Source organism: Metaplanococcus flavidus (genome assembly GCF_042675885.1).
Classification (GTDB): domain Bacteria; phylum Bacillota; class Bacilli; order Bacillales_A; family Planococcaceae; genus Planococcus; species Planococcus flavidus.
The window spans coordinates 1-57,671 of sequence record NZ_JBHTKI010000020.1; the positions used below are offsets into that span (position 1 = coordinate 1).

The following is a 57,671-nucleotide window of genomic DNA, read 5'->3' on the forward strand; positions in this document are numbered from 1 at the left end:
CGTTCGTCCTGAGCCAGGATCAAACTCTCCATTATAGAGTAGTTGATTGCTCAAATACTTGCTGGCGCATCGCCGTCCGAAGACAAGCGATTCGCTTTGATCTGCCGAAGCTGATCAGTAGTCTTTTGCTCCGATCGCCTTGCGGCGACCCTCGCAAATTTGTTTCTCGCGCCAAGCGCTCGAAACATATTCATTGACGTTTTGCTGTTCAGTTTTCAAGGTTCAAATTATAACGCCGCGCTCATTGGCGACTTTATTAATATATCAGCTGTGAAATAATAAGTCAACAATTATTTTCAAGTATTTTAAAAGTGCCAACAAGTTAATTATAACAGAATATTCTAATATTAAAATTACAAACAGTTTACAAGTTTGAAAGGAATAATTTCCTTTACATTGAAAGCTATGGTGGGAATTTAAATTCTTGTATTTTTTAGCAAGCCATTTCCCTAAATCAACACCGAATTAAAACATCCAATAAAATTTTACCTCTTCGATGCCGGCCGCTTTCTTTTCAATTGCATCATTAAAAACCTGCCGAAAAATTTCTTCCATTCTATTTTTTACGCTCAAGAATTTTCGACTTTCTTCTATATATTAAGTTCATGCACAGAAAAAAGCCCTGCCAAATTATTGGCAGGGCTTAAGCAATGATTTTTATGCAAGGAATATAAAGTAAAGAACAAAGATGACGAACAGTCCGTACATGATTGGATGAACCTGTTTCCCTTTGCCAGCCGCAATCATTGTGATCGGGTAAAAGATAAAGCCAATTGCAATACCCGTTGCGATGCTGTAACCGAGAGGCATAGCAATCATAGTCAGGAATGCCGGCACTGCGATTTCAAAACGGCCCCAGTCAATCAACCCTAATGACGATACCATCAACACCCCAACAATTATCAATGCCGGTGCAGTGACTGCACTCGTAATTACTTCCAATAGCGGATAAAACAGGATAGCGACAAGGAATAACACTCCTGTAACTACGGAAGCAAATCCTGACCGTGCTCCCGCTGCTACACCTGATGTAGATTCAATATAAGATGTTGTAGTCGATGTTCCGAAGATTGCACCGCCAACTGTTGCGATTGAATCAGCAAGAAGGGCTTTGCCCGCTCTTGGTAGTTTATTGTCTTTCATCAAGCCTGCCTGGTTGGCGACGGCTACCAAAGTTCCGGCAGTGTCAAAAAAGTCTACAAACAGGAACGTTAAAACCACAACCAGGAATTGGATTGTCATCAATGATCCAAAGTCATTGAAAATAGGTTCAAGAGCGACACCGAAAGTTGGGCCCATGTCCGGGACATCCAAATCGATAATGGCACTCGGTAAATTGATAACACCAAAAACCATACCTACTACTGCCGCAACAAGAATACCAAAGAAAATTCCGCCTTTGAATCCCCGGACCATGAAAATCACTGTTACAAACAGACCGAAAATTGCAAGCAAGGTGGATGGGTTAGCTAAATCACCAATCCCTACCATTGTATCCGGATTGCCGACGACTATGCCTGCATTCTGAAGACCGATAAATGTAATATAAAGTCCGATACCTGCACCGACTGCGTATTTCAGTTCTTTGGGTATTGCATTTATAATCGTTTCACGAACGCCGGTCAACGTAAGAAGTATAAAAATTACACCCGAGAAAAGCACGCCGGTCAATGCCGTTTGCCACGGAATGCCATAAGTAAGGATAACCGTATAAGCAAAAAATGCGTTAAGACCCATACCCGGAGCAAGTGCAATCGGATATTTGGCAAGCACACCCATTAATATCGAACCAAGTGCGGCAGCTAAAGCCGTCGCCATGAAAACAGCACCGTAATCCATGCGCATTGAATCCGGCAAATCTGGAACCGATGCCAAAGTCAACGTCAATGGATTAACAACAAGGATATAAGCCATTGCCAAAAATGTTGTTAACCCGCCAATAAATTCCTGGCGATAATTTGTTCCTAGCTCTTCAAACTGAAAATATTTCTTCATTATTTTATTGCCTCCGCTTGCTGTCGCAAAGATGCTATTAAAACAAAAAACGCATACAGCAAAAGCCGTATGCGTTTCCGATTTTAAATTTCTGGAATAGCAATTCCAGAAAAAGTTTATTCCCAAATTGATTATGGAATGAACTTAAATCGTAGTCGAGTCATTTACGGTAACTCGGTAGAAACTTTCGGGCCATATCCCCGACATTATACGACAGCGTTATTTAATTTCTATTGTAGAATAACACATCGCACGCAACCAAACAACCCTATTCACGAACATTTCTCATCATAACTCAGTTTTAGTTCGTGATTAGACAGTCTGATGACAAAAACCTCTACTCCCATTCTATAGTTGCAGGTGGTTTGCTCGTAATGTCATAAAGTACCCGGTTGATATGATCGACTTCGTTTACAAGCCGGACGCTGATTTTTTCGAGGACATCCCATGGAATTCGTGCCCAGTCGGAAGTCATGCCATCAATCGAAGTTACAGCACGGATGCCGATTGCGTAATCATATGTCCGTGCATCACCCATCACGCCGACGCTTCTGATGTCTGGCAGGACGGTGAAATATTGCCAGATATCCCGATCGAGACCTGCTTTGCTGATTTCATCCCGCAGGATCCAATCCGATTCGCGGACGATTTCAAGTTTCTCTTCAGTGACCGCTCCCATGATCCGGATTCCCAGACCCGGTCCAGGGAATGGCTGACGCCAGACGATTTCGTCAGGCATGCCCAGTTCGGTGCCGAGAACTCGTACTTCATCTTTGAATAAAGTATTCAACGGTTCGATGAGTTTAAATTGCATGTCATCCGGCAGGCCGCCGACATTGTGGTGGGATTTTATCGTCTGTGCAGTTGTAGTGCCACTTTCGATTATATCTGTGTATAAAGTTCCTTGCGCAAGGAAATCCATGCCTTCCAGCTTTGATGCTTCATCGTCGAAGACATAAATAAATTCGTTGCCGATAATTTTACGCTTTTGCTCCGGATCGCTGACCCCAGCCAGCTTGTTCATAAAGCGGTCACGTGCATCGACTTTTATAACATTCATATGGAAGCCGTCAGCGAACGTTTTCATGACGCTATCCGCTTCGCCTTTTCGAAGCAGTCCATGATCGACAAAGACACAAGTCAATTGATCTCCGATCGCTTTATGAATCAGCACGGCAACGACTGAAGAATCCACTCCTCCGCTCAAAGCACAAAGAACTTTCTTGTCTCCCACTTCTTCACGGATTTTTTCGATTTCCAGTTCGATGTAATTTTCCATCGACCATTCTGCTGTGTTCCCGCAAATTTCAAAGACGAATTGACGCAGTAATTCATTTCCATAAATGGAATGACGGACTTCCGGGTGAAATTGGACTCCGTAAAAACCTCTGGATTCATCAGCCATTGAAGCAATCGGACAGCCTGCACTGGTTCCGATAACATCAAAGCCGGGAGGTGTTTCAGTTACCAGGTCTCCGTGGCTCATCCAGACAATCTGCTCCTCTGGCATTCCAGAGAACAATTTGCTTTCTTTTATGAGTTTCACTTCTGCTTTGCCGTATTCACGGTTCAGTGATTTTTTTACGTCGCCTTTTAAATGCAGTGCCATCAATTGCATGCCGTAGCAGATTCCGAGAATCGGAAGTCCCATTTCAAATATCGCATCATCTATTGAAAATGCATTTTTATCGTAAACGGAATTCGGGCCACCTGAAAAAATGATGCCGGTTGCGTTCATTTCCTTTATTTCTTCAGCCGTTACTGTGTGGGGATGAAGTTCGCTGTAAACTCCGAGCTCACGAATGCGGCGGGTGATCAATTGGTTGTATTGGCTTCCGAAATCTAAAACGACGATCTTACTTTGTTCTTTCAACATTGGACTGACTGGCAAAACCTTCACCTCTTCTGATCGATTTCAGGGTCTCCAAATAATAAAAGAACGCGAAAAATCTCCTCGCGTTCTTTTGCTCTACATCAAAAAGGCGAAGCCCCATGCCAAAATAGGCATGTGGCATCCGCCTTCATAGTCAAGTCATTTCCGGGGACTTGGTAGAGACATCCGATCCATATCACCGGACATATATGAGGGCACCTGTACTTTATAATTTTCTCAATTGTACAAGTTAGCTCCCTCAAAATCAACTGGTTGTGCGATTGATTAACTTTTCCCAACTTTCTTTCAATTCGTTCCAATTAACCGTTTCGGGCTGTCCTCCGTACACCGACCGCTCGTAGGAGGAGGTCAGACGCGACATTTCCCTTGTGCCGAAAAAGGAATCGATGTATCTGGCATAAGACATCAGCGTCTGCCCCTCTTCCCTTTTAATGCCGTAAAGATCCAATTGTTTCAATAAGCGGAGATAGGCTTTTTCAAATGTCTGTTGCCCTTTTCTTCTGCGGTAGTAAGGCACAAGTACTTTCGGCAGCCATTTTTGGCGCTGTGTAAACAATACCAGGCTCGTGAGAATCAAAGCAGCTATTGCCATAAAAATGATCCCTCGATGCTGGGATATGAAATCACCTATCCGCTCACCGAATCCGGGACCACTTGATTCTGCAGCTGCAGCTGCTGCAGGATCCTCTTCTTCCTCAAGCTCAGGCTGTTCCGGCTGTTCAAGCGGGTCCTGCTCCTCGGTATCGGAAGTTTCGATATCCAGATCGAAATCTATTTGAGAAGATCCCGAGAATCCGATTGTCGGTTCAAAGAGCATCCATCCGACACCCGGCATATAGGCTTCAACCCATGAATGCGCATTATTATTGGTGATCTGATAGACGTCAGTTTCCACGCCGTTCTCATCCACCAATTGTTCTCCTTCATTGAAACCTTTTACCCAACGCGCGGGTATATCCAAGCTGCGCAGCATGACTACCATGGAAGTTGAAAAATTATCACAATAGCCGCGTTTTGTTTCAAAGAGGAATTGATCGACGTAGTCCTGGTCTTCTTCCGGCACAGGAATATCTGTCAGGCTGTATTCAAAATCGTTCCGTTCAAAATAATTCTCAATTGCTCTGGCTTTGTCGTAGACGGTTTCGGAATCCAATGTTATTTCTTCCGCCAAATCACGCACGCGTTGAGGCAATTCTTCCGGCAGTTGTTTGTAACGATCCAACTCCGGCGGGAGCTCCGCCAGTTTGTCAGTCGTTGATTCCCGAAGCCCGGTCAGGCTGAAGCTCGGTTCATTAAATTGAAGTTCGACTGTCTCCGGCTCAAAAGGCGCACCGCTCAATAACGGTTCAATCTTTTGATCAACTGCAGAATAACTGTAACGAATGTCTTCATCCATTTGAATGGATTCTACACCGTAAGGATAAAGCACAAAGGGAAAATCCAGTTCCATTTCAAGAACAGCATTGGCGGATTCCTCTTCTGAGCCCGGTTCAAATTCGGTAGCAATCTGATCTCCGTTATTATATAGAACCGGATCTCCAGCGGAATCACTCAATTCCCAGCCTTTCGTGGTGTAAATATCTTTTGTTTCAACTTTCCAGTATTGGCCATCTTCGACTTCTGCACGGAAAGCCGGTGTATCGTCTCCCTCGAAGGAGCCGCCAAGTTCTGAGTCATCCACTCCGTATCCAATACGGCCAACCGACCCCGGGCCAGCTCCGCCTTCTCCGGAAAATGAAGTAAGGTAAGGAACGGGATCCGGCCACTGCGGTTCAGCTTTTGGCAAATAAAGTGCAAGAGCCGTCGCCATTGCAACCATCAGGAATAACGGAATCATATACCCCGCCAGTCGCTCAATATTTTTATTGATGCGATGGCCTTCAAGCCATCTGGCCAGATGCAGCAATCCGGCAAGCAGAAGGCCGATGATCATGATGCGGATAATTGCAGAATCGCCGTTATAAGGACTGAAAGTGTCCAGTACCGCTATGAAAACGACGGTCAATATATAGAAGAGAAAAATACTCAAACGGAAACTGACCCAATAATGGATCAGGTAAACAGCCATCCAAATTAAGCTGAAAAATAGGATGGTCCGGAAAATATCGGTCGTCTCTGCCCAATCCTGAGCAAACAACGCTTCCAGATTAATGCGCAGATCAGAAAGTATATATCCTAAGGCTTCGAATGAGAAAATAGCGCTTTCCGTATAAACATGAATCAGGAACCACATTATATAGATGGTTTTAACCGCAGCAGAGATTCCCCAATGAATTTGCAAAAAAGCCATTATGATGCTGATTCCTATAAATATGAGAAACAGAGATTTATGCCCAGTGTCGGTCAAAGTGATGACCGGTGTTAGCCATTCAGCCAACAGGAGGAATACCAGCACATATAATATGGCCATGAAAGCTTTATTCTTTCGAATGGAACTCATTTGCGGCTCACCTCCGTAAATACTGATGCAAAATTCTCTGATGAAACATGTTTTACGATAAAGCCTTTTGAAGTGGCAAACAGATGAGCGGCTTCGTCCTCTTTATCAAGTTTTCCACCTTTTTTTGTAATGACGAGACACATGCAAGTATTAAGGTTTTTGATATTCCTTCTAATCGCTTCGATCATTTCAACCGTCAGCTTAGTCGTAACGTAAATCAGCGCTGTCGCACGGATTTGCTGGAGGTTTCGGCTCACCACCTCATGTGCCGGACGGTCAAGGTCAGGCAACACCTTCGTCAAATGGTACATAACGCGCTCCAAATGGCTCTCAGAATGGATGACCGGAAAAGAATCGATACTGTTTCCGACAGACATATAAGCCACACTCGATTTCCCTCTGACAATGGAGTGCAATAAAGAGGCGATCAGTTCAACTTGCGACTCGAAATTCTCAGAAGGTCTCCTGTCATCGAGAAGAAACAGATCTTCCGCCTGCCTGTCTTCAAATTCCTTGGTGCGCAAAGTTTGCGTGCGGGCAAAAGATTTCCAATGTATCCAGGAAACTCTGTCCCCAGGCTGATAGTCGCGGATACCTGTAGCCATCGTTGTGTCTTTTACCAAAGTATGCGGAGCCAGCATCGCGCCCTGGTCGTAGCTGGATTCAATAGCATGGTATGGAATTTCGACAGTTCTTGGATACACAAGAATGGTTTGTTTCAAAGGATACATTTTTGTTTTTTTAGTCCATCCAAAAAAATCGGCTACTTCCAATTCTATTCCTTCCAGAACGTGTTCTCCCCTCGGCATGTCTTCAATTTCATAATGCCAGACGTGCGATTTACGGAAACCGGGCATGAACATCGTCCGATTATCCGCAGCATTTCTTTGTCGCAATGCAATGGAAGTCGTTTTTTCTGTAAGAACTGTGTACAGGAGAGGAAAAGACAGTTTGCGATTCATACGGACAGTCGCTGAATACTTTTGGCCCCGTCTAATTTGAGTTGTATGGATTTTTCTGCTTAATTGAATATCCTCAAGAGGATAAAAATTTAATAATAATGAATACAGCATAAACGGCAACGCCATATAGAAGATGAACCAGCTGACGAAACCGCCCTGGAACATCGCGAATGAAAACGTAAGCAATAGGATGAAAAACACAAAAATTATTCTTCCCCATAAAGCCAGTGCTTTTCGGAATTGTGTCATTGGCCCACTAGCCTTTGGACAGGCACTTTGGTTTTCGTCAAGATACGCTCAGTTATTTCTTCAGAAGTTATACCGTCATACCTCGCTTCAGACCGCAGCATAATACGGTGGCCAAAAACGAATTTCGCCAAGTATTGCACATCATCAGGCGTCACAAAATCACGCCCTTTTAACAAGGCATACGCCTGGACCGACTTCATCAAAGCGATGGAACCGCGGGGACTGACTCCCAGGTAGACGTATGGATCGTTGCGGGTCTGGCGGGCAAGGTCCACAATGTAGCTTCTGATTGTTTCATCCACTTTAATATTTTTTGATTCGCGCTGAAGTTCGAGTAATTCTTCCAACGAGATAACTGACTGTAAATCTTCAATCGGAGTGGAGAATTGGGAGCGGTTTAAAACTTCCATTTCTTCTTTTGGACTGGGATAGCCCATTTTAATTTTCAGCAGAAAACGATCCAGCTGCGCTTCGGGCAGTGGATAAGTTCCTTCATATTCGATCGGATTCTGTGTGGCCATGACAAAAAATGGTTTGGGAATCTGCATGGTGACGCCATCGATGGTGACGGACGCTTCTTCCATAGCCTCAAGCAGTGAAGATTGTGTTTTCGGGGAGGTACGATTAATTTCATCAGCCAAAATAATATTGCCCATGATCGGGCCGGGTCTGAAATGGAACTCCATGTCTTTCGGGTTGTATATCGAAACACCGACTACATCAGACGGCAGTAGATCTGGAGTGAACTGAATACGCTTAAAGTCGGCACCAACCGATTTTGCCAATGCTCTTACCAGCATGGTTTTTCCGACTCCCGGTACATCTTCGAGCAAAACATGGCCGTGGGACAGCATAGCAACCATACTCAATTCTGCGATATCCCGCTTGCCGATGATGACTTTTTCAATATTATCAATAACTTTGTTCAATTGGTCTTTTGGATTCATCATCTTTTCCCCCAGTGAGTGACAAATAATATTTAGAATTGTCACATTCTTATTCATTAGCATAACGAATTATACGCAATAACTCAACTCTGCAGTTATGGATTACAGGCTATTCACACAATAAAAGGCCCCCCAGATGGAGGACCCTGCTAATTATGATATTATTTCCAGAAATCATCGAATACGGTGACAGGCAATTTTCGCTTGTGCATGGTTTTCAAATAGTATCCTTCCAATTTCTCACGTGCTTCATCCGGAATCTCTTTGCCTTCCAGATAATCATCAATCATGTCGTAGGTGATGCCAAGCGCAACTTCATCAGGAATTGCCGGTTTGTCTTCTTCCAGGTCAGCGGTCGGAACCTTATTATAAAGGTGTTCCGGGCTGCCCAGTTCCTTCATCATTTGCTTGCCCTGTCTTTTGTTCAAACGGAATAGCGGCGTCAAATCCGCAGCCCCGTCCCCATGTTTCGTGTAAAAACCGGTGATTGCTTCTGCTGCATGATCTGTTCCAAGCACCACCGCATCGTGCATGGCTGCAACAGAGTACTGGGCTTTCATCCGTTCTCTTGCTTTTTCATTGCCTTTAGCAAAATCGGTCAATTCGATGTTCGCTTGCTCCAAAGCACGATCACTGGCATCGACCGCTTCCTTGATGTTAATGGTATACGTTTTGGTGGGGTTGATGAATTTTAAAGCGTCCTGTGCATCGGGCTCATCGAATTGTTTCCCGTAGGGCAGCCGTACCGCATAAAATCCGTATTGATCGCTGCCAGTTTCTTCATTCATTTGTTCAACAGCCATTTGCGCCATTTTCCCGACCAAAGTGGAATCCTGCCCCCCTGATATTCCGAGGACAAAACCTTTAAGAAATGAATGCTTTTTCAAATAGTCCTTTAAAAATGTAATCGTTCGCTCTATTTCCTCGGTGGGGTTGATTTCTGGCTGAACTTTCATTTCTTCAATGATTTGCTGTTGCAGTTCTGACATATAAAATCCTCCTATTTGTTTGAGAAATTTTGAATCGATTCGCGGACTTCCTGAATGTTTCGCATTTTATTGTCCCAGCATTTCTGGCTGAGATCGACAGGATATTCTTCGGGATTGAGTGAACGCTTGTATTCGTCCCACAGAAGGCTGAGACTCTGTTTCGAATAGTCCTGGATTTCCTGGATGGACGGCGACTTATAGGTGACTTCCCCGTTCCTCACTACTTGGGTGTGAATATCCACAGCCTCAAAATTAGTGACAAATTTCGAAACGAATGTATGGACCGGGTGGAACATTTTGAGGCGTTCCTCGGATGCCGGATCTTCATCCGCCATGGAGATATAATCACCTTCTGATTTCCCATTTTCCCTGTCTATGATTCTGTAAACTTTTTTCAGTCCCGGGGTCGTGACTTTTTCGGCATTTCCGGAAATCTTGATCGTATCTTCCAGATGGCCATCGTCGTTCTCGATCGCTACGATTTTATAAACCGCTCCCAACGCAGGCTGATCGTATGCAGTGATCAGTTTGGTGCCGATCCCCCATGCATCCACTTTCGCCCCCTGGGCTTTCAGGTTAAGGATGGTGTATTCATCCAAATCATTCGACACGACAACTTCCGCTTCCGGAAAACCGGCTTCATCAAGCATTTTGCGCGCTTCTTTGGAAAGGAATGCTATATCGCCGCTATCCAGGCGAATGCCCTGGAAATTAATTTTATCGCCAAGCTCTTTTGCAACCTGAATTGCAATCGGAAGCCCGGATTTTAATGTATCGTATGTATCAACCAGAAACACGCAGTTTTTATGCCGTTTGGCGTACGCGTGAAAAGCTTCATATTCGTCTTTATAAGCCTGGATCATGGAATGGGCATGTGTTCCGGCAACGGGCAGACCGAATAATTTTCCGGCTCTGACGTTGCTGGTCGATTCCAAGCCGCCGATGAATGTGGCACGGGATCCCCAAACAGCCGCATCCATTTCCTGTGCCCGGCGTGTGCCGAACTCCATTACACGATCGTCTTTCACAATTTGTTTGATGCGGCTTGCTTTAGTTGCGATAAGGGTCTGGTAATTAACGATATTGAGTAATGCCGTTTCAATCAACTGGGCTTCGGCAAGAGTCGCCTCGATACGAATCAGCGGTTCGTTCTGGAAAACGACTTCACCTTCAACCACTGAATAAACGTTGCCGGTAAATTTAATTATGCTCAAATAAGCAAGAAAATCTTCTTTATAGCCGGCCTCTTCCCTTAAATAAGCAAGGTCAGACTCGGTGAATCTGAAGTTTTTCAGGTAGTCGAGCACTCGTTCCAGCCCCGCGAAGATGGCATAGCCGTTGCCGAAAGGCAATTTCCGGAAAAACAATTCAAAAACAGCTTTTCTTTCATGCATGCCATCAGCCCAATAAGCCTCCACCATATTAATTTGGTATAAATCTGTATGCAGCGCGAGACTGTCATCCGCATAAGTCGTAGTTTGCATAGAATCTCCTTCTTCCGCTATTCTTAATTTCAATTAATTATACCCTAAAGCAGCCATTTCAAAAACGAAAGGAAGCTCTCCTTCAAATCGACACTTATTAGTTTGACAAACCGCTCCATCTGTGCAATAATATTTAAGTTAACACAGAGGTAACTGGTATATTTGATAATCTGGCATTCTACATTAATGTTTTTGAGAATACTTATTCACACTGGAGCGATTTGAGGATCGCAAGGACGTAAAAGAAGGCAGGGTTTACGTTGCTTAAGTTAGAAAGCACCCAGTGGAACACTGACCGCGGCACTGAAAGCAAATACTTTCAACGGAAATGATTCCCCTTTTTAAGGGTTGAAAAATTGAATCAAGCTATATAAATGTTACCTTCAAACCAACAAAGGGACGCCCCGATAACCTATCGGGAGCGTCCCTTTTCCAATTTCACCCACTCATTCCTCTTCTTGCGGAATAAAAGGATTCTTCCATTCCATCAATAAGGCAAAGTCCCTCGAATCTTCATCATCAAGATAATTTTCCACCAATTTCACCGGGGTTCGTCCGCTGCGCATGAGAAACGTGATGACCGGATCTTTCATTTCACCGGCCAATACTTTATCGACATATTGCTCAGCGCTCATGTCTGCAGAAAAGTATTTGAAACCCGGCATTCGGCCGCCCCCGATAACCCGTTCCAACCCATCTTCAATGACACGTTCATAAGCTGCCTGCTGCAATAATTTTCCGATTTCCATTTTTCGGAAAGCCGGTTTTACACCAACATCCACTATATAAAAGCTTTTTCCGTCCGGATTATGAGTCGTAATATATCCGCGGTCCGTTACCTCCTCCCAATTGTGGGTGGAATGATTCGGATTGAAATCCGTCAACATTCCGGTCAGCGAACCCGCCAGTTTACCGTCGATTTCGACGCATAGCGCTCCTTCCGGATAATACTTTATATGATTGGCTAATTGTTTTTCATTCCATAATAGTTCATCGGGAAAAGGCGGGGGAAAACATTCCCTTTGGATTTCAATCAGATCTTTAAAATCAGCCTGCCGGTAATTCCTGATGATTGCTTTATAGACTTTTTCACCTTGAAACACAAATTGCTCTTTAGAATACAAGTTCTTCGCTCCTTTGTTTTACAGGCTTTTGTTCGTTTTTCATTCCAATAAATAAACACGCGCTTCATAAGGTTGAAGTTTTTTATCTTTAAAGACAGTGTAATTGGACAGCAGCAGCTTCCCTTTTTCCCTCAAAGACCAATAACAGCCATCTTTGTCCAAATGTGAAACAACTAGAATCCGTAGATTTTTGAATTCCCGAATGTAAGCGTAAACGTCCGGACAATCAGTTTCAGCAAGTTCTGTGCTGCCGTACAAAAGGCATTCGTTGCCTTTGCGCAAAGCAATCATTTTCTTGTAAAAGGACAAAATCGATTGTTCATCTTTTTCTTGCGCCTCAACATTGAGCCATTGATAGTTTGGATTAAGTGAAATCCACGGCTCACCTGCAGTAAACCCTGCATTCTTCCCGCTATGCCATTGCATTGGTGTTCTTGCATGGTCTCGGCTGTTTTTTTTAATCATTTGCATAATTTCTTCGTGAGAAACGCCATTTAATCGATTATACCGATATAGATTTTTTGTCTCTACATCCCTGTACATTTTAATATCATCAAAAGGCGCATTCGTCATGCCGATTTCCTGGCCCTGGTAGATGAACGGCGTTCCTTGCATAAAGAAATACATACACGCGAGAGCAGTAGCACTTTCCCGCCAATAATGTTTGTCGTCCCCCCAGGTTGAAACAGTTCTCGGCCGATCATGATTTTCAAGATACAATGAATTCCACGCTATGCCATGGGCGCTCTTTTGCCAGCGGTCCAAAACTTTTTTCAAGGTCATCACATTATAATCGGCGTCGAGTTCCGGGTTCCAGTTTTCATGAGCCTCCAGATGAAAGATCATATTGAATTTGCCTTCATCCTCACTGATCCATTCTGCCAATTCATGGGCTTTTACACTATTCGCTTCACCCACTGTTACAATATCGTACTTCGAAAAAACTTCATCTCGCAGCTCTTCAAGAAAATCCTGTATCCCTTCAACATTCGTCATCTTTTCCCAGGCAGGCACGTAATTCCTGCCTTCGGGATTCGGCATATCGGTGAAATCTTTTTTCAGGTGATTGATGGCGTCAACCCGGAAACCATCGACCCCTTTTTCAATCCACCACCGGATCATATCGTAAAGTTCATGGCGGACTTCCGGATTCTCCCAATTCAGATCCACCTGGTTTTTCGTATAGAGATGAAGATAATATTGATTGGTCTTCGGATCGAATGTCCAGGCAGGGCCGCCGAAAATACTTTCCCAATTTGTCGGCTTATCCCGCCAAATATACCAATCCCGCTTCGGATTGTCTTTTGAAGATTTTGATTCGAGAAACCAGGGATGCTGATCGCTGGTATGGTTCAGCACAAGGTCCAGAATGAGTTTCATGCCACGGGCATGGATTTGTTCAAGCATATGGTCAAAATCATCCATCGTGCCCATCTCATCCATGATTCCCCTGTAATCACTGACATCATAGCCGTTATCTACATTGGGTGATTTATACATCGGACAAAGCCAGATAATATCAATTCCCAGTTCCTGCAGATAATCAAGCTTCTCTGTGACCCCGTTTAAATCTCCCACACCATCACCGCTGATATCTTTGAAACTCCGTGTATATATCTGATAGACTACTGCCTCTTTCCACCATGTTTTCTTCATGTTTTATGGCCTTCTTTCAGAACGATTTCCCAGCCGGGACCAGAGGAAATTCCACATTGGTAACTATATATGTTGAACTAATAAATCCATAGTAGCCGATATTCCGCAAAACAGCTTGCTTGCCTGGGGGCTTGCGCTGTTTTGCTCCATATCTAAGATACTCTCTCAATCAAAGTTACTTCACTAGCGAAGGTGCGCTCCAGGACTGGGCGAAGCAATAAGACGAGTGGTCTTCTCGGCTTATTGCGGGAGCCTTGTCCAAAGCACCGAAGCGGCATATTTATCGGATTCTTTAATTCAATATATATAGTTCGCTACCGGCTTCAAAAAACCTGCCGTTTAGAACATTATTTTGATATTAAAGGTATTTAATTGTGCCAAAATTAAAAATGAACCACCATCTTTTATGTGATGGCGGTTCAATCTTTATTCGTAAAATTGTTCGAATGTATCGCCTACCATGCCTGCAACGTAACCGCTGCCATCGTTGTCTCCGACATCTTCAATCATCATCGCCATGATGAATTCAGGGTTTGCAGAATCATAAGCCACGAAGAAGCCATTGTCCTGGCCAGTTTCTTCCCCTGCCGCTTTCAGCTCAGCGGTTCCGGTTTTGCCGGCGAGTGGAATGTTTTCCAAATTCGCTTCCTGAGCAAAGCCATCAACGATGACATTGCGCATGCCGTTGCGAATAATTTCCGCATTTTCAGCAGAAACCAGATTGTCTTTCCAGATTTGCGCATCGTCTTCTTCCAGCAACAGCGTAGGCTTATGCATAACGCCGTCAGTCAGAAGCGGTTGATAAACAGATGCAAGGTGCAGTATATTCGCAAGCATCTGGCCTTGTCCGAACGAGGTATCCGCCTGCTGGCCTTCGGAAGAAATCGTGCCGTCATTGGAAATTTGAGAAGACTGCAAAGCAAGCAGATACGGAATTTCTTCACCGAACGCAAAGCTTTCAAGCCCTTCAACCAGCACATTTCTGCCCATCTCCAATGATTGCATCGCAAAATAGATATTATCCGAATAAACCAGTGCCTTATTCAAATCAATCGGATTGGGGGCTTCGGGATGGAGCCGTGTCACCCGGTAGCCGCCCCAGTCATCTCTTTGCCAGGTTTCACCGTTAATCGTCAACCCTTCGTCAGGATCGAGTGTTCCAGCTTCCATACCGATTGCCGCAGTGATCGGTTTAATCGTCGAACCGGGTGCATAACTTGCGGCAAAGCGGTTATACAATGGCTTCAACGGATCCGATTCCAGCTCCGCGTATCGCTCACCGCTCATTCCCAGCATGAATTCGTTGGGGTCAAAACCGGGAGAACTCAGCAGCACCAAGGTTTCTCCTGTATCCGGGTCAATAGCTGCGCTGGCGCCCGCTTCACCGTTCATCGAATTATAGGTGACTTCCTGCAAATCAGCATCAATCGTCAATTGTATTTTTTCTCCGTCCACCGCCGCCTTTTCGGCTACGGTAATCTGTTCCTGCTCTTTATCGATCCAAATGCGTACGCCATTGTCACCGCGCAAACGCTCTTCCAAGTGACGTTCCAGCCCCTGGCGTCCGATGGAATCATTTTCGGTATAGCCCTGCTCCTGAAGTTCGGCCAATTGTTCAGCCGTTATTGCTCCGATATAGCCGATTAAATGGGACAAAGCCACGCCATACGGATACTCACGCATGGCAGTTTCCTGATGCATCGTTCCCGGGATTTCCAGAACCTGTTCAAGCAATTCTGTGTTGTCATTTGATGTTTTGCTGAGAGGCACAAATTGGCTGAGATTATTTTGCACCCAGCCCTGATCCAGTTGCCGGTCAATTTCTTCAACAGACATGCCGAGCAATTCCGCAAGCTTTTCCTTATCCGCCTCTTCCGTGAACTTCTCCGGAACCACGCCGATCGAACGGCCGGTACCGTTTATCGCAAGCGGCTGATCGTTGCGGTCAAATAATTCCCCTCTTGCCGCCAGTTGGGTGCTGATGCGGACCGGGTCTCCTGCTTCCAGTTCAGGGAAAATGAATGCAGGTGTCCATTCAATAAACCAGTTTCCCTGTTCTTCCTCTTCTTCGTACAGGAGCGTCATGGTTTTTTCAAATTCGACAGGTCCCGCCAATGTGTCCATCCTTACCTGTACCGGAAAATCGGCAGGTTGCTCTTCCTCCCATTCTGCATCTTCACCAGCTTCAGTAAATGTCACTTCCAGGTTTTCAATTCCCAGATCATCATGCAATTTCTGTTGCCGGCTGACGAATTCTTCAGTGCCAAAAGTATTCTTCGTTCCATCATTTAAATATTGTTCATACATCTCTTCAAACTCGGTTTCATTCCAAAGTTCTATGTATTCAGCCAGACGGTCTTCCGGTGTTGCCTGCTCCTGGCACCCGGCAAGCATAAATATTGCCCCGGCCAGGAAAATCCCTGTGAAAATTTTTCTCATCGTTGTTCCCCCACTTCCATAGTTAACAGCTTACCAGAATTTAGGTACTTGATAAAATGAAATACCTGCGGAAATTTCTGGGGTCAATAAGGTGCGGAAGAAGTGGATATGGTAAACTTGAGAGAAAAAGGAAAGGGAGTTTTTGTATGATCGAATTGACATATTCGGGGTCTTTTGAAACAGTACTGACGGATGAGAAAAAAGCCGCGCTGCAAGAAATTCATACAAATTTATACAATAAAGAAGGACGGGGTTCTGATTTCCTTGGTTGGCTTGACTGGCCGAGCACTGTCCAATCCGAGTTCTTGGAACGCATCCAACAAACAGCAGGCAAAATCCAAAAGGATGCGGATGTACTGGTCGTCATCGGCATTGGTGGATCTTACCTCGGTGCAAAGGCGGCACTGACTGCATTGTCACCTTACTTCAATAAATCCGATAACAGAACCGAAGTCCTGTTTGCCGGACATCAAGTCAGTGGCGAATACTTAAAACAGCTGCTCGCCCATCTTGACGGCAAGGAAGTAATGGTCAATGTGATTTCGAAATCCGGAAAAACAACAGAACCTGCACTCGCTTTCCGCTTCCTGAAAAAATACATGGAAGAGCGTTACGGCAATGCAGCGGCTGAACGGATTATCGTCACAACCGATGAACATAAAGGGGCCTTGGTGAATCTGGCCATTGAAAATAATTACAAACGATTTGTCGTACCTGAAGATGTCGGCGGCCGATATTCGGTGTTCACTGCGGTGGGGCTTCTGCCGATCGCCGCTGCCGGATTTTCGATTAAAGATTTGATGGCTGGCGCTAAAGATGCCGAACAGGCTTATCAGACATTCGATCCTGAAAACAACCCGGCAATCCGCTATGCCGCCGCCCGCCATCATCTTTATACAGAAGGCTATACCACGGAAGTGATGGCCACATTTGAACCAAAACTGGCCTTTGTACAGGAATGGTGGAAGCAATTATTCGGAGAAAGTGAAGGCAAAGACGGCAAAGGCATTTTCCCTGCATCGGTGTCATTCACAACCGACTTGCATTCGATGGGTCAGTACATTCAAGACGGAATCCGCAATTTATTTGAAAGTTTCCTGTTGATTAAAGAAAGTAAAGAAGACCTCACCGTCTTTGAAGCAGAAAATGATGGGGATGAGTTGAATTACCTGGCTGGCATCAGCCTGCAGGAATTCAACCACGTCGCTTATAAAGGAACATCTTCGGCACATCTTGATGGCGGCGTCCCGCAATTAAGCCTGACAATTGAAAAGATGGATGAGTTCCATCTTGGCCATCTTTTCTACTTCTATATGATCTCCTGCGCGTACAGCGCGTATTTGCTGGACATCAACCCATTTGACCAACCCGGGGTCGAAGATTACAAAAACAACATCTTTAAACTTTTAAAGAAACCTGGATATTGATTTCAAGGCAAAAAGGGCAGCCCCATTGGGACTGCCCTTTTTCATTGTGTTAAGTAATTTGATAAACCCTGGCTTCGTATGGACGGATTTCCGCCGGATCGATCAGTTCGTAATTCGACAGCAAAACTCCATGGTTTCCCGGCTCATTCCAGCGGTATCTATGCGGTCCAAGATTTGCTATAACCAAAACTTTGCTATCTCCGTCTTCACGTGTATAAGCATAGACATCATCGAAACCAAGATCAATAAGCTCGTATTTTCCGTAGACAAGGACTTCCATATTTTTTCTTAGTGCAATCATGGCTTTATAGAAAGACAGCACCGAATGTGGGTTGTGCCTTTGAGCTTCTACATTCAGCCATTCGTAGTTCGGATTTATGTAAATCCAGGGTTCATTTGTGGAAAATCCGGCATTCGGGCTGCTGTCCCATTGCATCGGTGTGCGGGAATGATCGCGGCTCGTTGCCTTGATGAGCGTCATCACTTGCTCATGCTCCATTCCTTCCGCAAGGTTATAGAAATAAAGGTTATGCGTCTGGACGTCATCGTATTGTTCGATTTTTTCGAACGGCGCATTGGTCATACCGATTTCCTGGCCCTGGTAAATAAACGGCGTCCCCTGCATGAAAAAGTACATGCAGGCAAGTGACGTTGCGCTTTCCCGCCAGAAAATGCTGTCGTTGCCCAAGGTGGACACTGCACGTGGTTTGTCATGATTCTCGATGAACAGGGCATTCCAGCCAATTCCCTCGACACCCTTTTGCCAGCGTGTCAAAACTTTTTTCAACTCAGGTACATTGACGCCTTTTTTCACCTCGTCGTCCCAGAGACCGAGGTCTTCAAACTGGAAGACCATATTGAATTTGCCGTTTTCTTCACTGATCCATTCCTCGATATCCTCGGCGGATACACCATTGGCTTCCCCGACCGTCATGATATCGTATTTCGCGAATGTTTCATCCCGTAATTCCGCAAGGAGCGGCTGGATGCCGTCGACATTCATCATCTTTTCCCAGGCAGGAACATAAGGCTGCCCTTCTTCGATGGGGAGATCGGTGAAATCTTTTTTAATATGGCTGATGGCGTCCACTCGGAAACCATCGACGCCTTTATCAAGCCACCAATTCACCATTTTATATAAAGCTTTGCGGACTTCGGGATTTTCCCAGTTCAGATCCGGCTGTTTTTTTGAAAAGATGTGCAAATAGTATTGCCCGGTTTTTTCATCATATTCCCAGGCAGGACCGCCGAAAATGCTTTTCCAGTTGGTCGGGTGATCGCGCCAGACGTACCAATCGCGTTTCGGATTGTCGAGAGACGACCGGGATTCTTCAAACCATGGATGTTCGTCGCTTGTATGATTGATCACCAAATCAATGATCAATTTCATGCCGCGTGCGTGGATTTCCACCAGCAGACGATCAAAATCCTCCATTGTACCAAGTTCGTCCATAATATTCTGATAATCACTGATGTCATAGCCATTATCGTCATTGGGTGATTTATACATCGGGCAGAGCCAGATGACATCTATCCCCAGTTCCTTCAGATAATCGAGTTTGGCAGTCACACCGTTGATATCCCCGATGCCGTCGCCGTTCGAATCCATGAAGCTCCTTGGATAGACTTGATATGCAACTGCTTCTTTCCACCATTTTTTGTTCATGTTCATTTCCTTTCAAAGACCTCGGCAAGATCCGCGTTCGATGAGCCGGGAAGGAACGATAATTTCTCTCGCCGGAGTCTCTCTGTCTTTTATTTTTTCAAGTACCAGTTCGGCCGCATGAATCCCCAGTTCATAAATCGAGATATCAACGGTGCTGAGCGGCGGTTTCAGATGTTCCGACAATGAATGGTTATTAAAGCTCAATACCGAAATGTCGCCTGGAACATCGATTTTCATATCCTGCAAATAACTGATCAGTTCATAAGCGATCAAGTCGTCATGCGTCACGATAGCAGTCGGCGGATTTTGAAGTTGCATCAATCGTTGAACCGATTGCTCTTCCAATCCGACGCTAATCGACTGATTGACGATCAAATCCGGATCAAAGTTAAGAAATGCCATTTCCAATGACTTTTGATAACCCTTCAAACGATCCAATGAAACCACATATTCCAATCCGCCGCCAACATAAGCGATGCGCTTATGACCCAGCTCGATCAGATAATTCACCACTTCCCTGGCGTTGCCCAAGTTATCATTATCAACATAAGAAATCGAAGTCGTGTGAACATCCGGACGGCCGACAACTGAGAATGGAATATTGCTATTGTATAGGTATTCCATAATTTTGTCGCCGATTCTGGAGTATAAAAGTATGATTCCATCCACTCTTTTTCCCTGGGTCATCGATACCACTTCTTCGTATATTTCCTCAGAGGTAGCACCAGTCGATAAATACAGGCCAAATTGGCTTTCATGCGCTCTGCTCGAAATACCGCGCAACACTTCTGGAAAGAACGGATTTTGAAACGCCAGTGTCGCTGAATCCGCCATAATGATTCCGATTGTCTGGGTTTTTTGAATGACCAGATTTCGCGCCTGAAAGTTCGGATAATAGCCGAGGTGCTTCATCGTTTCACGAACTTTCTTCTTCGTATCGTCGCTGATTCGCGGATTATCCGCTATCACACGCGATACTGTTGCTGGTGAGACCGATGCCGCTTTTGCGACATCTTTGATGGTAATTGCCATTGGAATCTCCCCTTTACTTTACTGCACCTTCAGAAACACCTTTAATGATTGAACGTTGTGCAAAGAAATAAAAGATGATGACCGGCACAATCGCTAGCGTCAGGCCGGCAAGAGCCAAATGCCATTGTTTCGTATATTCACCGAAGAAGAAAAACATCTTCAACGGGATGGTTTCACTTCCAGTTTTATTGATGACCAAAGAAGGCAGAAGGTAATCGTTCCAAATCCAGATAATGTTCAGTATTGCTACTGTAACGGTAATCGGCTTCAGCATCGGGAAAATGATGTGCCAGAAAATCTGCCAGCGGTTCGCGCCGTCTATGCGCGCTGCTTCGTCCATTGATGTCGGTATATTATTCAATGCGCCATGGTAAAGGAATATGGATAAACTAGCTCCAAAACCGATGTACATAAAAATTAGGCCGCCGCGGTTAAGCATGTCGAATTGGCCAAAAACCGTTACGAGCGGAATCATGACCGACTGGAATGGAATCAGCATCGCTGCGACAAAAACAAAAAACATAATGGTGCTGAGACGACTTTTAGCGCGAGACAGAGCATATGCAGCCATCGCTGAAAAGAGGACAATCAGCACTACACTGCTGACAGTGATCAGCAGTGAATTGAACAACGTTTGCAGAAAGTCCAGTTCCTGAAAAGCGGTAATGTAATTGTCAAAACTCCATTGTTCCGGGGGGCTCGTCACATCCATAAATATCTCTTTTTTTGACTTAAAGGAATTGACGAACATTAGATAAAACGGTGCCAGCCACAAAATCGCAAGAAGAATTCCGAGAATTTCCAATTTCCAATTTCTCTTTTTTCTCATTACATTTCAACCTCCCGGCGTTTATTCCAATAAACCTGCAGCAATGCAATGATTGCCACAATCAAGAAGAAAATGACCGCTTTTGCTTGTGCATATGCAAAGGCGTTCTGCATAAACGCGGTCTTGAAGATTTCCATGGCAACCATTTCCGTCGAGTTATATGGGCCGCCCCCTGTCAAGGACAGGTTCTGATCATAAAGTTTGAATGTATTCGACAGTGTCAGGAACATACTGACGGTAAAAGCCGGTGCCACCAAAGGGAAAACAATGTAACGGAAACGCTGGAAAGAAGATGCACCATCGATTTCAGATGCTTCCAGCAATTCATTCGGCAAGCCTTGCAAATAGGCAATATATATGACCATGATGTAACCGGCCATTTGCCAGCTCATCAAAATGACCAGTCCCCAAAAACCGGTTTCTGTTGTGGACAGCCAGCCCATCAAGCTTTCCATGCCGACCATTTCACCGACACTGGCAAACACCTTGATGAAAATGAACTGCCAGATAAAACCAAGGATTAACCCGCCAATTAGATTGGGCATGAAAAAAGTGGTTCGGAGAAAACTACTGGTTTTGATGCGGGAGGTGACGATCAGCGCTAACGATAATCCGATGAAGTTGATGAGAATTACCGACACGACTGAGAATTTAGTTGTAAACCATAATGAATCCAGGAAACGCTCATCTTTGAAAAGATCTATGTAATTTTGGAATCCGACAAATTCACCTGTTGTGATGCCGTTCCAGCTGGTAAAGGAATAATAGATGCCGAGCAACATTGGCATAACTACAACGAGCGTAAAAGCAATCAAGACCGGGGCCAGGAATAACCAATAAGCAAAATCTTTTGTACGCATAATCAAAGCCCTTCCTTTCTGCAATAGAAGCTTAAAGACAAAACAAAGCAGCACAGAGGCTGCTTTGTTTTGGTCTCCAGCTTATTTATTTCACTGTTTTATTGTCTGTCCGATTCCCAAGCAGCTTTAGCTGAATCGATTATTTCTTCCCAAGTTGCTTCTTCGCTCAAGTATTTCTGGATATTGGCACCCAGCTCATCCTGGCCCCATCCAGTCGGATAGCCCATGAATACCCACCCGATTGTTTCTCCAGCTTCAGATGCATCATAAACTGCTTTGGATAATGGATCCGAGATTTTTGAAGTGTCATAGCCTTCATAAGCAGGAATGAATTTGAAGTCTTCTACTACCGCTGTTTTACCAGCATCAGAAGTATATAACCAATCCAGGAAATCTTTTGAAGCCTGGATCACGTCTTCATCAAGATTCGAGTTGACTGCCCAGTACATCGGAACGCCAACCGGTAATCCTCCTTCTTCATACCCTTCAACCGGAATCGGCATCATATCAATGCCACCGTCAGCAAACTCCTGGTCGATTCCTGTGATTGAACCATATGCCCAGTTCCCCTGTTGAATGATCGCGACGCGCTCCAGAGAGAATAATTCTTCAACTTGCTGTGAATAGTCAAGGCTTACTGTCGGCTGTTTCGAGTATTCGTTTTGAAGGTCAACGATTTTTTTGAAGCCTTCGGAATAAGTGAAATCAACTGCTGGTGCATCATATGCGTCCAATACATTATGGTCAAATTCAGGTGCGATAAATGTGTTCGCCAAATGCAGGCCGGTTACCCAAGTTTCTTTTCCTGGGAATGCAAATACTGATTCGATTTCAAGTTCTTCTTTTTTTGAATCCAATGTTTTCACAGCTTCTTCGAGGCTTGCAAAGTCTGTAATCGATGCAGCATCGATTCCCGCTTCTTCAAACAGGCGTGTGTTGTAGATCAATCCATAGCCTTCCTGGTTATAAGGCAATCCGAGTACTTCCGAATCGACAGTGACACCATCCAATGTTCCGTCCAGTGCCGCTTCTGCGGCAGCTGTATCGGAAAGCGGCGCAAGGCTGTCTTTCCAGTCAGCAACGTCCTGTGGTCCGCCGATATTGAAGATCGCCGGTTCGTTGCCGGAAGCGAACTTCGAACGAAGGGCAGCACCGTAATCTTCTCCGCCCCCAACGGTCGTGATTTCAATATTTACATTTGGGTTTTCATCTTCATACAAAGCAACCACATCTTCAAACTGTTCTTTAAATTCCACTTTGAACTGGAAAATGTCGACAGTTACTTCTTCGCCTTCCGCCTGAGACCCTTCTTCTGTGCTGTCATCGCCGCATGCCGCCAGCAAACTTGTTGAAACGAGAAGTGAAGCGAGCAACCCTTTTTTGAACGTGAAATCTTTCATGTTAATATTCCCCCTTTGTAATTTGTGCAATCGTTTGCACAATAACCAAAATAAAATGGAAACTTGGGTAAGAAAGCGTTTCCAAATTCCAATTATTAGTATCTTATCACAGTGAAAACGTTTGCACAATATCTATAAAAATTTTTTTATTAGATTCTTTTTTCAGTTGCAGGATCGAAAAAGCGTGCTTTGTCCATTTCAAAAAGCATCGGGAAAACAGTGCCTGCAGATAACTCGTAATTGGCATCCACACGACCGATGAACGAATGGTCCTCTACTTTTCCATATACGATGTACTCTGAACCCATCAGTTCCACCACATCCAGTTCGACCTCGAGCACGTCTTCTGCTGCTTGCGGTTTATGGGTAATATGTTCCGGCCTCAAACCAATAACAATATCTTTGCCATCCCAGCCTTCTGGCATTGCTGCCTTTGGAATTGGCAATTTTACCTGACCCATCACAAAAGAGTCGCCTTCGATACGGCCATTAAAAAAATTCATCGCAGGAGATCCGATAAAGCCCGCCACGAACATATTATCCGGCTGGTCATAAACTTCTTTCGGAGTTCCGACTTGCTGGATGACGCCGTCTTTCATGATCACGATCCTTGTGGCCATCGTCATCGCTTCCGTCTGGTCGTGCGTCACGTATATTGTTGTGGTTTTCAAACGTTGATGCAGCTTTGAAATTTCCGTTCGCATCTGAACACGAAGTTTCGAATCAAGATTTGATAATGGTTCATCCATCAGGAACAATTTGGCATCACGAACAATCGCCCTTCCCAATGCCACGCGCTGACGCTGACCACCGGATAAAGCTTTCGGCTTTCTGTTCAAATAATCCATCAAGCCGAGTATTTCAGCGGCATTTCTGACCCGTTCTTTGATTTCCTCTTTCGCCATTTTCTTCAGTTTCAGGCTGAATGCCATATTTTCATAAACCGTCATGTGAGGATACAAAGCGTAATTCTGGAATACCATTGCGATGTCGCGGTCTTTCGGCTCCACATTGTTCATCTTTTTGCCATCGATTGAAAATGCACCTTCTGAAATGTCTTCAAGGCCTGCAATCATTCGCAGCGTTGTCGATTTTCCACAACCCGATGGTCCGACGAAGACGATGAACTCTTCATCTTCCACAGTAAGGTTGAAATTTTCGACTGCAGTCACTTTATTGTCGTAAGTTTTTGTTAACTGTTCCATCACTAATTTTGCCATTGTTTCACTTTCCTTTCAGTACAAGTAATGCAGCGCCTAATATTCCGGCATCATTGCCGAATTTCGCTGTTTGAATATCTAATGGATTGAGCAATAAAGGCTCGAGCTGGCGGATTAATTGCGGCCACCAATATTCTGCTGATTCTGACACCCCACCGCCGATGACAAGCATTTCCATATCAAACGCCGCCTGCAAAGAACTGATGACAATGCCGAGATCATATGTGAACGCTTCCAATAATTGATTGGATTGTTCGTCTGTTGCTGCAGATTGAAACATTTCGAGCGGCGTCATTTCCAAGCCAGCTTCATGAATGCGGCGCTGGATGCCCGTCCCCGAAACGTATTGCTCATAACAGCCTTTTCGTCCGCATGCACAGTCAGCGCCCCTAGGATATAAAGTTAAGTGCCCAAGTTCAGCGGCTCCACCGTTCGGACCCCCGCTCAGCAATTTACCATCCCAGATTATGCCGCCGCCAAGCCCCGTCCCGAGCGTAAGGCATACTACTCGTTCGAGCCCTTTGGCTGCCCCAAACTTCGCTTCAGCCAAAGCTGCACAATTGGCATCATTCTCAACTTCCACGCGTTTTCCGCTTGCCGCTTCCAATTGTGCCTTTACTTTTGTGCCGGTCCACCCTCGCAAAGCTTCAGTAGAAAAGATGATTCTTCCCTCTTTTGGATCGACAAATCCATGTGTACCGATTCCGATTGCTTCTGCATCCGGAAATTCCGCCAGTATCCGCAGAACGTTTTCTTCCAAATACGGATACAATGGAAATTGCGTCGGTATTTTTTCGTCATAGAGAATGTTGCCTTCAGCATCTATGATGCCCAGGCGAATTTTTGTTCCTCCAATATCAACACCCATCACGTTCGCCATCGAGTTCCCCCTCTTGTTATGTGAAGTACTCTTATCATAACTGATATTCTTTCAATTTCTAGAATTTTTTATAGAACACGATCGTTTCGTAAGGACGCAAAACCAATTTCTCTGTATTCTTGGGACTTTCATAATTATGTACCAAAAGCTCTCCCTCTGGCATTTCAAACGTATGGTTGTCACTTGAAAAATTGCAGTAAACCGTTAATTTCTCATCTCGAATTTCACGCGTATATGCAAAAACTTTCTCATCCTCCCGGTGCAGCAAAGTAAAATCGCCCTGGGTAATGATCGCCATCGTTTTTCGCAAACCAATCAGTTTTTTATAAAATTGATAAATCGAATTGTCTTCATCCTTATCTGTTGTGTTGATGACAGAGTAATTCGGATTTACAGCAATCCAAGGTGTGCCTGTCGTAAATCCACCATTTGCTTCCGAGCTCCATTGCATTGGTGTCCTCGCGTTGTCGCGGCCTTTAACATAGATCGATTCCATTATTTTCTCGTGAGGAACTCCCTGGAGGCTCTTTTCTGCATACATATTACGGGTTTCAATATCCTGGTATTCATCGATGCCCTCGAAACGAACATTCGTCATGCCGATTTCTTCTCCCTGGTAGATGTATGGTGTTCCTTGCATGAAATGAAGGCATGCCGCCAGCATTTTTGCCGACTCGACGCGGTATTCCATGTCGTTGCCGAACCTTGAAACGACACGTGGTTGGTCGTGGTTGTTCCAATAAAGGCTGTTCCACCCTTTATTGTGCAAGGCATTCTGCCAGTGTTCCAAATTGTATTTCAAATCTGTCAGCTGGAGCGGTTTTAAATCCCATTTCTCTCCGCTCGCTTGGTCAAGCCCCATGTGCTCGAAAGTGAAAATCATATTTACTTCCCTGCGCTCTTTGCCTGTATATTGAATGGCGTCCGTAACAGTCGCACCCGGCATTTCCCCGACAGTGACAATATCATATTTTGACAACACTTCGCTGTTCATTTCCTGCAGATAGTCATGGATTTTCGGGCCATTCATAAAATATACGCTGCCGTCGCCGTCCGGACCATCTGGAAATTCGGGGTCCTTGGAAATCAAATTGATGACATCCATTCGGAAGCCGTCAACACCTTTATCCAGCCACCAGCGCATCATTTCATAAACGGCCTTCCGCATTTCTGGATTCTGCCAGTTCAGGTCCGGCTGTTTTTTTGAAAATAGATGGAGAAAATACTGCTCGCGCAGTTCATCGAACTCCCATGCGGATCCACTGAAAAACGAGCGCCAATTATTAGGCTCATCCCGCCATATGTAATATTCCGGGCTGGTCGTGAACCATTTATGTTCATCAGAAGTATGATTGATGACAAGGTCCATCATCAATTTCAATCCCCGATTATGCAGTTGTTCGATTAATTCCTCAAAATCTTCCATTGTTCCAAAATCATCCATGATTCTCTGGTAATTTCGGATATCGTAGCCATTGTCATCATTCGGAGAATCATAAACCGGCGATAACCAAATAACATCAATCCCAAGCTCTTGAAGATAATCAAGTTTTTGGATTATACCTTGTATATCACCGATGCCATCGCCGTTTGAGTCCTTAAAACTCCTGGGATAAACCTGGTAAACTGCCGATCGCTTCCACCACTCATCCATTTAAACACCCCTTTCACCTAATAAACATGGAATATTCTAACATGAAGAAGGCGATAAAGGGAATATTCACCTGCAATCTTTGTTTCACCATACTTTGTGTTAACCCAAATAAAAAATAAGTTGACTCATTTCCTTTGATTTATTATACTGCTAATAGATTATCTATTGGAGGTTTCCCATGACTACATACTCAAAAACAAGATCTGAAAATCATTCGAAAACATTGAAACTGGTGCACATCGCAATGTTTTCGGCGCTGATGGCAATCGGTGCCAACCTGACCTCATTCCTCGTAATTGGAGGTGTACCGATCACGTTGCAGTCTGTCTTCGCCATCCTGGCAGGTCTCATTCTCGGCAGCCGCCTCGGCGCTGCTTCCATGGTCGTTTACACATTTATCGGCCTTGCGGGAGTACCGGTTTTCGCAAAATTCTCTGGAGGCATGGATACGATCATTTCTCCGACATTCGGCTTTATCCTTTCTTTCATTTTGATGGCATACGCAGCCGGATTGATCGCTGAAAAATTCCCGACCCGCAAAGGTTTTGTCATTGCGGCACTTGCCGGATTATTCGTCAACTATGTTTTTGGAACAAACTGGATGTATGCCGCCTATAAATTATGGTTCGCTGCACCTGAAGGCTTTACATACGCGCTGGCATGGGCTTGGATGGTTCCGCCGCTTCCAAAAGACCTGATCCTGTCAGTGCTTGCCGGAATCTTCGGCTTCAGGCTGAAGCCGATTATCCGCAAATATATGTAACTAATAATGAAAAAGCCGGTGCGGGAAGAATTTCCCGCACCGGCTTTTATTTTAGCGTCTTGTTCTTACAGGCGCCGCTTTCCATTGCGCTTGGAGCCAAGCTTCGAAATCCTCGCCTTTGTCACCTTTATACGTATCGTAAATATCGCTGCGCATCTTTTGAAGCTTCTCTTTGAAATCTTCATAGGTGTGATCGGCAGGCAAGCTTTTCTTGATGCGAACCAATACTTTATGTGTGTCTTTAATCAGTTCGTGTTCATTGCGTTCCGGCATCTCGACGTTCTCACCGAAATTCCGCAGCATTCCATATGCCGCTTCCTGAACCCGGTAAACCGGATCGTTTTTCATACGGTTCAACAGGATACTGATGGTGTGCTCAGTTTTCCAATTGCCTAATTCTTCCACGGCAGCCAAACGTTCTTTCCAGTTGGCCATGCGATTTGCTGCTTTTTTCAATTCGTCGTAATTCGGGGGCACTTCTTCCTTGTAGTTATGTTGTGTCAATTTCATTCTCCTTTTGTTCATTTTTCTGTGCGAAAAATGGAGTTATGCATTTCTTCTTCGAAATCACATCGCTCTTTAGAGTGTACCATTTTATTCGTTCTCTATCACTTTATTCCTTCTATAAATAAGTATAACTAATCGATATTCCGCAAAACAGCTTGCTAAGACTTTGGCCGAAGCTTGCGAGGTCAAATCTTTGCGACGAAGCAGCGAAGCGATGCAGAGACAGGAGCATGCAGGAGCATGCTTATTTAACCCTTTGTCACAGGATCTTTCGCTGTTTTGCTCCATATCTTAAGAGACTTCTCTCAGCAAAGGTGCGACTCATGAGTATAATCTTTGCCCTTGTCCATCCCGCCAATGTTTTATATTCATACTACCTCTATAGTTCAACTTATATAGATTAGAAAAGTTTAAAATTGCCGATATAAGGAAATAAAAGAAAGGGAATCTAAACGCGACGGAGGAGAACAAATGGTAACAGCACATAAAGCTTTATTGAGGAAAGAGGATTTTGCAACACGCAAGGATTTGCCTGAATGGCTGCTGAAAGAATACGAGACATTCCACAATACAGTAACAGATAAAACTTTTCCTTGTTATTTCGGAATGAGCGGCGAGTTGAAGGGTGAATTGAGATATGCATACATAAGCCGGGAGGACTGGTCAGCGCTGCCGGTTGCCGTGGAAGAATTTCTCTCCCTGTTCAACGACCCGAAACATAAGAGGCACGGGCTTTTTGTTTTTGTCGAACCGCTTCAAACTGAAGGCAGTCTGGAACAATACCGGGATGAATTCTGGGCCATACTGCAATACCTGCACAACGTCGACGAGACAGAATGGCCGGCTGACAAGCCAAAAGATCCGGATCATTATCTATGGGATTTCGTTTTTAAAGGCGAACCGATTTTCATCTTCGGCAATGCCCCCGCCTATAAACACCGCAAGACCCGTGACCTTGGCAATGCGATGGTCATGGGATTCCAGCCGCGCCGTATTTTTGAAGGATTGACGGGAACTGAAAAAGGCGGCATCATGTCACGCGAAAAAGTGCGCCAGCGTGTTGAAGCCTGGGATCAGCTGCCGACGCATCCGGACATCAGCCATTTCGGTGACCCGGACCATAACGAATGGAAGCAATTTTTTATCGGCGACGACATCGAGCCGATTGCAGGCAAATGCCCCTTTTCACATAAAGCAGCTGAATAAAATCAAAAGGCTTCGCAGTTGCGAAGCCTTTGTTTTGATTTATATTCATTTTTACAGAGAACCGATCGCTTTGATAAACCGATCGACTTCTTCTTCCGTATTATATGGAGCAAGCCCCGCACGCACCCATCCTCCGGTTTTATTGACATCCAGCACGTCGCCTAATGTTGAAGCATAGAAATGGCCCGCAGCTGTGAATATACTGTATTCTTCGGCTAAAAATTCACACACTTGAGACGGCTCATAGCCTGCAACCTGAAATGCGACCGTCGGTGTTTTTGCGACATCATCGGCGGCCTGCCAGAGCGTGACTTTGTCAATTTGACTCAAGCCATCACGCAACCGTGCCGCCAGGCCATTTTCGTAGTGTTCGATTTTTTCATAACCGGAAAGTATCTTTTCACGGCGTGTCTTCCCTTCACCGAACGACGCGAAAAATTCGATGGCTGGACGAATGCCCGCAATGCCTTCGTGATTTTGAGTACCGGTCTCCAGCTTATCCGGATAATAGGACGGTGAAGTGGTCAGTTTATATGGCACCAGATCTTTAAAGACGTTCTCACGGATTGCGGCAATTCCGATGTGCGGCCCGAAGAATTTGTAGGCGGAACACAGCAGGATATCGATATCCTGTGCTTCCCGGTCGATCGGCATATGCGGAGCAGCATGGACAGCGTCAGCGGCAACAAGCGCACCGACTTCACGTGCCCGTTTAACGGCAGGTGCCAAATCAACGATTGTGCCGATTGCATTCGATGCCATGCCGAGTGCCACCACTTTTGTTTTTTCATTGATAAGTGTATCGATATTGCTCATATCCAAAGTCAGCTTTTCTTTATCGACCGGAATCCAGCGCACTGTCAGGCCGTGATCTTCCGCCATCATGATCCATGGATCGACATTTGCCCGGTGGTCCATTTCAGTAACTACGACTTCATCACCTTGTTTGAATTGCTTGCCAAGGGCGTTGGCGATTGCGATGGTCAGCGTTGTCATGTTCGCGCCGAATGCCACTTCGTTTGCCTGCACATTCAGAAAATCAGCGACAGCAGCACGCGCTTCCGAAATCACTGACTCCGTCTCCCAGCTTGAAGGAAATGTTCCGTGCAGATTTGCTCCACCTCTTTGCATATAACCCGTGATGGCGGTAATGGCCTGCAGCACGACCTGGGAACCTCCCGGTCCGTCAAAATAAGCTGCTGGCCTTTCTTTATACGTTCGTTCCAGCGCCGGAAATTGCGCTCTCACTTTTTCAATTGGAAAAATGGTTTCTGTCGATTTCACGATGAACATCTCCTCTTCATGGTTTCCGACCCCCGACTCCAGTCGGAATACGGCTCTGATTCCAGTTTAACAAAATATTGTTCGATTTATCTGATTTCAGCAAATAAAATCCGTGCTGTTTTCGGACAAAAAACTTGCCATTAAATTTTTTTAGGCTTATCCTTCTTTATTGAAGTTATTACATAATTTAAAGGAGGCCATTATGGAACAGTTTGATGATTCGGTCAAAGTTTTAATCGAAAATGCCGGTTGGATGGCTCCACTTTTCTTTCTGCTGCTGCATTTGTTGAGGCCGTTCTTCTTTCTGCCTGTCATCGCTGTATGTGTGCTGGGAGGAGTAGCTTTCGGCTTTGTGCAAGGAGCCGCCCTGTCATATACGGGCTTGCTGCTGATGAGTGCCATCACTTATTTCATGCTGAAGCGCTTACCTAAATCCCATAAAAAAATGACCCTTCTGAAAGAACGGATTTTCACTGACAAAACGCTCAGTGTAGGCCAGGTGATGCTGCTTCGTATTATGCCTTTCGTGCATTTCCAGCTCCTGTGCTTTTATTTGATGGATATGACAAAAAACTTCAGGGAATACATGTATTATTCTGCACTCGGATTGACTGTTCCGGCAATTGTTTATACAGCTTTCGGTCAATCAATCACTGAATTCCCCTGGTATATGACAATTGCTTTTCTGTTCTTTTTAATTGCTATATTCTTTGCAATCGACCGTTACCATAAGACTCATACTGCCCACCAATGACAATTATCGCCCGCATATTGCTGCGGGTTTTTTACTTTTCTTCAATAAAGGGTATAGTGTAAAAAGTTGAACCAATAAAGGAGAATAATTATGCCATTTTTTAACAATAAAGAAACTCGACTTTTTTTCGAAGATATCGGCGAAGGAAGGCCGCTTCTGCTCTTGCACGGTCTGACCAGCAATCACCAGATGTTCTATAGAGAAATTGGCTATCTCAAGGATAAATTCAGGATCATCGCATTGGATTCACGCGGACACGGAAAATCCGACCGTCCGGCTGAATTCACATTGGAGGATCATATAGCTGATACCATTGCCCTGCTTGACCACCTTCAACTCACCTCTGTCTATGTATTGGGTGTTTCAATGGGCAGTTACATCGCCCAGGGAGTGGCCATTAAGCAACCTGGACGTGTGGAAAAATTGATCCTCGCAGCCACCAAATCCTACGGCGGGCAATCTTCCATGGCCGAGATGTTCGACCGCTATGAAGAGCGGCTTGAAGGTATGAGCATCGCAGAAAAATTAGCCATGTCCTCCGAGCTCATCTTCCATGACCAGGATGCCGTCAATACTTGGCAGAAAACTATTGCCAAAAACAGCCGGATGCTCAATGGAGATGAACAGTCTGCTGCATCTGCGGCTTTGAGGGATTTTAATTTCAAAAATGATCTGAAGCTGATTACTGCAGAAACACTTGTCATAAGCGGGAAGCATGACGGCTTAAATCCCCCTGAAAAAGGCCGGGAAACTGCGGTACTGATTCCGAATGCGGATTACATGGAATTCCAGGATTCCGGCCATGCTCCGAACGTGGAACAGGACAGGCTGTTTCTCGGCGTGATCGAAAAGTTTTTGGGATAACTATAAGACGGGGATCAGCCGAACAAGGACTGATTCCCGTCTTATTTGAACTTTTTTCCAAAACCATTTACTTGTGAGTTTTTCGTTATTTTTATATAATTAATAAAAGAGATAAATTTTTATCATTTGGGGGATTAAAAAAGCAGGATGACAGACAGCAAAAAAAGAAACAAGATTAAAGGTTGGATATACTCGATTCTTGATTTAACAGATACCAAGCTGGACTTAGTAGAACACAGTAAGGGCATCAATATGAGTTATAATTTCATCCATAATCGTATTGGTGTAGATATCTCACGAATTCAAGAAGCAAGAAAAGAGCTTGCTTCGCCTGTAGCCCTGAAAACCTATATTGAAGTAATGACTCTCCATGAGCTTGGCCATGCTGCTGACAGAGAAGCATTGCTGGAATCGATGCCTTGGACAATTGAAGTATATAATCTAAAAAAATCCGTTCCTAAAGATAGCCTTTACAGTGATCCCAATGTGTTGAAAGTTATTTTGGATGAACAATTGATGAACATAGAATTTGAAAAAACCGCGTGGAGACATGCTGAAACAATGAACAACCTTCATCAAGTTACAGATGACAAAACGTTTAATTTCATCCATGAACACAGTCAGGCAAGCTATGAAGAACCCTATAAAAAAAACTTGTGTTTGTATGAGCGATTACTTGCGGATTCTATTGAGTTGACAGCATAATCATACGCTAAAAGACTTCATTGAGAAGTTCTTTTTTTGTGTTTTAAAATTGCGTGCAGCCATTAAGGATTTGCGCAATATATGAAAAAAATGAGATGTATCGTGCCTATGACATTAAAGAATAAGTCGAACATGATTGAAAAAAGCCGATATGGCATTAAAGATAGCGAAGGAATAAAATATGCCATTCATAATTCTTTAATGAAAATCGATGCAACTATGGTATTTATGAAATCGGGATAAAAAAAAGAGGCTTTTCGCCATTAAAGCGAAAGCCTCTTTCATCTTTGGGCAATAAAGGATACTTCATCAAAACATCCCCTCTTCGGATATTTAGTCACCATTCATTTTTTCACCCAGCAGCCGGAAAGCAGTCTCGATTATTTCTTTCGGAACAGCGGGATAGGCATCGCCCAAACTAACTTCGTAATAACAATTGTCCTGATCAATTTCACGTAAATTCCCTGTCAGGCCAATGCCGGATGCCTGTTGAACAAGCGCCAGAATCTCTGCTGCCTGTTCCACCGGTTTATTGATGTGGACATGGAACATATTCGACACGGGCAGTTCGGGCAGTGTTGTGATTCCCTCGCAGGAATTGTATTTTACGGCGAGTTCTTTAGCCCATGCATAATAGTCCGCCATTCTACCTTTGCGCAACTCAAAATAATAATCGGCTGTGAAAATGTATGGGTAGAGTGAAATAAGATCGCCGCCGTGACGCTTTTTCCAAACTTTGGATTCTTTGATGAAGTCTTCGTCACCCGCGAGAATCGCACCGGCAATTCCACCAATTCCCTTATACATAGAAAGGTAAACGCTGTCGAACAGGCTGCAGATGTCCTCGACAGATTTCCCGTAAAACGGCAAAGTCTCCAGAATGCGCGCTCCGTCGAGATGCAGCATGATATCATTTTCGCGGCAATACTCCGAAATCGCCTGTAGCGTTTCAAAATCGGGCAGCTGTCCACCGATTTCCCGCTGTGGCAGTTCCAGCAGCACACAGGCAACATCTTTCGGCATCGCTTTGACATCTTCCAATGTGATAACGCTGTCTCTATCTGTCAGCAACACTGTTTCAATGCTGTGCAATTTTTTCAGGCCGTCTTCCTCGTGTATCTCCAAATGGGACAAAGGATGATAAGCGACTTTGGCCGTCCCTTTCTCATCACACCAGATGCGCAATGCAATTTGCTGGGCCATCGTGCCGCTTGGGAAAAACACCGCCTTTTCTTTCCCCAGAAACTTCGCCATTTTCTCTTCAAAGTCGTTAATCGCTTCACCTGAGCCATACATATCTGATTTTATTTCGCCGTCTATATTGCCAAAAGCCTGTTTTAATACAGCCACATTTCTCGGGCCATGACCTGACAGCAGATAAGACGACTCCTCAAAGGATTTTTTTAATAATTCCATCCCGCTCAAAATCCCAACCCCTTTGTCTGAAAAGTCTTACATATTCATTACTATAACATTCTATCAAAAACGAAAGCTAACCCTCCGCAGTTTTATCTGCAAAGGGTTAGTCCGTCTCATCTGTTCAACCAAAGTTCTCTGTATAAACTTCAGCGTTTTTTATATTTTATTGGTGACCGACAAATCGTGCTGGTCGGCAGCTTTCGGACGGCAAAAATGATAGCCCTGCCCTTCATCGCAAAGTTCCTCCCGCAGATAAGCAAGCTGGACAGAGTCTTCGATTCCTTCTGCAACCACTTCCATCCCAAGTTTATGCGCCAATGTGATGATTGTGGATGTAATCGCTTTGCCATTCAGATCGTTGTTGATATCCTGCACAAAACTGCGATCAATTTTCACGCGGTCAAACGAAAATTGACGCAAGTAATTCAGTGAAGTAAATCCTGTGCCAAAATCATCAATCGACATCGATATGCCAAGAGCTTTCAATTTGAGCAGGCTTTCTTTCAAAATTTCGGTGTCTTCAAGCAGGATGCCTTCCGTAACTTCCAATTCCAGCCACTTTGCTTCAAGTCCTGTTTCTTCGAGTATGCTCTTCACTAATGACACAAAGTTCGGATGCTGCAATTGTATGGTCGATATATTCACACAGATGCGAAATGGAACACAGCCTCTCGTCTGCCAAAGCCTATTCTGTGAACAGGCGTTATAAAGCACCCATTTTCCAATTGCAATAATCTGCCCGCTTTCTTCCGATACCGGAATAAAACGGTCCGGGGGCACCATACCGAGGTCCGGATGATTCCATCTGATCAATGCTTCCATCGCACTCACTTCACCCGTTTTCAAATTCATGATCGGCTGATAATGGATTAAAAATTCATCGTTGCGGATGGCAGATTTCAATTCCCTTTCAATCGTCAACTTATCAGCTGTTTCCTGATTTAATTCAAATGAATAAAGTGAGAAACTGTCTTTACCGTATTTTTTGGTGTAAAGCATGGCAGACTCTGCCTGCTTGATCATGTCTCCCTGAATTTTGCCGGTGCAAGCAATGCCGATGCTCGCAGTCAATGCGATTTGATGCCCGAGCACATCCACCGGTTCCGCCAGCACTCTGTTCAGCCGCTCCGCCCACTCGATAGCTGCTTCTTTACCGGCACCCGGCAGCAGAATCGCAAACTCGTCGCCGGCAAACCTTCCAACTGTGGCTGAATCATTGAGACAGTCCAGCATGCGAAGAGAGATTTGCTTAAGAAAAGTATCCCCATATTCATAACCAAGTGAATCATTGATGTATTTAAAACGATCGAGATTTATAAACAGGACTGCCAGTTCGACTTCTTTATCATTTGAAACTTTATAGGCCTGGAACAATCTGTCTTCGAATAACTTCCGGTTGGGCAGCTTCGTCAAATGATCAAAAAATGCCATCTCCTCGAGCAGCCTTTTATTTTCGTTGCGCGCTGTAATATCTTTTGCAATACCGTACGCTCCCGTAATTTGTCCCGTCTGGTTCATAGGGAAACTTGTCACTTCAAGTTGGATAAGCTTTTCGTTTTTACCGTAGAGATTGATTTCAAAACAATTAGTATTACCGTTTAAAGCTTCTCCAAAATAATGCAGTGCTTTGTCCAGATGCTCCGGCACTATCATTGGCATAAATGACATTTTCATCAATTCGTCATAGGAGTATTCCGATAATACCAGTGCTCCCGGATTGACATTCGTGAAATTCCCTTCCATATCGAAAGAAAAAATAGCGTCCGGATTTTCAAAGAACAGTGAGTTATAACGTTCTTCACTATCTTTCAACCGGCTTTGTGCCATCACTTCTTCAGTTACATCCGTTACACTGCCGATAAAAGCAGGTTTACCATCCCATTCCGATACACGGGAATGTAATTCTCCATGGATAATATTGCCATCATTTTTGATGATTCTGATCCGATAACGGACAGACTCGCCTACTGTTTCTGATTGTTCAAAAATCCTTGTCTGAACAATTGGCAAATCTTCAGGATGGATTACATCTTTCAACTGAATTTCCCCTAACAGAAATTGATCTTCAAGAAACCCGAGAAGCTCACACAGGCTTTCGTTTACATAGACGAACTTTTCTTCTGACATTATGTACATACTTACTGGCACCTGTTGTACAAGCAACTCAGAAATAGAGCTGCTTGACTTACCTACTGCGTTACTATGGTTTATTGTGATTTCATGTTTGTATTCTCTTGTTGGACGATATCTGTCGTTCATTTGTACAAATCCTCCCAGGAATGAAGATTATGGCGGCGACAGATGTCGAAGACCACAAAAATATATCTACTTTAAATCAATAATACCAAATTAAAGATTATAAAAGTAAATAATAGTAAAAAAGTTTACATAATATTAAAATTAACCAATTAAAATTTAGTTTTGAAAATTTGCCAATAAAGTCTTTTCAGTGGGAGTTACTCCACACACAAAAAAAGGCGTTTCCCATTTCTGGAAAACACCTGTTTCATTAATCTTCTATCAGCTCCGCGTAAACAATCAGCCTTTTTTCCCTCGTTCCCCGATTATGATCATAATCCCCGGAACAAGTAATCAATACCAATTCCGGTGAGGATCGGTATCCGAAAATCGACTGAATATCGGCAAGCTCTAAGTCAACAGATTCCATTGCATAGACTCTGAAAACTAATTTCTCACCGGCACCTGCTACAATTATTTCATCTCCGGCTTCAAGTTCGGCCAAATCCCAAAATACAGCTGGACCCTCGAGGCCATCAACATGTCCGGCGATAACGGCGCGCCCGTTATCCCCCGGCTTGTAACCGGGTTCAAACCAGCTGACATCTTCAATCGTTTCCGGCACATCCATTTCCCCATTTTCTTTTACGCCCAGATGCAATGTCGTTGCTTCAACACCAATCGCAGGAATGGAAATCTTTTCAGGAACCAGCCCTTCCCGTTTGGATGCATTGATCGGATTTTCTGCAGGCGCACCTGCTGTTATCGCCGGTGCGCTATACGTCCGCTCCGCTGCAAAGCCTGCATCTTTTGAACGCACACTTACTTCATCTGTCGTTTCCTGGCAACCGGAGAGCAAAATAGCTGCGCCGATCAGGAACAGTGAAAATTTAGTTTTGAAACCGTTTTCTAAATACCAGTCCTCCGGCAACAACTGCGGACATTGCACCAATCACAAGCATCCAGTTTGTTTGAGTTTGCTCAGGAGCACCCAAACCGGTCGTCGGCATTTCATCAGGAGAACCCGCTGCTTCGTAATCCACCAAAGCGATTACTTCGAGTGAATCAACTGTGTTTACTGCGAATACACTGTAAACAGTGTCAGCTGCCAATTCTGTACCTTCCAAAGGCAGCACTTGTGTGCCATCCGGCAGACGGATTTCAAGATCGTAAGTTCCTGGCTCCAATTCTGCATAGTCAGTAATGCCAGGGAATTCAGCTCCGCTGAATAATGCATCTCCGCCAATCACTCCCACATCAACTGCAGGGGCGTCCGGAGACAAGTGGCCAACACGGATTTTCGTTTGCCCTTCCGTTACTTCCATTGAATCTTCTGCTACTACAAATTCCAATGACTCCAATGAATTTGCCGCTGCAACCGTATATGCCTGTCCGGCTTCCACGGTAAGATCTGCCTGAAGAACCGCTTCACCTTCCGCATATTCAGATCCTGCTGCAAAAACTTCTACATTATGGGTACCTGCTGGAACATCCAGGTACCCGGAATCCGCTTTGAACGGAACATCTTCTAAAGTTAAATCTCCATTGATGTATACATCGACTGCTGGAGCATCAGGTGAAGCATGGACCACTCTCAGTTTTGCCGTATGGCTATCCGCCATAACACCTGCTGCGAGCAACGAGAATACCAAGGCAAATGCGACGGACATTGAAACGAAAATCTTTTTCAATCTAACCACTCCTTTTCCTTGTTTAGTGTTTGTATAATAAATATACAACTTATTTATAACCTACTCAGATAAATAATGCAACAAAGACTCTAAAAATTCAGAATATATTATTTATCTGCTTTTATAGTAACTGTTTGCGGGTGGTAAATCAAGGTAAATCTTCAAAATACCTCTATACTGCGGTTTCTGCTATATACTAAACTCCAATTCTTTAGCTAATTATGTCAATAATTCAAAAACCCGAAGCCATATCGGCTTCGGGTTTAGTCGTTTTATTTTGTTAGAACTTGTTTAATCTCGTTTTCGAATGTTTCTGGCTTGTCTTTGGGTGAAAAGCGGGCCACCAGATTGCCCTCCTTATCCACGAGAAATTTTGTGAAATTCCACTTGATGCTGCTGCCGAGAAAGCCTTTGCTGTTGTCAGTCAGATATTTGAACAGTGGATGTGCATTTTTGCCATTCACTTTCACCATATCATGCATCTGAAATGTCACGCCGTAGTTCATCCGGCAGGATTGTTCAGCTTCTTCTGCGCCATCAAGTTCCTGACCGAACTGGTCTGATGGGAATCCGAGGACGACAAGACCATCCTTTTCGTATTTCTTATATAGATTCTCAAGGCCATCGAATTGATCCCTTAACCCGCATTTTGTAGCTGTATTGACAATCAGCATTGTTTTTCCTTCATATTCACTTAACGGATAAATGCTTCCGTCTGGCTTAGCAGCCGTAAATTCATAAATGCTCATACATCTCTCTCCTTTAGCCTCTTTCGGCCGTTTAAATATCCATTTCGACAAAAAATGCATTTAATTGTTTCAGGTCTTTCATCAGGTTCAGCGCATTGATGTCAAGGAAATTACAGCTGACAAGTTTATCGTAAATCGCCTGGCTGATCGCCCTATGCTCTTCTTCTGCTTTTTCTGTCAGAGAAATAACCCAGGCACGTTTATCATCAGGAGATTGGTGTTTGTTTATCCACCCCTGGTCAATCAATCGGTTGATGATAGGATTCAGCGTGCCCGTCCCATGTCCCAGGCGTGCTCCAATATCTTTCATCAGTAAATGTTCCTCTTCCCACAGCACCAATAAAACGAGATACTGGGGAAAAGTCAGATTGAAAGGTTCGAGCACTCTTGCATACATTTTCGTAAAATTGCTTGAAGCTTTGTATACTTCAAAACACAATTGCTGTTCCAGTTTCAAGCTAAAGTCCATATCAACACTTCCATTTTTTCTACCCAGACTCCGAAGTTCAACTCCCCAGAAGAGGGATCTGTACTCACCAGGGACTGGCGCTATTTATAAAACGACAATTTCCACATCGATTGAATCTTTTACCGCTTTTGAATATGGGCAGTACTGATGAGCCTGCTCCACATATTCATGCTTTTTGCCGTCACTGATTCCTTCAATGATAACTTCCAGTTTGGCAGCCAGTTTCACGCCCCCATTTTCTTTGTCGCCCATTAAGGAGATTGTCGCTCTTACTTCACTTCTGTCTACTGTCACTTTGTCACGTTCTAGTACGAGCTCCAAAGCACTGTTAAAGCATGCGCTGTATCCTGCTGCAAATAATTGTTCAGGGTTTGTAGCTGTAGTGGAGTCCCCGCCAAGTGCAGCCGGTTTTGCAACGTCCAGGTTAAAAATATTATCTTCCGAATATACTTCGCCCTGTCTGCCGCCTGTATTGATGATTGTCGTTTCATAAAGTGCTTTCATCTCTAATATTCCTCCATTCAACAAGTTTCTTTCTAAACTCACTATAATTTACATCGTGCACGATGTATATTTATATGCTTATTATTTTTTCAAGAAGTCTGAAGGATTGGGTTCCTTAAGAATGAATTGCATAATAAAGAAGCTCTCCAGTAAATTGCCTGGAAAGCCGTCCGTCTCTCTTGCCTGTATCCATAAAATTTATTTTATATGTTGCTTGTTCCAGTTATTTCGATTCCGTTTAACGCTTGACCTGCCAGCCTGTCCGCTTCAAAATTTTCTTTGCGTGGAATAAGTTCGAATTCCGGCTGTATGCCCAGTTGGGCAAGTTTCGCTTCTATCCTGTCTGCCCAGCGGATCAATTCTTTTTCGATAACCGGCCATTCCCCGCTCATGCCATTAATGACTATCTTTGAATCTCCAATGAAACGAACCGGCATGTTTTTCACTTCAAGATATTCCAGCTCCTGTACGCAAAGGTGAAGCGCCGCATATTCTGCTTCATTGTTTGAAATCATTCCATCAATTTGCGCATTTTGCCTGAGGCGATATGATTTTCCATTTTGGCTGTAATAAATGACGCAGCCCAGGCCCGATTTTCTGTTTTCCACATCAAATCCCCCATCAAAAAAGACCGTAATATCGTGCGGTTCCGTTTCGATACTTTTTAAATATGCCTTCATTTCTTTCATGGTCCATACACTGTCATCAAAAACATCGATAAACAGGAGCTCACTGACCCTGTTCGTGCGTTCCGCATCTTCGGCAATCTGGACACTTTGAGCTGCAGGCATCTCATCTGAACGGAAAACCGTTTCAATGCCTTTGGCAGATCGATACTTCCATTCGAGCCTGACTTTCATTCGTGTGCCTCCTTTTTATCCTGCCTATATCTACATTATTGCCGGTTTCCGGTAACGTAAACAAATTGCCGGGGGGCTGTTTCGGCTTTTTTTCAAACAAAAAAGCTCCAGGCCTAAGCCGGGAGCTTTGGAACAGCCCTCTATTTCACAGGGGGGGTAAAATAGTCGGGATTGAGCTTTGCTGCACATTGCCAGAAGCGATAATAGTTTCCTGATTATCCACTTGATTGGACATTGGTGCCCATGACCCCATCACCACTATGGCTGCAGCCAATCCTGTCAATAAAATCAATTTCGCTTTATTCATAAAAAATCATCCTCCATTTCTATCGTAATAGGATTGAAAATACATCGCCTTTTCCCATTGTTGCTCCTGCTGAAAATAATCAGCGAGTTCAAGGGCGATTTTCTTACTTTCTCTTATATAACCATGTTTTCTGAAAAATGGGAACATTTTTTCTTCTGAATAAACCAAAAGGTCTGGTTGGGAAAAGTTTCGCTTTTCGAAATAGTTTAAGTATAAAAGGAAATACTCATCTTCCGGCCCTTCAGATAAATTCCGCAGTTCCCGAACGTAAGCCCATGCATCAGCTCCAATTTCCACTGCGGTTTCAATCAGGCTGACCAGCACAGCTTTGTAAAAATACGTATCATTGGAAAGTATGTCATGCAATTCCGTCAGCAGATCGAATGCCTGATTGTGATCATTTCTTGTTTTCAGCAATTCGGCAAAATTATACAAAGTCTGATTGTATAATTCTTTCTGGTCTGTCAATCGTGTGTTGCGCTTCAATACTTCGAATATACCTGCCGCCTGCACCAGCAAATTACGTCTCATGTAATTGATTGCCAGCAACAATTGGGCATGCAGCAGGCGGATGTAATTGTAGTTGAGCCTGAAATATTGCACTGATAATTCAGCGTAATGGGCAGACAGCTCATATTGCTCGTGCATGATCAGCAACCGTGCCTTCTGGTAATAAAATTCCCCTTCAAATTTTTGGGGAATGCTTTGGATGCCGTTGTCCAGGGAGTTGACGCATTCCATCGCCAACTCTTTTCTATTGATAAGAGTAAAGTAAAGCGACAAAAATAGCTTATGCATCCATGCCTCTGATTCCGTAAAGGAATTTTTCATGCGTTCCAACAACTCTTTTTGCCGATCTGCCTTGCATTGATCCTGTATGTATAAATAATAGCGAAATTTGTACAACTCATACCGATTTACCAGGTCGGTAGACTGCATATAATCATCATCCTGCTGAAGCTTGACGTACTGCTCCTCCATTTTTTTAAGGTCGTAATGCAAAGAACAGGCAATGAAATCCTGCAACTGCCTTTCCATCCGGTCTCTTTTCACCAGTTCCTTTTTCCATTGAACCCCCATTTTTGCAAGGAGAGCTTCCATTGTCGATTCATGAGGGGTATATGTATTGGACTCGATTTTGCTGAGGTGTGAAATGGAACAGATGCCGTCAGCCAATTGCGATTGGGTCAAATTGTTTTTTGAACGATAATATTTAATTACGGACCCGATATTCATGGCCTCACCCCTTTTCAGATTAATTAAATAATACCATAGAAAAAAGCTCCGGCGAAACACCGGAGCTGCCATTGCTGCTGGGTTTATTATTGTACTGTAGCAAACCCGAATCCTGACGCATAATCATCGCCGTATCCAGCACCAGAGCCGGAAACGATATCGTTTTCATATGCGCGGTATTGCAATTCCCCTCGCACGTCAACATTTGAAGCCGACGGATATTGCGCCCAGATTTTTGCGGCCAAACCGGCTGTGTGCGGTGAAGCCATAGAAGTTCCACTGATTGTTGCATAACCTCCGTCGTACCAGGTAGAATAGACCGCTGCGCCTGGTGCCGACACTTCCACATCACCTTTTTGGATTACATAGTCCCCATCAGTCCGGTTGTAACCTCGTGAAGAGAAATCAGCAACCCGATAAGTACCATTTTGAATTGTGTTTTCAAGAGCTGCGACTGCAACTGCATTGACCAAAGCGCCGGGATAGCCGATGGTCCCCTGTCTCCATCCGGAGTTGCCAGCTGCCGCGATGACAAGAACGCCTTTATTGTATGCATAATTGACTGCATTCGTAATCAGGCTGCTTTCTCCTGAAGAGCCCAGTGACATATTGATAACTACCTTTGTATTTAATGCGGAAGCCTGATCAGCTGCGTGGCGGATAGCCGCTGCGATGTCATCGGCATACCCCGAACCATCATCGCCTAAAACTTTATAAGCCCAAAGATCCGCATCCGGAGCAACTCCGTACACGCCATTTCCCGTGCCGCCATCAGCAAGTGCTGTACCAGCAACATGTGTTCCGTGTCCCTGGCGATCTGTACAACTATTATTTGTGAAAGTCGATCCTACAGTAAAGTCTTTACATTGTTCCAAGTTGTTACGGAGATCCGGATGATTGCTGTTTACTCCCGTGTCCAAAACTGCAATATTAACGCCGGCTCCACCACTTGTTTTGGTGATGCTGCTGTTATTATAGATAGCTTTGATGCCCCACGGTGCTGATTGTGAAGCTGCCATGGCACTGAACTTTGCTTCAGGTTGATCCGTTGCTGTGGCAATTTCTAATTCCGGAACTTTTTCCACAGTTATATTTTTATTTTTCTGCAAGGCGTTGAATTGCTTTTCATTCATATCGGTTGTAAACCCTTCACCAGCGAATTCCCGGTGTGTACCGTATTGCTGTTTTGCGTTCTTCAGGTTTTTCTGATTGGCTGAGTCAACCAGTACCCGGAATTTTTCGTCTCCATTGTCATTGCCTGCATTTGCGCTTACCCCTACTGAAGGTAACACCAAAGCAATTGCCAGCATTGCGGTTGTGAAAATCTTTCCTGATCTCTTCATACATCAATCTCCTTTCCCCAAAAGTTTTATGGCAATAAATCCTGGAGCCGCGGCGTCCCGCTATGCTCTGCCACACATTTAACGTTACCAGAGGATTTACTGAAGCGTAATTGGGAAAAAAATGTAGAATTATTACTTTTATGAAACATCGGGAAAAATAAATAGGCATAAAGACTTTGTTTGCTTCATTTAAAGTCACCGTCATGTTTTATTAATATTTTTCGCATGAAATTGGCATGTAAAATCCTTTTGCCGGGCCAGATGCGAGTTATTCGAAAATCCTTAGTGACTTTGATACAGTGATAAAGTATGAAATATTATTCTGAAAAATTATTCAAAATAAGCATCCCTTTCACTATTCGACAAAATTCAGGAGGCCAACTTTGAAGAACGCTTTAATTATTTATTTGATTGGTGCATTAATACTCGCCGTAATCGGAATCTACTCATTTGTTCAAATTTTTGCGTCTTAGCGCAAGGCCCGCCTGTAGCACCTGGATTGAAACAACTGATAGCTCCTTAAAACCTAAAAACCTGTCCTTCACATTGAAGGACAGGTTTTTATCGTTATAAGATCGCTCGTTTATAAGATCCAAAATGTTGCTCCAGCCACTCCCCCATTTGGAACAAGGCTTCTTCATTGCCATTACTGCTGATCAATTGGACTCCAATCGGCAGCCCTTTCTCATCAAAGCCGAGTGGAACTGTCAATGCCGGCAAGCCCCACGTGTTGGCATAGGCAACAAATGGCAGGTACTGCCGGAAAGTTTTACGAATAGAAAATATCTCCCGGTAGACAACCCCGTGTCTCGGTGCCGTCTTGTGGTAGACCGGCATGATCAGAATCCGTTCTTTCAAATAATTCTCCAGGATATGATCGCCGTGCTGCAAAAATTCACGGATTTTCTCCAGTCGTTTTTCAGAAGGTTTAAAAAGGGCTCCGCCGATCAACGCCCAGGATAAATATCGATGGACTTCGGATGTTCCTCTGAATCGTTCTTTCATATAAGAACTGTAAAGATTCATCGACTTGCCGCCAAATGCTTCATTTCGTGTATTTGCAGCACCGTCAATAGACATGATTTCCTGCCATACTCCAGCCGAATCATCAAAATAGGGAGGTGCTTCGCGTTCGGTTTCAAAATCAATGGCACATTTTTGGGAGATTGAATCGATCAGCTTTGCGGTATGATCGGCTAATGGATAACCGGTATCCGGGAGGATGTTTAACATAAAGCTTTTGAGTGTTCTTGCGGGCGCAGGAACTTTTGCAACAATATTGTAAATCATCCTTGCGTCTTTGACACTTTTTGTAATCGGACCAATGCCCAGCATTCTGTATTGAAGTCCTTCTTTGACTTCGGGGTAACTCCCCGTTTGAGAGACTTGATCCCGGCCTGATTTAAAACCGACCACTCCGTTAAAGTGGCTTGGAAAACGGATGGAGCCGCCAATGTCCGAGCCAAGACCTGCAGCTGCTCCACCTGCTGCAATCAAGGCCCCTTCACCACCGCTCGATCCACCGGCTGTTCTGCGGAAGTCCCGCGGATTATTCGTACGGCCATAAAGTTTATTGACGGTTTCCTGGCAAAAACAAAGCTCCGGCGTATTGCTTTTGCCAAGAATGATTGCCCCTTCTGCCCGAAGTTTGTTTACCACTTCCGCATCCTGGTCCATTACATACTCTTTCCTTCTGATCAAACCACCGGTGGTCTTCATGCCGCGGACATGGAAAGCTTCCTTAATGCTTATGGGGACTCCGAATAATGCGCCGGATGCGTCGCCTTCTGCAAGCCTCTTATCAGCCAGGTCAGCTTCCAGAAGCGCTTGTTCAAAACGGTCTTCGACAAGGCAGTTTACGGAGTGATTAATGTTGTTCAGATGCTCTATATATATTTCCACCGCTTGACGGGATGTGATTTTCTTTTCCATTATTAACTGCGCCACACCCATGGCGTCCAAATCCAGAACCAGGGAATCCACCAACTCAGGGGTTTTTACCATTTTAAGCGCCTCCGATTCTTTTAATAGCTTTATTATACAATTATTTAACAAATAAAGGTATATTAATTATTCTATAGTCACTATTATTCTTTGCAGTATATAGGACTAATTCCTGCAACGCTATTTACAGTTAAGCCATAGGATTTGTCCGTAAAGCATACTTATACTACAATCGGAAGACATATAAGTTGAACAAATAATCTAAAGTAACCGATATTCCGCAAAACAGCTTCGCTTGCCTGGGGGCTTGCGCTGAGCTAACTCGGTCTCGTTTCACTTCGTCCGAGTGGATCTCACCACTTCGCTCGGTCCCCTGGGCGTCTGCGCTGTTTTGCTCCATATCTAAGCAACTCTCTCAGCTCCTAAGCGATTTATTGAGTTTAATTCTTTAGTTCAACTTAGATAGCTTAATGACACCAATTAACAGGAAAGGTTGTTACCATTCATGAAACCAGTGGACAATATAACAGATCTGATCGGCGATACGCCGGTCGTAAAATTAAATCGCATCGTCCCCGAAGGCGCTGCAGATGTATATGTAAAATTAGAGATGTTCAATCCATCGAAAAGTGTCAAAGACCGTGCTGCCTTTAATATGATCAAGAGCGCAGAGGAACAGGGCATCATAGGAGAAGGTGCAACAATTATTGAACCCACCAGCGGCAATACCGGCATCGGACTTGCTATGGTGGCCGCTGCCAAAGGCTATCACGCCATTTTGGTGCTGCCCGACAACGCAACAAAAGAACGCATTAACCTGTTAAAAGCGTTTGGTGCAGAAGTGGTTCTGACGCCTGACCACGAAAAAATGCCCGGTGCCATAAAAAAAGCGCTGGAGCTGCAAGCTGGAATACCGAACAGTTTTATTCCCCAGCAATTTGAAAACCCATCGAATCCCGATATTCACCGGGTGACGACTGCTGTTGAAATTCTCGAACAGATGGATGGCAAGCTGGACGCTTTTGTCGCTTCCGCAGGAACCGGCGGCACCATTACCGGTACAGGCGAAGCTTTAAAGGAAAAATTACCCGAGCTGTTCGTGGCCGTTGTTGAACCAAAAGGCTCTCCAGTACTGTCAGGCGGAAAACCGGGGAAACACAAATTGGTAGGCACCAGCCCCGGATTTATTCCGGATATTCTCAACACGGAAATTTATGATGAAATTTTCGCCATCGAAGATGAGGATGCTCTCAATATTTTCCGCAGAGTTGCAAGAGAAGAGGGGGTCTTTGTCGGCCCATCTGCAGGCGCCACCATTTACGCCGCAATTGAAATTGCCAAAAGATTGGGCAAAGGGAAAAAAGTGCTGTGCATCGCTCCGGATACCGGCGAACGTTACCTCAGTATGAATCTGTTTGAGTAGGCTCTATTAAAAAGAAATAGTAAATGCCGAAACCTTTGCAGGTTTCGGCATTTTTATCGTCTTAAAACCTATGCATTACTACTGTTTGAAAGCTTAAGGCGCTGTGATGAACTTTACATGTTCATAGGTCAGAAGCTTTTTGAACTTCGCTTTTTCGTCATCATCATCTTTAAGAAGTTTGTCCACATTACTGTTCAAAGCAAGGTAACGGATCACCGTACGGTTATTCCAGATGAGGTGGTTATAGCGAAAATCATCTTCCAGTTCTGCAAACCATCGTTCGTTCTTCAGAACCTTCACATTCTTCTCCAGTCTCTTTTGCGGAGTGACGAAATATGAAAAAACATATGCGATTACTTCCAAAATAATTTCCACCATTCCCTCACTCCCGAGCCCATCAAATTTTTGTTCTAATTCCAAAATATATTATTTAATTTCAGTATACTTGATTTTCTAAAAAATGGAATGAATACCCCTAAATTATTTCTTTCTTAATATTATTATCCATAAAAATAAAATTACGCTTTAAAAAATAAAACTGACAAGTTAAAATTTCATCCAAATATTAATACTTTTATCTTTTAGCAATATAGTTTTTATCCATTATTTACAATAATGAAATATAAATTTATATAATATGAACTAGTAAATAGACACCCGTTATTGTATCATATTAATAACAATCAACTTAATTCACAATTTTTTGTCTTTTTTCATTATTGCATCCAATTCTTCCTGACTTTGTAACTATTACATTACCTGGAGGGCGGTCCTAATGAATCCATTCCGTTCATTTGTCTTTTTCGTGCTCATACTGCTTTCCGCTCTTCTTATGGCGGGATGTGCAGTTAGTCAAGTTCCAACAGTCCTTATCATGGAAGATTTGGAATTTGAAACCCGGAATTATACGCTGGGACAAGTGGAGTTTTCCCGGACACGAACAGCGACCCTGTCTGCAGTTGGTGACATTTTGCTCCACGGCACTGTTTATAATTCTGCCAAAACTCCAGATGGTTATGATTTTGGTCCAATGTTCGAAAAAATTAAACCCTATTTGGAACAGGCTGATATTACGGTTGCCAATTCCGAGAGCATCATGGGTGGATCCGGTATCGGTGTGTCGACCTATCCATCCTTTAACAGCCCCTTTGAAATTGGCGATACATTGAAGGATGTCGGGGTTGATGTCGTTGCAATGGCCAATAATCACACGCTTGACAGAGGCGTAAGGGCAATTGAAAATGCCATCAATCGCTGGGACCAAATCGGTATGAAGCGTACGGGTTCGTATTTATCTGCAGAAGAGCGGGATCAGCTGACGCTGATGACTGCAAACGATATCACATTTTCATTTCTTGCCTATACCTATGCCACGAACGGTGTACCCACTCCTGCCGGGAGAGATTACCTGGTAAATCGGATCGATAAGGATTTGATCAAAGCAGACCTGCAACGTGCAAAGGAGCATTCAGAAGTAGTGGTGCTGAATCTGCACTTCGGTGAAGAGTACCAGCACATGCCCAATGAGCAACAGATTGAACTGGCACATTTCGCAGCAGAGAACGGAGCGGATCTCATACTGGGCCATCATCCGCATGTATTGCAGCCGCCTGCCTGGATTGAGACAACTGACGGCCGGAAAGTCTACGTCATTTATTCCCTGGGCAATTTCCTGTCCGGCCAAAACAAAGTGCCTCGCCAAATAGGAACCATTGCCACAATCACTGTGGAAAAGACCGTCGGATCCGGATCTGCTCATATCGAGTTAAAAGATCCTTCGTTCACTAACACTTTTGTAAAAAATAAAAATTACAGTTGGTTTAAAATTGATTTATTGGAAAATGTCCACCCTGAATTGAACGCCAAAGCAAAAACACATTTAACTTCATGGATCAGTGATTTGGAGTTCATCGACCAGTCTTTACACTCACAATAAAAGACAGGAGGATTTTATGAAGCATGAATGGCGGAAAGCCGAAAAGGAATTATATTTGCCACCTACTTCCCCTGTTTTGATCGAGGTCCCTAAACAGCGATTTTTTGCAATCCAGGGCAAAGGCGATCCGAATGAGGCGGATTTTGCCAAGCGGATAGAAGTTCTTTATTCCCTAGCTTATACGATTCGCATGATGCCAAAAAACGGTTTCATTCCTCCCGGCTACTATGAATACACAGTTTATCCGCTGGAAGCTGTGTGGAGCCTGACCGAAAAAGGACAAAAACTGAATACCCTTGATAAAAGTGAACTATTGTATACGTTGATGATCCGACAGCCGGATTTTGCCGACAACGGCACCATACTGAAAGCATTTGAAATGGCTGGCCGTAAAAAGCATAATGAGCTGTTGAATGAAGTGGTGTTTGAAGAGTTTGAGGAAGGACTGGCTGTTCAGATTCTGCATGAAGGTCCCTTTGATGATGAACCGGCTTCGTTCGAAAAGATCGACCTCTTTTTGGAGGAAAACGACTTGCAGCGCAGCAGTAAAAAGCATAAAGAAATATATTTGAATGATTTTCGAAAAACGGCTCCCGCCAAACTGAAAACTGTACTCCGCTGTAAAGTGGAAAAGATCATGCTATAAAGAAAAGCCAAGTCACTCAACTTGGCTTTTCTTTAGCTGTCGAGAAACCGACAAGTTCTCCAATCATTTCGCTCTAGGCGGACGCTTTCCGCGGGGAGCGGCCTAAGCCTCCTCATTCGCTTCGCTCACTGCGGGGTCTCAGGCTCGCTCTGGTTCCCGCAGGAGTCGCCGCCTGACGCTTCATTCTGTTGTGTACAGCAGAATGAAAGTCTCCACTTTCTAGATTACAACACACTTAAACGTATATTCTTTTATAGAAAGTAATCTGAGATATGGAGCAAAACAGCGCAGACGCCCAGGGGAGCAGGCGAATGCCGACGAAGTGCAAGATCCACTCGGGCGAAGTGAAACGAGACCGAGTTAGCTCAGAACAAGCCCCCAGGCAAGCGAAGCTGTTTTGCGGAATATCGGTTTTAATGTTTCTTTCTCAACAAGCTGAAAAAAGCCAAGTCATTCGACTTGGCTTTTCTTTAGATTAATAGGCAAAAAAACGCTGCTGCATTTATGCAGAGCGGCCCTCCCCGGTCACGATGGGAGTTTTCTTGAAATTATCGTCTTTTCGGAAATTGCCCATGACTTCCATCGTCTCGTTGATACTGACGAATGCGTTAGGGTCAATGGATTTGATCAACGGGCGCACAAACGCCAATTCGTAACGGGAAATGACGGTATAAAGCACTTTTACTTTATTGCCTGAATAGGCCCCTTCCCCATCAGTAACTGTAATGCCGCGGTAAAGGCTTTCCAGCAATTTTGACTTCACTTCGTCGCCTTTGCCAGTGACAACCATCAGACTGAGCTTGATATGGCGTGTATGAATCCGGTCAACCACCAACCCCGTGATGTAAATCGACGCCATCGTATACATTGCAAGTTCCCAGTTAAAAATGAAACCTGAAATAAAAACGACGAGGCTGTTCAGCACAAATACCATAAAGCCCAGTGGAATGTCGCGTTTCATGGTCATCAATAATCCGACGACATCGAAACCGCCTGTTGAACCATAAAAACGGATAATGAAACCTACTCCGATTCCGACCAGCACCCCACCAAAAACAGATGATAATAATGCGTCTTCCGTCACTTTCATCACCGGAATATACAGCATAGAGACCGACGTGACGGCCACTGAGAAAATGCTGTTGGCGATGAACATTTTACCCAGCTTCATCCATCCGAGGATCAGTATCGGTATATTAAGGAGCAGCAGCCAAATCCCTGCATTGATCGGTGTCATCAAACTGAAGATCATGGCAACACCGGTTATTCCTCCTGATAAAATTCCATGTGGCAATAAAAGCATATTAAATGCAAATCCGAGCAATACTGATCCCGCAAAAATGATCAGCCAGCTATAAACTTTATCCATGCAAATTCCTCGTTCCTTTATTATTCTAATATTTAATGGTGGCCACGAAAAAAAAGCCACGCAGATGCATTCGGCTTTTTATGAAAGAGAATGATACTGTTGCCCACTTCTGGCACAATGTTTCAAATTATAGGGGATAGACGGTCCCATTTGCAAGCTTTATCGTTCAAGTTTCTTTACCTTTTCCGACGAATTCTCAACTATCGTTATCCAGCTGTGGATCCTTGCTGACAAACAGCTTATAGTCGGAATATTGAAGGATTTACAGATGAAGAAACAGAATAGGACATAGATAAAGAAAGCTTGTAAAACAAGGAGATCTGCCCACCGGATTTCAGCATTACTTATTGCACCCAATTTTGTTATTGAGTAAACATCTATAGAGCCAAAGGAGGCGAAAAGTTTGGATCCCTTGCTTGTTCTTGAAAACCCGGAAAATATAAAACCTGTATTCCAGCCGATTGTCAGTGCTGTGAAACATACTATTATCGGCTATGAAGTGCGGGGACGATTCAACTATCAGGATGAATGGCAGAGTCTCGGTGAATTTTTTCAAAATCCTGATGTTCCCGATGACTTTAAAATAGAAATTGATACCCACCTGTTGAGGATGGCCATGCAGAAAATGATGAAGCACGAAAATAAATGCAAACTTTTCCTTTATCGCGATGCCAAGCAATTATTGGCTGATGGAGGTGGTGAATTTATCGCTGTTCTTCAGGAATTTGAAGCAAAAGGTTTTTCACTCGACCGGATTGTGCTTGAAATTACAGAGCATGCATTTGAGGAAGACTTCGAATCCTTAAACCATCTTCTTCTATATTATAAAACCTTCGGCATCCAGATTGCCGTCGACCATATCGGGGCGAAAAGTTCGAATATAGACCGGATCCGCCAATTGAAACCGGACATCCTTAAAATTGATACCACAGTTATCCGTACCAACAGACCGGAAATTTTCCAGGATATCATCTATTCCCTGTCTTTGCTCGCTCGCCGTATCGGCGCAAAATTATTATATGAGCATATAGAAGATGAACATCAGCTCCACTTTGCCTGGAAGCATGGCGGGCATTATTATCAAGGCTATTATCTGGCGAAACCAGACTTCAGCCTTCTTTCCAATGGTTCACTGAAAGTCGATGTCAACGACAGCATCCAGAAATTCATAGATTCGGAAAAATCCCTGATTTTAAAATGCCTTGCCTACTCTTCGTCCTGTGATGAAATCCTGAAAAAGGTAGTTCCTAAATGGCATGGAATCGTACTGACAGATAATTTTTTTACATTGTTGACTAAGCCTTTTGATAAGGACAGCTTCAGGATGTATATCTGCAATGCCAATGGCCGGCAAATTTCTTCAAATTGTCAGAAACGAAATGGCTTATGGCAAATCGAATCTGAACACATGGATTCCAATTGGGCATTTCGCCCGTATTTCCTTGAAAATATCATGCGAATGAAAAAGTGGCCGCGAGGAATCCTATCAGATACCTATTCGGATATCGAGACCGGAGAAATCATTCGGACTTTCAGCTATCCCCTGTCTGAAGACAGCTTTCTGTTTATCGATATCAGCAGCGACTTCCTCTATGAAAATGATTATTTGCTTCGCCAGTGATTGGGAGTTTTCATTTTCCTTCAAAAAGGGTAATGGACATTATCATCCAAGAAGGTGGGATCATTATGCGCATGTCCTGTATGGGAAGTCTGATCATTTCAATCGTCCTGTCGATTATCTTGACGATTATATTGAACCTGCTGTTCTTTTAGAAGAAAGTCGATACTTTTTAATGCCACCTCTTCTTTAGGAGCGGTGGCATTTCGCATTTCAGTGCATCTCGCCGAGCATCAGTTCAGCATCTTTGGAAATATAATTGCATAATAGATTCCAGAAAGGGTGCGTCAAAGTGATTCCTATTTCCGTGTTTTCTTTTACCACATAACCGCTCCCTGCGTCTTTTTTATTTCTTTTTCCATACCTCTCACGAACTGGAATTAGTCATGAAAATTGACAGACAAAAAAAGCTGCCGGGCATGTGCCGGCAGCTCGTTGAATACAATTTAATTTGTTGGTCGGTAAGCAGTCAATGGGATATCTTCATAATCTTCCGGATCTAATTCCGCTACAGAACCGTCCGCTACACCTTCAATGATAGCAGAAAGTCCGCGTTCAACAGATTTGGACAATTGCCCTTTTTCTTTTTGGCCCATCATCTGTGTCTGGCCTCTTACTTCGAAGAGCACTGTTCCGCTGCCGTTCAAGGCATAAGAGCCAAGCGCAGTTCCTGGAAGATCAAGTCCCTGGGAATACAGCGAGACGTTCGTGAATTTCGAATCGCCATAGGACTGTAACTCATTATAAGCAAGCAAGTTCAGTTGGCGCGAGAAGTCATAGTCATACGTATCGGCGTATTCAGCGTAATCCGCACCTTCCGGAGAACTTGGATCCGGCACAAACTGAGCTGACAACGACAAGGTCACCGGATCGGATGTGCCGTCGACATAATACATTCCCTGGTGGTGAAGATCGACAAACACATCGACATTGCCGAACTCATCCTGCAAGGATTTATAAACATCGCGGGAAGTTTGCGATTCAGGGGTGATGAACCAGCCCGGCTGATTTGAAGCCCCTGGGAAGTCTTCTGCTTCCGGCACATAATCCAAGTCCGGATTGAAGTCACGGTTTACATCAAATCCCGGGTTGGCTGCATAATCATAGCTTTGGCTGACACCGCTGTCGAAATAATTCCACGAAGGCGATGCTCCTGAAAGTTGCGGATACGCATCAACGACATCAGACCACGTCATGCTGTTGCGGCGCTTATCCGCTTCTGATGCATCCGGATTCATCATCGGCATGAAAACGATCGTCACTTCTTCAAGAAGCTCTTTCGTCTGCTTGGAATTATTCGACAGGCTCTTCAGCAAATTAAGTACTGCCACAGTTCCCGTTTTTTCATTGCCATGGATTTCGCTTTGGATCAACAACACTTTATCGCCGGTCCCGACTCTTGCTGTGTAGATATCCAGGCCGTTAAAGGATTGTCCCGCTACTTCCACCTGAACGGTTCCCTTGCTTTTCGCTTCAAGCTGCAACAAAGTTTTTGTCAATTCCCCGTGATCGATGAAACCTGAAATTCCGTAATCGTGATGGTGTGTCTCGGGTTTCGCTTCATTCTCAACCGCATAGACCGGCATTGCCAATGCTGTACATAAACCTAGAACTCCCAAAGTACTTGTCCAATTCTTTTTCAATAAAACCATCTCCTTTTTATTGTTTTGGTCTATAAACATTTTCCAAATTTTCTCCCTGACCTCCCTCTGTTTTGTCTTAAGATTGAAATCAGCATAGCAAAGCAAAAATCAATTGTAAATATATTTTGAATTTTCAATTCTTTAGTAATAGTTTTTAATTTTTTTCCATTAATTCGCATGTCTAAAGGTGTATTACTTGCCAATTATTTCGACTCCCTAATTTATTTAATTCGTAGGTCGAAATAATTACACATCTATTATTCTGCTTTTCTCATTCTTTCTGAATGCGATTTGCAGATTTGGTGTTTATAATTAGAAGAAACAATGCGCAACAGGGAGTGTACTTCAATGGAAAAGCTGATCCGTGTTTTGACGAAAGAAGATTTGCCCAATTTAAAAGCAATGAAAACCGGAATCGAAGATGATTATGTCATCCGCGTTTTCGACCGTATTTCTTCCGGCAACAATAAACTTTTCGGGCTATTTGCAGATGACCAGTTAGTAAGCATCGGCGGTTTGACAATATTCGCGAAACAATATGCGATGCTCGGGCGCATGCGCAGCGACCTTCGTTTCCGCGGCAACGATTTTTCGACAACCCTCATGTCAAAAGTGCTTGAAGAAGCTTTTAACCTTCCGGGCATCAAATGGGTTGGGGCAAATACCCAGGAAGAAAACCTTCCTGCCCAGCGGGTTCTGAAGAAAATAGGTCTCACCGAGCGTTACATAAGCTACGGTGCAACTGCTGAAGAGATTACCCGATTGGTAAATGGCGGAACCGTCTGGCAGCGGCAGGACGATCTCAGCCGTAAAAAACAATGGCTCCAGCAACTTTTTGTAGATCCGGCTGCTGTATTTCCCTATGAATGCTATTACCCATTCCCCGCAACAGAGGGAATGTTTGAAGACAGCCAGATCGACCAGTGGAATTTCTTTGAAAACAAGGAAGGCGACCGGGTCCTTATAACGAAACGGGATTATAAGAAATACCATTATCTGCAGGCCGTCTATCCGTTCGACGATCTGATGGAGCAGCCTGGACTGTGGGAAACGATATCACTCGCACGCAAGGAACTTGCTGACGAAATTAATAAAGAAACCCATATATGGATGGATTTGACGAAACAACAGGCTGCCGCACTTCCCGACAACCACTCCTTCGTTCTGCCATCTCCATGGATTCTCTATGGCAAAGGCAGATAAACACGAAAAGAACCGGACATTTCCTGTTATCAGGAAATGTCCGGTTCTTTTCGTATGTTAATGAAATATTCAGGAGTAAAGGAGTGATTCTGTCTCGATTTTCACCACAGTGGCGGTTTCAGCCGCTTCTATGAGTCCAAGGATCACTTTCAATGAAAGAAGGGCATCTTCCCCTGTTACAAGCGGCGGCTGATCGAGCCGGATGCTGTCGATGAATGCATCAATCACACCGGTATTCGTCTGATTTTCATTGGTCTGGATACTTTCCAATTGATAATTGACCTTGACACCATCTTTTGTGAGAACTTCAATCTGGTACTCATCGCTGTTATAGATTTTTAAAATGCCTTTTTCACAATAAATTACCGTGCTATTATCTTCTTCCCCGTAATGCGTCCAGGAAAAACTGGCAGTGCCCAGACGCCCTTTTTTCGTTTTCAGGCTGCACACGATATTGTCGCATACTTCAATAGGCTGTCCGTTTTCATCCACCTTATCAAGCGCTCCCTGGAATGCGCTGACCAGCTCAATTTCATCGTCCAGCAAATAATGCAGCAAATCCAGCTTATGGATTCCAAGATCTCCCGCCACACCGAAACCTGAACGTTCTTTCTTGAAGAACCAGGTTGAGTTGGTTTTGTTGATACCCCATTGTTCAGGGCCAGAATGTCCAAAAGTCGTTCTGAAGGTGAGCACTTTTCCAAGTTCACCATTTTTGATAATTTCTTTCGCTTTTTGATGCGCCCGTGTAAATCGCTGGTTATGGTCCACCATCAATTTTTTGCCGGACTCCTTCTGCGCTGCAACAATTTCCTTCGCATGGTCAACAGTCAGCGAAATCGGCTTTTCACATAATACATGTTTTCCGCTCAACAAAGCTTTCGATGAAAAAATATGATGGTTTTCATTGGAAGAACAATCACTGATTGCAACGATATCCGGATCTTCGAACAGCTCTTCCACTGAATGGACAATGCTTCCGCCAAACAGTTCCACCAAGGCTTCCGACCGGTCAATATTTCGGTCATAAAAAACGATTTCATCCACATACGGATTCTCGGTATATTCTGGGGCGTGACGTAACTTTGTGATTGAACCACACCCGATGATCCCAACTTTCATACCCATATTATCCCTCCTATTCCCTCTTTTGGAAGACTACTGCAATAATGATGATCAGCCCTTTTACAAATCCCTGCAGATAAGGCGAAACGTTCATCAGGTTCATCATATTATTCAGGATGCCCAGAATAAGGACACCAAAAAGTGTGCCGATGATTTTCCCCCGGCCTCCTGTCATCCTGGTTCCGCCGATGATAACCGCTGCGATTGCATCCAGTTCATATTGAGATCCCGAACTTGACGAAGAAATCGAACTCAAGCGGGAAGTTTCAATGACGGCCGCAATCCCGACTAATGAACCGATCAATGTATAGACGCCGATTTTGATGCGGTCTACACGAATTGCTGAAAGCAAGGCAGCTTTTTCATTGCTTCCAAGTGCATAGACGTAACGGCCAAAACGGGTCTTATGCATCAGCACGTATACGCCAGCCGTCATAATCAGGAAAATGATGACCGGCACATCGAATATCCATAAGTCACTGTTTGAAATAGCTGTAAAACCTGCCACTTCGCCGGACACACTGCCTCCATCCGCGATATACAATGCAATTGACCTCGCCGCCGCCATCATACCAAGCGTTGCAATAAAGGAGGCGATCCTCCCTTTAGCCACCATCAACCCATTCAGGAACCCGGCGAATGAGCCGACCAACAGCGCGGTGAAGATACCAACGAGTATACTACCGGAGGCATTCAAAGCCAAAACTGAAATGACACC

48 protein-coding genes and 2 riboswitches (1 of these 50 running past the window's edge) are annotated in these 57,671 nt (G+C 44.1%); of the genes, 11 read left to right on the top strand and 37 right to left on the bottom strand.

Going from position 1 to position 57,671, the window contains the following annotated elements; translation table 11 throughout:
• Positions 1-657: 657 nt before the first annotated feature.
• From ACFQ1X_RS12575 to ACFQ1X_RS12620, 10 genes are all read right to left on the bottom strand, one after another.
• Positions 658-1,995 (bottom strand): NCS2 family permease, encoded by a 1,338-nt coding sequence (locus tag ACFQ1X_RS12575; RefSeq protein WP_144840667.1) that lies wholly within the window; start codon positions 1,993-1,995, stop codon positions 658-660.
• A 132-nt stretch (positions 1,996-2,127) separates the two neighbouring features.
• Positions 2,128-2,229, bottom strand: a riboswitch (purine riboswitch).
• 103 nt (positions 2,230-2,332) lie between these two features.
• A complete protein-coding gene (guaA, locus tag ACFQ1X_RS12580) occupies positions 2,333-3,871 on the bottom strand; it encodes a glutamine-hydrolyzing GMP synthase (protein ID WP_144840790.1) in 1,539 nt (512 codons plus the stop codon).
• A 128-nt stretch (positions 3,872-3,999) separates the two neighbouring features.
• A riboswitch (purine riboswitch) is annotated at positions 4,000-4,101 on the bottom strand.
• A 32-nt stretch (positions 4,102-4,133) separates the two neighbouring features.
• On the bottom strand, positions 4,134-6,329 hold the full coding sequence (locus ACFQ1X_RS12585; RefSeq protein WP_144840668.1) for a DUF4129 domain-containing transglutaminase family protein: 2,196 nt from the start codon (positions 6,327-6,329) through the stop codon (positions 4,134-4,136).
• Entirely contained in the window at positions 6,326-7,540 is a 1,215-nt protein-coding gene (locus ACFQ1X_RS12590; protein ID WP_144840669.1) for a DUF58 domain-containing protein, read from the bottom strand. The genes ACFQ1X_RS12585 and ACFQ1X_RS12590 overlap by 4 nt, the downstream gene beginning before the upstream one ends.
• The gene (locus ACFQ1X_RS12595) at positions 7,537-8,487 is read right to left on the bottom strand and encodes an AAA family ATPase (protein WP_144840791.1); all 951 of its coding nucleotides are present in this window, start codon (positions 8,485-8,487) and stop codon (positions 7,537-7,539) included. Before ACFQ1X_RS12595 ends, ACFQ1X_RS12590 begins: the two co-directional genes overlap by 4 nt.
• 161 nt (positions 8,488-8,648) lie before the next feature.
• The gene (nadE, locus tag ACFQ1X_RS12600) at positions 8,649-9,476 is read right to left on the bottom strand and encodes an ammonia-dependent NAD(+) synthetase (protein WP_144840670.1); all 828 of its coding nucleotides are present in this window, start codon (positions 9,474-9,476) and stop codon (positions 8,649-8,651) included.
• 11 nt (positions 9,477-9,487) lie between these two features.
• Positions 9,488-10,960: a nicotinate phosphoribosyltransferase gene (locus ACFQ1X_RS12605; protein ID WP_144840671.1), complete on the bottom strand. Its 1,473-nt coding sequence runs from the start codon at positions 10,958-10,960 to the stop codon at positions 9,488-9,490.
• Between the two features lie 446 nt (positions 10,961-11,406).
• Positions 11,407-12,084 (bottom strand): GNAT family N-acetyltransferase, encoded by a 678-nt coding sequence (locus tag ACFQ1X_RS12610; protein ID WP_144840672.1) that lies wholly within the window; start codon positions 12,082-12,084, stop codon positions 11,407-11,409.
• 39 nt (positions 12,085-12,123) lie between these two features.
• Positions 12,124-13,740: an alpha-glucosidase gene (locus ACFQ1X_RS12615; protein WP_379082807.1), complete on the bottom strand. Its 1,617-nt coding sequence runs from the start codon at positions 13,738-13,740 to the stop codon at positions 12,124-12,126.
• Between the two features lie 426 nt (positions 13,741-14,166).
• Complete coding sequence (locus ACFQ1X_RS12620; RefSeq protein WP_144840673.1) at positions 14,167-16,179, bottom strand: penicillin-binding transpeptidase domain-containing protein; 2,013 nt, start codon at positions 16,177-16,179, stop codon at positions 14,167-14,169.
• A 146-nt stretch (positions 16,180-16,325) separates the two neighbouring features.
• On the opposite strand from ACFQ1X_RS12620, the gene ACFQ1X_RS12625 reads away from it, so the two are divergent.
• Entirely contained in the window at positions 16,326-17,606 is a 1,281-nt protein-coding gene (locus tag ACFQ1X_RS12625) for a glucose-6-phosphate isomerase (RefSeq protein ID WP_144840674.1), read from the top strand.
• A gap of 49 nt (positions 17,607-17,655) precedes the next feature.
• On the opposite strand, the gene ACFQ1X_RS12630 is transcribed toward ACFQ1X_RS12625, so the two are convergent.
• From ACFQ1X_RS12630 to ACFQ1X_RS12665, 8 genes are all read right to left on the bottom strand, one after another.
• Entirely contained in the window at positions 17,656-19,272 is a 1,617-nt protein-coding gene (locus ACFQ1X_RS12630) for a glycoside hydrolase family 13 protein (RefSeq protein WP_379082811.1), read from the bottom strand.
• A gap of 12 nt (positions 19,273-19,284) precedes the next feature.
• Positions 19,285-20,304 carry a LacI family DNA-binding transcriptional regulator gene (locus ACFQ1X_RS12635; RefSeq protein ID WP_379082814.1) on the bottom strand — a complete coding sequence of 340 codons (1,020 nt, stop codon included), beginning with the start codon at positions 20,302-20,304 and terminating at the stop codon, positions 19,285-19,287.
• 13 nt (positions 20,305-20,317) lie between these two features.
• Positions 20,318-21,133 carry a carbohydrate ABC transporter permease gene (locus ACFQ1X_RS12640; protein WP_144840675.1) on the bottom strand — a complete coding sequence of 272 codons (816 nt, stop codon included), beginning with the start codon at positions 21,131-21,133 and terminating at the stop codon, positions 20,318-20,320.
• Positions 21,133-21,993, bottom strand: a complete 861-nt coding sequence (locus tag ACFQ1X_RS12645; protein WP_144840676.1) for a carbohydrate ABC transporter permease — start codon at positions 21,991-21,993, stop codon at positions 21,133-21,135. The genes ACFQ1X_RS12640 and ACFQ1X_RS12645 overlap by 1 nt, the downstream gene beginning before the upstream one ends.
• A 98-nt stretch (positions 21,994-22,091) precedes the next feature.
• Positions 22,092-23,393 carry an ABC transporter substrate-binding protein gene (locus tag ACFQ1X_RS12650; RefSeq protein ID WP_144840677.1) on the bottom strand — a complete coding sequence of 434 codons (1,302 nt, stop codon included), beginning with the start codon at positions 23,391-23,393 and terminating at the stop codon, positions 22,092-22,094.
• A gap of 149 nt (positions 23,394-23,542) precedes the next feature.
• Positions 23,543-24,613, bottom strand: a complete 1,071-nt coding sequence (locus ACFQ1X_RS12655; protein WP_144840678.1) for an ABC transporter ATP-binding protein — start codon at positions 24,611-24,613, stop codon at positions 23,543-23,545.
• A 4-nt stretch (positions 24,614-24,617) separates the two neighbouring features.
• Positions 24,618-25,493: an ROK family protein gene (locus ACFQ1X_RS12660; protein ID WP_144840679.1), complete on the bottom strand. Its 876-nt coding sequence runs from the start codon at positions 25,491-25,493 to the stop codon at positions 24,618-24,620.
• A gap of 58 nt (positions 25,494-25,551) precedes the next feature.
• Positions 25,552-27,147, bottom strand: a complete 1,596-nt coding sequence (locus ACFQ1X_RS12665) for a glycoside hydrolase family 13 protein (RefSeq protein ID WP_144840680.1) — start codon at positions 27,145-27,147, stop codon at positions 25,552-25,554.
• Between the two features lie 178 nt (positions 27,148-27,325).
• Between ACFQ1X_RS12665 and ACFQ1X_RS12670 the strand changes: the two genes are divergently transcribed.
• A complete protein-coding gene (locus ACFQ1X_RS12670; protein WP_144840681.1) occupies positions 27,326-27,910 on the top strand; it encodes a biotin transporter BioY in 585 nt (194 codons plus the stop codon).
• A gap of 51 nt (positions 27,911-27,961) precedes the next feature.
• Here ACFQ1X_RS12670 and ACFQ1X_RS12675 read toward each other — a convergent pair whose 3' ends face one another.
• On the bottom strand, positions 27,962-28,420 hold the full coding sequence (locus ACFQ1X_RS12675) for a HEAT repeat domain-containing protein (protein ID WP_144840682.1): 459 nt from the start codon (positions 28,418-28,420) through the stop codon (positions 27,962-27,964).
• A 468-nt stretch (positions 28,421-28,888) separates the two neighbouring features.
• On the opposite strand from ACFQ1X_RS12675, the gene ACFQ1X_RS12680 reads away from it, so the two are divergent.
• Positions 28,889-29,623 (top strand): YqcI/YcgG family protein, encoded by a 735-nt coding sequence (locus tag ACFQ1X_RS12680; protein ID WP_144840683.1) that lies wholly within the window; start codon positions 28,889-28,891, stop codon positions 29,621-29,623.
• Positions 29,624-29,674: 51 nt separating this feature from the next.
• Here the strand turns inward: ACFQ1X_RS12680 and ACFQ1X_RS12685 are convergent, their stop codons facing one another.
• Positions 29,675-30,916 carry a cysteine desulfurase-like protein gene (locus ACFQ1X_RS12685; RefSeq protein ID WP_379082823.1) on the bottom strand — a complete coding sequence of 414 codons (1,242 nt, stop codon included), beginning with the start codon at positions 30,914-30,916 and terminating at the stop codon, positions 29,675-29,677.
• Positions 30,917-31,109: 193 nt separating this feature from the next.
• Between ACFQ1X_RS12685 and ACFQ1X_RS12690 the strand changes: the two genes are divergently transcribed.
• The 3 genes from ACFQ1X_RS12690 (at position 31,110) to ACFQ1X_RS12700 (ending at position 33,230) form a co-directional block, all read left to right on the top strand.
• On the top strand, positions 31,110-31,661 hold the full coding sequence (locus ACFQ1X_RS12690) for a TVP38/TMEM64 family protein (protein ID WP_144840685.1): 552 nt from the start codon (positions 31,110-31,112) through the stop codon (positions 31,659-31,661).
• Positions 31,662-31,751: 90 nt separating this feature from the next.
• Entirely contained in the window at positions 31,752-32,525 is a 774-nt protein-coding gene (locus ACFQ1X_RS12695; RefSeq protein ID WP_144840686.1) for an alpha/beta fold hydrolase, read from the top strand.
• Between the two features lie 147 nt (positions 32,526-32,672).
• A complete protein-coding gene (locus ACFQ1X_RS12700) occupies positions 32,673-33,230 on the top strand; it encodes an integrase (protein WP_144840687.1) in 558 nt (185 codons plus the stop codon).
• 333 nt (positions 33,231-33,563) lie between these two features.
• On the opposite strand, the gene ACFQ1X_RS12705 is transcribed toward ACFQ1X_RS12700, so the two are convergent.
• The 12 genes from ACFQ1X_RS12705 to ACFQ1X_RS12760 form a co-directional block, all read right to left on the bottom strand.
• Complete coding sequence (locus ACFQ1X_RS12705) at positions 33,564-34,646, bottom strand: threonine aldolase family protein (RefSeq protein ID WP_379082828.1); 1,083 nt, start codon at positions 34,644-34,646, stop codon at positions 33,564-33,566.
• 159 nt (positions 34,647-34,805) lie between these two features.
• Entirely contained in the window at positions 34,806-36,908 is a 2,103-nt protein-coding gene (locus tag ACFQ1X_RS12710) for a sensor domain-containing protein (RefSeq protein WP_144840689.1), read from the bottom strand.
• 250 nt (positions 36,909-37,158) lie between these two features.
• Positions 37,159-37,836: a class F sortase gene (locus tag ACFQ1X_RS12715; protein WP_379082918.1), complete on the bottom strand. Its 678-nt coding sequence runs from the start codon at positions 37,834-37,836 to the stop codon at positions 37,159-37,161.
• Positions 37,778-38,578 carry a DUF4397 domain-containing protein gene (locus tag ACFQ1X_RS12720; protein ID WP_144840690.1) on the bottom strand — a complete coding sequence of 267 codons (801 nt, stop codon included), beginning with the start codon at positions 38,576-38,578 and terminating at the stop codon, positions 37,778-37,780. The genes ACFQ1X_RS12715 and ACFQ1X_RS12720 overlap by 59 nt, the downstream gene beginning before the upstream one ends.
• 272 nt (positions 38,579-38,850) lie before the next feature.
• On the bottom strand, positions 38,851-39,327 hold the full coding sequence (locus tag ACFQ1X_RS12725; protein ID WP_144840691.1) for a glutathione peroxidase: 477 nt from the start codon (positions 39,325-39,327) through the stop codon (positions 38,851-38,853).
• A 31-nt stretch (positions 39,328-39,358) separates the two neighbouring features.
• The gene (locus ACFQ1X_RS12730; protein ID WP_144840692.1) at positions 39,359-39,796 is read right to left on the bottom strand and encodes a MarR family winged helix-turn-helix transcriptional regulator; all 438 of its coding nucleotides are present in this window, start codon (positions 39,794-39,796) and stop codon (positions 39,359-39,361) included.
• An 84-nt stretch (positions 39,797-39,880) separates the two neighbouring features.
• Positions 39,881-40,300: an organic hydroperoxide resistance protein gene (locus ACFQ1X_RS12735; RefSeq protein ID WP_144840693.1), complete on the bottom strand. Its 420-nt coding sequence runs from the start codon at positions 40,298-40,300 to the stop codon at positions 39,881-39,883.
• Positions 40,301-40,503: 203 nt separating this feature from the next.
• Complete coding sequence (locus tag ACFQ1X_RS12740; RefSeq protein ID WP_144840694.1) at positions 40,504-41,160, bottom strand: reverse transcriptase-like protein; 657 nt, start codon at positions 41,158-41,160, stop codon at positions 40,504-40,506.
• Positions 41,161-41,305: 145 nt separating this feature from the next.
• Positions 41,306-41,467 carry a hypothetical protein gene (locus ACFQ1X_RS12745; RefSeq protein ID WP_379082833.1) on the bottom strand — a complete coding sequence of 54 codons (162 nt, stop codon included), beginning with the start codon at positions 41,465-41,467 and terminating at the stop codon, positions 41,306-41,308.
• Between the two features lie 6 nt (positions 41,468-41,473).
• Positions 41,474-42,703, bottom strand: coding sequence for a helix-turn-helix domain-containing protein (locus ACFQ1X_RS12750; RefSeq protein WP_144840695.1), 1,230 nt, complete (start codon positions 42,701-42,703; stop codon positions 41,474-41,476).
• An 86-nt stretch (positions 42,704-42,789) separates the two neighbouring features.
• A complete protein-coding gene (locus ACFQ1X_RS12755; protein WP_144840696.1) occupies positions 42,790-44,046 on the bottom strand; it encodes a S8 family peptidase in 1,257 nt (418 codons plus the stop codon).
• A gap of 567 nt (positions 44,047-44,613) precedes the next feature.
• Entirely contained in the window at positions 44,614-46,050 is a 1,437-nt protein-coding gene (locus tag ACFQ1X_RS12760) for an amidase (protein WP_379082837.1), read from the bottom strand.
• 445 nt (positions 46,051-46,495) lie between these two features.
• Here ACFQ1X_RS12760 and cysK point away from each other — a divergent pair, with 445 nt between their 5' ends.
• Positions 46,496-47,413 carry a cysteine synthase A gene (gene cysK, locus ACFQ1X_RS12765; RefSeq protein ID WP_144840697.1) on the top strand — a complete coding sequence of 306 codons (918 nt, stop codon included), beginning with the start codon at positions 46,496-46,498 and terminating at the stop codon, positions 47,411-47,413.
• Positions 47,414-47,506: 93 nt separating this feature from the next.
• Here the strand turns inward: cysK and ACFQ1X_RS12770 are convergent, their stop codons facing one another.
• Positions 47,507-47,791 carry a hypothetical protein gene (locus ACFQ1X_RS12770; RefSeq protein ID WP_144840698.1) on the bottom strand — a complete coding sequence of 95 codons (285 nt, stop codon included), beginning with the start codon at positions 47,789-47,791 and terminating at the stop codon, positions 47,507-47,509.
• A 397-nt stretch (positions 47,792-48,188) separates the two neighbouring features.
• Here ACFQ1X_RS12770 and ACFQ1X_RS12775 point away from each other — a divergent pair, with 397 nt between their 5' ends.
• Together ACFQ1X_RS12775 and ACFQ1X_RS12780 are read left to right on the top strand one after the other, a co-directional pair.
• The gene (locus ACFQ1X_RS12775) at positions 48,189-49,349 is read left to right on the top strand and encodes a CapA family protein (RefSeq protein ID WP_144840699.1); all 1,161 of its coding nucleotides are present in this window, start codon (positions 48,189-48,191) and stop codon (positions 49,347-49,349) included.
• Positions 49,350-49,365: 16 nt separating this feature from the next.
• The gene (locus tag ACFQ1X_RS12780) at positions 49,366-49,995 is read left to right on the top strand and encodes a GyrI-like domain-containing protein (protein ID WP_144840700.1); all 630 of its coding nucleotides are present in this window, start codon (positions 49,366-49,368) and stop codon (positions 49,993-49,995) included.
• 502 nt (positions 49,996-50,497) lie between these two features.
• Here the strand turns inward: ACFQ1X_RS12780 and ACFQ1X_RS12785 are convergent.
• Positions 50,498-51,364 (bottom strand): YitT family protein, encoded by an 867-nt coding sequence (locus ACFQ1X_RS12785; protein WP_144840701.1) that lies wholly within the window; start codon positions 51,362-51,364, stop codon positions 50,498-50,500.
• Positions 51,365-51,767: 403 nt separating this feature from the next.
• Here ACFQ1X_RS12785 and ACFQ1X_RS12790 point away from each other — a divergent pair, with 403 nt between their 5' ends.
• The gene (locus ACFQ1X_RS12790; RefSeq protein ID WP_144840702.1) at positions 51,768-52,985 is read left to right on the top strand and encodes an EAL domain-containing protein; all 1,218 of its coding nucleotides are present in this window, start codon (positions 51,768-51,770) and stop codon (positions 52,983-52,985) included.
• 443 nt (positions 52,986-53,428) lie between these two features.
• On the opposite strand, the gene ACFQ1X_RS12795 is transcribed toward ACFQ1X_RS12790, so the two are convergent.
• Positions 53,429-54,634, bottom strand: a complete 1,206-nt coding sequence (locus tag ACFQ1X_RS12795) for a M14 family zinc carboxypeptidase (RefSeq protein WP_379082921.1) — start codon at positions 54,632-54,634, stop codon at positions 53,429-53,431.
• A gap of 339 nt (positions 54,635-54,973) precedes the next feature.
• Here ACFQ1X_RS12795 and ACFQ1X_RS12800 point away from each other — a divergent pair, with 339 nt between their 5' ends.
• A complete protein-coding gene (locus tag ACFQ1X_RS12800; RefSeq protein WP_379082843.1) occupies positions 54,974-55,828 on the top strand; it encodes a GNAT family N-acetyltransferase in 855 nt (284 codons plus the stop codon).
• 69 nt (positions 55,829-55,897) lie between these two features.
• On the opposite strand, the gene ACFQ1X_RS12805 is transcribed toward ACFQ1X_RS12800, so the two are convergent.
• A complete protein-coding gene (locus ACFQ1X_RS12805) occupies positions 55,898-56,956 on the bottom strand; it encodes a Gfo/Idh/MocA family protein (RefSeq protein ID WP_144840704.1) in 1,059 nt (352 codons plus the stop codon).
• 10 nt (positions 56,957-56,966) lie between these two features.
• Positions 56,967-57,671: the 3' portion of an ABC transporter permease gene (locus ACFQ1X_RS12810; RefSeq protein ID WP_379082847.1), read on the bottom strand. The gene runs 270 nt beyond the window's last position; 705 of the gene's 975 nt are visible here — the last part of the coding sequence; its start codon lies beyond the right edge, outside the window; the stop codon is at positions 56,967-56,969.

Excerpts from the sequence above, each read along its gene's own strand:
- ACFQ1X_RS12575 (WP_144840667.1), bottom strand. The coding sequence starts at position 1,995 with ATGAAGAAATATTTTCAGTTTGAAGAGCTAGGAACAAATTATCGCCAG.
- guaA (WP_144840790.1), bottom strand. The coding sequence starts at position 3,871 with ATGTTGAAAGAACAAAGTAAGATCGTCGTTTTAGATTTCGGAAGCCAA.
- ACFQ1X_RS12585 (WP_144840668.1), bottom strand. The coding sequence starts at position 6,329 with ATGAGTTCCATTCGAAAGAATAAAGCTTTCATGGCCATATTATATGTG.
- ACFQ1X_RS12590 (WP_144840669.1), bottom strand. The coding sequence starts at position 7,540 with ATGACACAATTCCGAAAAGCACTGGCTTTATGGGGAAGAATAATTTTT.
- ACFQ1X_RS12595 (WP_144840791.1), bottom strand. The coding sequence starts at position 8,487 with ATGAATCCAAAAGACCAATTGAACAAAGTTATTGATAATATTGAAAAA.
- nadE (WP_144840670.1), bottom strand. The coding sequence starts at position 9,476 with ATGTCAGAACTGCAACAGCAAATCATTGAAGAAATGAAAGTTCAGCCA.
- ACFQ1X_RS12605 (WP_144840671.1), bottom strand. The coding sequence starts at position 10,960 with ATGCAAACTACGACTTATGCGGATGACAGTCTCGCGCTGCATACAGAT.
- ACFQ1X_RS12615 (WP_379082807.1), bottom strand. The coding sequence starts at position 13,740 with ATGAAGAAAACATGGTGGAAAGAGGCAGTAGTCTATCAGATATATACA.
- ACFQ1X_RS12620 (WP_144840673.1), bottom strand. The coding sequence starts at position 16,179 with ATGAGAAAAATTTTCACAGGGATTTTCCTGGCCGGGGCAATATTTATG.
- ACFQ1X_RS12625 (WP_144840674.1), top strand. The coding sequence starts at position 16,326 with ATGATCGAATTGACATATTCGGGGTCTTTTGAAACAGTACTGACGGAT.
- ACFQ1X_RS12630 (WP_379082811.1), bottom strand. The coding sequence starts at position 19,272 with ATGAACAAAAAATGGTGGAAAGAAGCAGTTGCATATCAAGTCTATCCA.
- ACFQ1X_RS12635 (WP_379082814.1), bottom strand. The coding sequence starts at position 20,304 with ATGGCAATTACCATCAAAGATGTCGCAAAAGCGGCATCGGTCTCACCA.
- ACFQ1X_RS12640 (WP_144840675.1), bottom strand. The coding sequence starts at position 21,133 with ATGAGAAAAAAGAGAAATTGGAAATTGGAAATTCTCGGAATTCTTCTT.
- ACFQ1X_RS12645 (WP_144840676.1), bottom strand. The coding sequence starts at position 21,993 with ATGCGTACAAAAGATTTTGCTTATTGGTTATTCCTGGCCCCGGTCTTG.
- ACFQ1X_RS12650 (WP_144840677.1), bottom strand. The coding sequence starts at position 23,393 with ATGAAAGATTTCACGTTCAAAAAAGGGTTGCTCGCTTCACTTCTCGTT.
- ACFQ1X_RS12655 (WP_144840678.1), bottom strand. The coding sequence starts at position 24,613 with ATGGCAAAATTAGTGATGGAACAGTTAACAAAAACTTACGACAATAAA.
- ACFQ1X_RS12660 (WP_144840679.1), bottom strand. The coding sequence starts at position 25,493 with ATGGCGAACGTGATGGGTGTTGATATTGGAGGAACAAAAATTCGCCTG.
- ACFQ1X_RS12665 (WP_144840680.1), bottom strand. The coding sequence starts at position 27,147 with ATGGATGAGTGGTGGAAGCGATCGGCAGTTTACCAGGTTTATCCCAGG.
- ACFQ1X_RS12670 (WP_144840681.1), top strand. The coding sequence starts at position 27,326 with ATGACTACATACTCAAAAACAAGATCTGAAAATCATTCGAAAACATTG.
- ACFQ1X_RS12675 (WP_144840682.1), bottom strand. The coding sequence starts at position 28,420 with ATGAAATTGACACAACATAACTACAAGGAAGAAGTGCCCCCGAATTAC.
- ACFQ1X_RS12680 (WP_144840683.1), top strand. The coding sequence starts at position 28,889 with ATGGTAACAGCACATAAAGCTTTATTGAGGAAAGAGGATTTTGCAACA.
- ACFQ1X_RS12685 (WP_379082823.1), bottom strand. The coding sequence starts at position 30,916 with ATGTTCATCGTGAAATCGACAGAAACCATTTTTCCAATTGAAAAAGTG.
- ACFQ1X_RS12690 (WP_144840685.1), top strand. The coding sequence starts at position 31,110 with ATGGAACAGTTTGATGATTCGGTCAAAGTTTTAATCGAAAATGCCGGT.
- ACFQ1X_RS12695 (WP_144840686.1), top strand. The coding sequence starts at position 31,752 with ATGCCATTTTTTAACAATAAAGAAACTCGACTTTTTTTCGAAGATATC.
- ACFQ1X_RS12700 (WP_144840687.1), top strand. The coding sequence starts at position 32,673 with ATGACAGACAGCAAAAAAAGAAACAAGATTAAAGGTTGGATATACTCG.
- ACFQ1X_RS12705 (WP_379082828.1), bottom strand. The coding sequence starts at position 34,646 with ATGGAATTATTAAAAAAATCCTTTGAGGAGTCGTCTTATCTGCTGTCA.
- ACFQ1X_RS12710 (WP_144840689.1), bottom strand. The coding sequence starts at position 36,908 with ATGAACGACAGATATCGTCCAACAAGAGAATACAAACATGAAATCACA.
- ACFQ1X_RS12725 (WP_144840691.1), bottom strand. The coding sequence starts at position 39,327 with ATGAGCATTTATGAATTTACGGCTGCTAAGCCAGACGGAAGCATTTAT.
- ACFQ1X_RS12730 (WP_144840692.1), bottom strand. The coding sequence starts at position 39,796 with ATGGACTTTAGCTTGAAACTGGAACAGCAATTGTGTTTTGAAGTATAC.
- ACFQ1X_RS12735 (WP_144840693.1), bottom strand. The coding sequence starts at position 40,300 with ATGAAAGCACTTTATGAAACGACAATCATCAATACAGGCGGCAGACAG.
- ACFQ1X_RS12740 (WP_144840694.1), bottom strand. The coding sequence starts at position 41,160 with ATGAAAGTCAGGCTCGAATGGAAGTATCGATCTGCCAAAGGCATTGAA.
- ACFQ1X_RS12745 (WP_379082833.1), bottom strand. The coding sequence starts at position 41,467 with ATGAATAAAGCGAAATTGATTTTATTGACAGGATTGGCTGCAGCCATA.
- ACFQ1X_RS12750 (WP_144840695.1), bottom strand. The coding sequence starts at position 42,703 with ATGAATATCGGGTCCGTAATTAAATATTATCGTTCAAAAAACAATTTG.
- ACFQ1X_RS12755 (WP_144840696.1), bottom strand. The coding sequence starts at position 44,046 with ATGAAGAGATCAGGAAAGATTTTCACAACCGCAATGCTGGCAATTGCT.
- ACFQ1X_RS12760 (WP_379082837.1), bottom strand. The coding sequence starts at position 46,050 with ATGGTAAAAACCCCTGAGTTGGTGGATTCCCTGGTTCTGGATTTGGAC.
- cysK (WP_144840697.1), top strand. The coding sequence starts at position 46,496 with ATGAAACCAGTGGACAATATAACAGATCTGATCGGCGATACGCCGGTC.
- ACFQ1X_RS12770 (WP_144840698.1), bottom strand. The coding sequence starts at position 47,791 with ATGGTGGAAATTATTTTGGAAGTAATCGCATATGTTTTTTCATATTTC.
- ACFQ1X_RS12775 (WP_144840699.1), top strand. The coding sequence starts at position 48,189 with ATGAATCCATTCCGTTCATTTGTCTTTTTCGTGCTCATACTGCTTTCC.
- ACFQ1X_RS12780 (WP_144840700.1), top strand. The coding sequence starts at position 49,366 with ATGAAGCATGAATGGCGGAAAGCCGAAAAGGAATTATATTTGCCACCT.
- ACFQ1X_RS12785 (WP_144840701.1), bottom strand. The coding sequence starts at position 51,364 with ATGGATAAAGTTTATAGCTGGCTGATCATTTTTGCGGGATCAGTATTG.
- ACFQ1X_RS12795 (WP_379082921.1), bottom strand. The coding sequence starts at position 54,634 with ATGGTTTTATTGAAAAAGAATTGGACAAGTACTTTGGGAGTTCTAGGT.
- ACFQ1X_RS12800 (WP_379082843.1), top strand. The coding sequence starts at position 54,974 with ATGGAAAAGCTGATCCGTGTTTTGACGAAAGAAGATTTGCCCAATTTA.
- ACFQ1X_RS12805 (WP_144840704.1), bottom strand. The coding sequence starts at position 56,956 with ATGGGTATGAAAGTTGGGATCATCGGGTGTGGTTCAATCACAAAGTTA.